Origin of the sequence: Legionella gresilensis (assembly GCF_900639865.1) — a bacterium.
GTDB classification, from domain to species: Bacteria; Pseudomonadota; Gammaproteobacteria; order Legionellales; family Legionellaceae; genus Legionella_C; species Legionella_C gresilensis.
This window is the reverse complement of record NZ_CAAAHX010000011.1, coordinates 57,672-115,342: the sequence shown is the minus strand read 5'-3', so window position 1 is coordinate 115,342 and position 57,671 is coordinate 57,672. Positions and strand designations below refer to the sequence as shown.

Genomic DNA, 57,671 nt, shown 5'->3' with positions numbered 1-57,671 from the left:
ACTATAGATAAAGCTAAAGGAAGTATCAAAACCTATCTCATGAACTAAATCCATTGTGTCTTGAAAATCTTTATCGGTTTCGCCGGGGAATCCAACAATGATATCAGTGGATAAACGAATATCAGGTCTTACTTTGCGTAATTTCCGTATTTTTGATTTATATTCTAATGCCGTGTAGCCGCGTTTCATAAGTGATAAAATTCGATCAGAGCCACTTTGTACTGGTAAATGTAAATGATTTGCAAGTTGCGGCACTTCAGCAAATGCATTGATAAGATTATCAGAAAAGGCAAGTGGATGTGATGTAGTAAAGCGGATTCTACCTATACCTTTAATAGCAGCAAGGTAATGAATTAACAAAGCAAGATCGGCTGTATCACCATTTTCCATTTGTCCACGATAATCATTGACGTTTTGACCTAACAAGTTAATTTCACGTACCCCTTGCATGGCAAGCTGATAGCATTCGGCCAAAACATCATCAAAAGGTCGGCTAATTTCTTCACCACGGGTATAAGGAACTACACAGTAACTGCAATATTTACTACAACCTTCCATAATTGATACAAAAGCAACAGGACCTTCAGCACGTGGTGCTGGTAAATGATCAAATTTTTCAATCTCAGGAAAGCTAATATCAACAACGGGTCTTTTTGTCTGCAAACGCTCATCTAATAACGCGGGTAATCGATGCAGTGTTTGCGGGCCAAACACTAAATCCACAAAAGGTGCGCGCTTAATAATATCACTACCTTCTTGACTAGCTACGCAGCCGCCTACGCCAATAATCACATTAGGATTTGCTTTTTTAAATTCACGCCATTGGCCAAGTTGAGAGAAAACTTTTTCCTGCGCTTTTTCACGAATGGAACAAGTATTTAGAAGTATAACATCAGCTTCTTCTACATTATTTGTCTTTTCAAGATTATGTGAATGTAGTAAGACTTCTGCCATTTTTGATGAATCATATTCATTCATCTGGCAGCCATTTGTTTTAATAAAAAGTTTCTTAGACATAGTTTCTCTGCTAGTTTGCTTCATCAAATAGGGCGCAAGTATACCCTAATTTTTATTTATTTTACTTATTCTTTGTTATGAATATTATGACAGTATGTTTCTTTTATACAGGGTAAAATGGTTAAAGCTATAAAAATGCCTAAAGGTAAAATACCCAATGCTAAATGATAGGCTTCAATGGGGTAAATTCTAATTTGATCTACTGTTTGTCCGTGCCACATTCTATCTAAGATAAAACCAACTAAGGGCTGGCATACGGCAATACCTATCATATTCATCATATTCATAAAACTTAAACCTGTTGCAACATATTGCTTATTGCATAATTCTTTTGCTATTGCAAATGCTGGAAGAAAGGCTGCCGAAAAAACACCAAATAATAGCAGGATTGAATGCATTAAAATGTCAGAGTTAATGGGCGCATAAATAAATAATAAACTTGTAATTAAGGCACCCATACTCCCTATGTACAAAGGAGGTTTCCGTCTACCCATTCTATTAGACAAAATACCCCATAATGGGCTTGCAATAGCCCAGCCAATAAAAACGAAAGAAATATAATCGGCGGCTATGGCTTTGGTAAGCTTCATTTTATACATTAGAAACGGGACGCCCCATAAACCACAGAAAACAGGTGTAGCCATATACATTAGCCCACCGTAGATAGCAACTAACCAGAGTTGCTTGTTTTTAATTAATTGTAAGAAGTTTGACCACACATGTTCTTTTTCACCCTCTGTTTTTGTAGTGGATAAAGATTGGTTAGGCGAGTCTTTGGCAATAAGTAGAATGAGAATTGCTAAAACAATTCCTACCGTACCCATAATAAACATACTTTCCCGCCAGCCATAGCTCTCAATAAGTAACGCTAAGGGTGCTTCGCCGCCAATCGCCCCAAGCATGCCAATAGTGACCATGATACCGGTTAACAAAGCAAATCGTTGCGCAGGAAACCAGTTGGCTGCTAACTTCAGGGTGCCTACAGCGGCAAAAGCAGAGCCAAAACCTATCATTAAACGGGCTAAACATGCTGCATAAAAGCTATTAGTATACCCAAAAGTAATTGTACTTAATGAACATATTAATGTAGCGATAGTAAGTAGTCGTTGTGGCCCAAAATAGTCCATTAAGACACCAGCTGGAAGCTGTAAAGCTGCATATGAATAGAAGTAAATTCCTGATAACACACCTAATGTTTGGCTGGTGACAGCAAAATCACGCATAAGCTCATTACTCATAACGCTTGGCGAAACTTGTAATAAACATTCATAAAAGTAAAAAATACAGCCTAAGCCCCAAACTATCCATGGTAACAGTGAGAACGTCTTCCTAGCCTTTAATCGAGATAGAATATTGGTATAGCCCATTTATATCTAAAACTCCCTAATTTGGTACTTGCATTACGAGTTATTTGGTTATCACCAAAATCAAATATTTATTATTAAATCCTTTAACTTTCATCCTGTCAGATGCGCAATGACTAAATAATAACATTTTAAATACTAGTTGTCTATTAAATGATCAATATAAATTTTAAAAAGACAATAATATCGTTGTCTCGGTTAAAACGCTATTAAATATTGATTAAAAATATATTTTTTAAGTAAAGAAGTATAAAATATAAATTTTAATCTATCTAAGCCTATGGGCTCTTGCTCTACAAACGTTTATCGGCCTGGCTTATCCATGCTGGTTAAAAAATTAAAATTGTCGCATCTAAGTCATGGAGTACAGGGATTATAAATATTTTAAAAAAACTGAATTTTTATAGACATTAACATATTTTGCAAAATATATAATGGAGCATTAAAACAAAGTATGTAAGTAGTATTAAATAGTTTTTTCACCGTAATACTTCCAAGGGTAAAAATATGATTGTAGAAATCTTATCAAGGGCACAATTTGGATTTAGTATTGGTTTTCATATTTTGTTTCCGACTCTAAATTTAGGTCTTGGTATTTTTCTAATCATTATGGAGGCTATTTGGTTAAAAACAAATAACCCTCTTTATTTAACCATCTGTAAATTTTGGACTAAAATTTTTGCACTAACATTTGGTATGGGTGTCGTGTCAGGAATTGTCATGGCTTATCAAATTGGCACTAATTTTGGCCCTTTTATAACTCATTTTGGCAATGTGTTAGGTGCATTATTCGCTTATGAAACGCTTACTGCCTTCTTTTTAGAAGCGGGTTTTTTAGGTGTGATGCTATTCGGTTGGAATCGTGTTCCCCCTAAATTACATTTTTTTGCTACCGTATTTGTTGGTGTTGGTACGGCAATCTCCGCCTTTTGGATTTTATCAGCAAACTCTTGGATGCAAATGCCATCAGGTTATGCGATAGAAAATGGCAAATACATTGTTAATAACTGGTGGGATGTGGTTTTTAATCCCTTATTTATTCCACGTGTTCTCCATATGATTTTTGCATCCTATACGACAACTTGTTTTGTGGTTGCTGGTGTGGCTTCCTACTTTCTATTACAAAAAAAACATGAAGATGTGGCTAAAACATGTTTATCTTTTGCGATGTGGTCTGCTTTAATTGTTGTTCCTTTGCAAATATGGATAGGAGATACGGTTGGTTTGGCTATTCATAAATATCAGCCTCTTAAGACTGCTGCTATGGAAGGTGTTTGGGAAACGCAAAGAGGTGCCCCGTTAGTTTTATTTGCTATTCCATCTCAGCAAGAACAAAAAAACAAATATGCAATTGAAATACCTAAACTTGCAAGTTTGATTAATACGCATGATTTAAATGGTGAGTTAATTGGATTGCGTTCAGTTAGTGTGGCAAATCAACCAAAAGTAGCTGCTGTTTTTTTCTCTTTTCGCATTATGGTCGGTATTGGGCTTTTAATGCTAGCGACAGCAATTGTTGCTCTTTGGCTACGACGAGGAGAAAAACTATTTAAATCAAAATTATTTCATAAATGGTGTTTAATTACCGCCCCGTTTGGATTTATTGCTACTATAAGTGGTTGGTTTACTGCTGAATTCGGTCGTCAACCTTGGATTGTTTATAATTTACAACGGACACATGACGCTGTTTCAGATGTTGCTTGGCAAGATGTTGCTATTTCTTTCATACTTTTGGTTTTAGTTTACGGAATTATTTTTAGTTTTTATCTCTATTATTTATTTAAAACCATTCGTCATGGATTAGTTATCCTTGATAACAAGGCTGTAGATCATATGCCGTTTCAATATATGGCCGAAATTGATAAAAGAGGAGAGTCTAAATAATGTTACCTTTTCTTTTTGCTGGATTGCTCGCCTTTATCATCATTATGTATGTCATTTTAGATGGCTTTGATTTAGGAATAGGTATCTTATTTCCGTTTACTGAAAGTGAACTTGAAAGAGACCAGATGATGAGTTCAGTTGCACCTGTTTGGGATGGTAATGAGACTTGGCTTGTTTTTGGGGGAGCCATGTTATATGGTGCTTTTCCCATCGTTTATGGGTTACTACTTCCTATTTTATATATGCCGTTAATGTTAATGCTTATTGCTTTAATTTTTCGCGGTGTAAGTTTCGAGTTTCGCTTTAAAGCATCTGCAAGTAAACCATTATGGAATTGGATATTTTCGCTTAGTTCAATTTCAGCTGCTTTTTTTCAAGGTATTGTTTTAGGATGCGTTGTGCAAGGTTTTCCAATTGATGAGGCCAAGCTTACTATAAATAGTACAGATTGGTTAACCCCTTTTAGTTTACTAACCGGCGTGGCTTTGATTTGTGGTTACGGGTTGCTAGGTGCAACCTGGATGGTGATTAAAAGTGAAGGTAAATTGCAGCGTAAAATGATACATTATGCTAAAGGAATGTTAACATTAGTGAGTTTGTTTTTAATTATTGTTAGTATTTGGACGCCGCTGCATAGCGATGAAATTTTTAATCGTTGGTATAGTATTCCTAATATTTTTCTTTTAGCGCCGCTCCCTATTTTAACTGGTGTTGCTATCCTAATAACTTGGTATAACCTTTCAAATTTATCGACTGGTAATGAAATCAAACCTTTTATTGGTAGTGTTATTATTTTTCTCTGCGCTTATTTAGGTATAGCTATTAGCATTTATCCTTATTTAATTCCTCATCAAGTAACAATTTGGGAGGCTGCAGCGCCAGATTCAACCCTTATATTTATTTTAGTAGGTGTGGCAATTATGTTGCCTGTTTTGCTAGCTTATACGGCTTATTCTTATCATGTTTTTCGTGGAAAAACCTCTGGATCCTTTTATTAAAAATAAAAGATAATTTGCAGTTTGAATTCTCTCATGCTTACTTGATTTTGAATTCCATCTGTTGTAAAAGCAGTGTACTTTTTTAATATTAAATAAGCCAACGCTCTAGGTTATAAGTGTTAAGATAATAATTTAATATATGGATTTAAAATAATGCAGTTTAATAAAAAATTAGTGATTATTTTTTGTTGTGGCGATAAGCCTTCCTTACTCTTTAAACAGTGATTTGACTATGTATACAGACTCAGTTTTCTATACTATTTTTTTAATTTTTGCTGGGGCTGCAGTATTTTCAACGCTTGTTTTATATACAAGACAGTCTCTACTGGTTGCATATATTTTGTTAGGCGCAGCGCTAGGACCATGGGGTCTTAAGCTTGTTACAGATGTAACCGTTGTCCAACAGGTTGGTGATATTGGGATTGTATTCCTTTTGTTTTTATTAGGATTACATCTACAGCCACAGAACCTGGTTCATATGCTAAAAAAAATTACAGGAATAGCCTTTATTAGCTCAGCTCTATTTGCTGTAATAGCATTTTGCATAGGAAGATGGTTTGGCCTCAGTATTAGTGAATCTTGGGTTTTAGGTGCAACGATGATGTTCTCAAGTACCATCATTGGCTTAAAACTCTTACCAACAACTATTTTGCACCATCAGCATACAGGTGAGGTAATGATTAGCGTCTTACTAATGCAAGACGTTATTGCCATAATTGTGCTTATTTTAATTAATGGTGCGCAAGGTGATGGCCTTTCTTTAAATGATTTTATCTTAGTGGGATTTGCGTTACCTTCTTTAACTCTTCTAGCTTTTGCCGTAGAGCGTTATGTGCTTGTAAAACTCTTAGCTCGATTTGATAGAACACAAGAATATGTATTTTTATTATCAATTGGTTGGTGCCTTGCTCTTTCTTTTATAGCTGAGCAGATAGGATTGTCAGAAGATATTGGTGCTTTTGTTGCCGGGGTTGCCCTAGCTTCAAGTCCCATTTCTCTTTATATTGCTGAAAGCCTTAAGCCTTTAAGAGATTTCTTTTTAGTCATGTTTTTCTTTTCTATAGGAGCAACGTTTAACTTTAGTTTTGTAGCACAAGTTATTATACCTGCGTGTTTGCTTGGCCTATTAATGCTCTTACTTAAGCCTTTAGTATTTCAATATCTTCTTGTAAAGTCGGGTGAAAAAAAGCTAGTTGCGAAAGAAGTAGGTTTTCGTTTAGGCCAAGCAAGTGAGTTTTCCCTTTTAGTTGCAAGTATTGCTTTAAGCACTAATTTAATCTCAGAGGTTGCATCTAATTTAATCCAAGCAACGACTATTCTGACTTTTATCGTTTCTTCTTACCTAGTTGTTTTAAAATACCCAACTCCAATTGCATTATCAGATAAAATGCGTAAGGATTAATAATGAAGTTATTGATTATGATGTTAACCCTTTTAAGCGAACGTTATTTAATACACGCTGTTTCAGAAACACGCTTTAAGTGGTTTCCTAATTATATTAAGAATTTAACAAACAAATTTTCGCAAAGCGGGCTGCTTAAAAATTCTTATGTAGCTTTAATCTTTGTTATATTACCTTTGTTATTAATTGTTTGGATTGTATTTGCGCTTTTAGGGCATTTAATATTTGGTCTTTTTGGTTTTTTAATAAGTTTTATTATTTTTTATTATTGCATTGGACCAGAAAACCCCTTTTATCCAAATTCCACACCTGCCAATGAATTAGAAAATGAATTAAGTGCAGGAAATTATTTTGCTAAAGTCAATAATGAGCTTTTTGCAATTATCTTCTGGTTTATATTAACGGGTCCCATAGGTGTGTTATTTTATCGATTAGTGTCTTTATGTATGCAATATGAAGTTACACAAAGAGCCGCCACAAATATAATTAATATTTTAGATTGGCCTACAGCCAGAATAACGCTAATGCTATATCTATTTGTTGGTAATTTTCAGAAAGGATTTAATTATTATCAGCAAATATTTTTATCTTCACCCAGAAATAATGATGCCATATTAAGTACCGGAGGGTTACTTGCAGCCCGTGGTCAGGAAGAAGAAGTAATTACACTACCTTATGCTCAAAGCTTAGTAGAGTGTGCCCTGATTGTTTATTTAATTTTAATTGCCTTACTTACCTTGTCGACTTGGTTATAATAGGCTAAATATTATTATCATGAGTATACTTAAATGACTATTTTTATGCGTAGCGTACTAGGTTTTTTATTTATCTTTTTGAGCTCTTGTACGCATTATCCCGTAGGTCAAACGAAGGCTTCATGTAATTTATGCACTGTCGTTTGTGAACAACGAGCAGCAGCTTGTAATAAAGTTTGTCGAAACAGTTGTCCGCAATGTTTTGCTTTTGCCAAGCAATCAGCATCTGAAGCTTATCTTTATTATCAGCATGAACAATACGTAAAAGGTGGAGAGATAATTCGTGATTTGAATTCTTATCGTGATCCACTACAATGCCGCAAAACAACTTGTGATTGTCGCTCTGACTATCGCATTTGTGTACAAGCTTGCACTGGAGCTGTATCTAAACAGTTACGATCAGTGCGAGTTTGTCAATAAGACTTAAGATGAGGAACACATTCATGGCAAGTGAAACATTTAATGATATTGATCCAATTGAAACACGTGAATGGCTGGATGCCTTACAATCGGTATTAAAAAATGAGGGTAGCGAGAGAGCAGGGTTCCTCTTAAAACAATTACAAAACTTGGCTAATGCTGAAGGTGTACAGCTTGCTAATACCATCTGTACACCTTATAGAAACACTATAAAGCCTCATGAAGAAAAGCTTATACCACCAGATGAAGGAATTGGTAAACGGATTAGCGCCCTTATCCGTTGGAATGCTGTAGCAATGGTTTTACGAGCTGGAAAATATGCACCTGAGCTCGGCGGTCATATTGCCTCTTATGCTTCAGCTGCTACTTTATATGAAGTCGGATTTAATTATTTTTTTAAAGGACCAAATGGCAAGCATGGTGGCGATTTATTATATATTCAGGGCCATTCATCACCCGGCATTTACGCGCGCGCCTTTCTTGAAGGCCGGCTAACTGAACAACAGCTTGCTAATTTTCGCCAAGAAGTTGATGGAAAAGGAATATCTTCTTATCCTCACCCATGGTTAATGAATAATTTTTGGCAATTTCCGACAGTATCCATGGGTCTGGGTCCTTTACAAGCTATTTATCAAGCTAGATTTCTTAAGTATCTAGAAAATCGTGGCTTAATCGAGCCTGAAGGAAGAAAAGTATGGGCGTTTTTAGGTGATGGCGAAATGGATGAACCAGAATCTGTTGGTGCCTTAACTATTGCTGCTCGTGAAAAATTAGATAATTTAATTTTTGTTGTTAACTGCAATTTACAACGCCTAGATGGGCCTGTTCGTGGTAATGGCAAAATTATTCAGGAATTAGAAGGTTTATTCAGAGGTGCTGGTTGGAATGTGATTAAAGTAATATGGGGTGCACGCTGGGATAATCTTTTTGCACGCGATAAAAACGGTATTATGCAAAAGCGCATGGAAGAGTGTGTTGATGGTGATTATCAAGCCTACAAGGCACATGATGGCGCTTATGTTCGCGAACATTTCTTTGGTCAATACCCTGAGCTAAAAAAAATGGTTGAGCACATGTCAGATGATGATATTTGGCGATTAAATCGTGGCGGTCATGATGCACAAAAAGTATATGCTGCTTATGCTCAAGCAATGGAAAGCCAAGGTGCCCCAACTGTTATTTTAGCAAAAACAATTAAGGGCTATGGTATGGGAGCTGCTGGTGAGGGCCAGAATATCACTCATCAACAAAAGAAAATGTCTATTGAGCACTTACGCGCTTTTCGAGATCGATTTAGTATTCCAATAAGTGATGATAAAATTACCGAAATTCCTTTTTATCGTCCGGCTGATGATAGCCCAGAAGTGCAGTTCTTACGTAAGCAGCGTGAATCCTTGGGGGGATACTTACCTGCAAGGACAACAGAATTTGAGCCATTAAAGATTCCTGAGCTATCTTATTTTGAACCGGTATTAAAAAGCTCTGGTGATAGAGAAATTTCAACAACCATGGCATTTGTCCGTATTTTAACGCTATTGTTAAAAGATAAAGAAATAGGTAAAAAAATTGTACCAATAGTTCCTGATGAGTGTCGAACCTTTGGTATGGAAGGGTTATTTCGCCAGATTGGCATTTATTCACCGGTAGGGCAATTATATACTCCGGTCGATCATGAACAAGTTATGTATTACCGCGAAGCACGTGATGGTCAAATTTTAGAAGAAGGTATTAATGAAGCAGGGGCTTTTTGTTCATGGATTGCTGCAGGAACATCTTATAGTTCTAATAAACTGCCTATGATTCCATTCTACATTTATTATTCTATGTTTGGTTTTCAACGTATTGGTGATTTAGCTTGGGCTGCTGGTGATATTCAAGCCAGAGGATTTTTACTTGGAGGTACAGCTGGCCGAACTACACTAGCAGGTGAGGGGTTACAACACCAAGACGGACATAGTCATATAATGGCATCAACTATTCCTAATTGTGTCACCTATGATCCGACTTATGCTTATGAACTGGCTGTTATTATTCAAGATGGCTTACGTCGTATGTATGTTGATCAGGAAAATATCTTCTATTACATCACTGTAATGAATGAAAATTATAGCCAACCTGAAATGCCTGAAGGGGTTCAAGAAGGTATTCTTAAAGGGATGTATCAATTACGTAAAAGTTCTAAAAAAGGAAAAGCGCACCTTCAGCTTTTAGGTAGTGGCACGATTTTACGTGAAGTAATAGCTGCCGCTGAATTATTACAAAAAGATTATAAAGTAAGTGCAGATATTTGGAGTGTGACCAGTTTTAATGAGTTACGTCGTGATGGTTTAGCAGTTGAGCGTTATAATAGAATGCATCCTGAAGAAAAGACGCCTCGTCAAAGCTTTGTCACTCAACAATTGAAAAATTGTCAGGGCCCGGTAGTTGCGGCGACCGACTACATGCGTTTATATGCAGATCAAATCAGACCTTTCGTTCCTGGTTTATATAAAGTATTGGGAACAGATGGTTATGGAAGAAGTGATACAAGAAGTCAATTAAGACATTTCTTTGAAGTTGACGCAAAATTTATTACTTTAGCAGCATTAGAAGCGTTAGTTGAGCAAGGTGATCTATCAAAAAGTGTCATTAGTGATGCCATAAAACGTTATAAAATTGATGCTGATAAGTTAGATCCAGCACTACAATAATAAAATATATCTCATGCCTTTTATTAAATTTTTATAAAGGGCATATGTTGTAAGAAATAAATGACATTAGGCTCCATAGTCTATGGCTGAGGATAAACATGACAGATGAAATTAAAATAAAAGTTCCTGATATTGGCGGAGCTAATAATGTAGATGTTATTGAAATCTTAGTGCATCCTGGCGATGAAATTGATGTTAATACATCTTTAATTACTTTAGAGTCAGATAAAGCAAGCATGGAGATCCCATCACCTCAAGCTGGAAAAATAAAAAATATAGTGGTAAATATTGGTGATAAAGTGAGTGAAGGTGATGTCATTTTAACGCTTGTAGATGAAACTCAAAACGCTTCAGAGCCTAAAGAAGTTGATGCAGTTGCCACAGAAGAAGATACCGCAGTCAAACAAGCTGATACAGAAGAAGTTAATAATCAAGTAGATAAGTCTAAAGAAAAGAAAGACAATACATCTAAAGAGAGCAAGGTGATAGAGGTGGTTATTCCTGATATTGGTGGGGCCACTGATGTTGATGTTATCGATGTAATGATTAAACCTGGCGATGCTATTGAAAAAGATCAAGCCTTAATTACGCTAGAAGGCGATAAGGCTACCATGGATATTCCTGCACCTGTTGCTGGAAGTGTAGAAAATGTTTCTGTAAAGGTAGGGGATAAAGTAGCACAAGGTACCTTAATTTTAACGTTAAAAACGCAAGGATTGAGTCAAAATAAATCTGATGACGTTGCTTTTCAGGAATCAAAAGTAGCCTCTAAAGACAGTATAAATGAATCTAAACAGGAAGACGAACTACCTGCAAAAGTAGAGCAAACTAAGGCCCAAGTTCAAGATAGTAAAGATTCAGAAGCTACAGCAGACAACAATATTTTTGCCGGTCCTGCGGTAAGACGCATGGCTAGAGAGCTAGGTGTTAACTTAACTAAGGTAAAAGGTACAGGTCGTAAAGCTAGAATTACTAAAGAAGATGTTCAAGCTTTTATTAAAGCGAAATTAGTAGAGCAACCTGCATCAGGCCAACTTTCCTTACCCCAAGCGCCTACAATTGATTTTAGTAAATTTGGTGAAATTGAAACAAAACCACTAAATAAGATAAAACGTTTAACGGGCCAGAATGTTCATCGTTCTTGGTTAACTATTCCTCATGTTACTCAATTTGATGAAGCAGATATCACTGATTTAGAAGCTTTTCGTAAAGCTGAAACTGAAGCTGCCAAGAATGCAGGCTATAAGTTAACAATATTAGCATTTGTTACGAAAGTTGTTAGTAAGGCTTTGCTTGCTTTTCCACAATTTAATGCTTCGTTAGATAATACGGGTGAAAATTTAATTTATAAAAAATATTTTAATATTGGTATTGCTGTTGAGACGCCAAATGGTTTAGTTGTGCCGGTGATAAGAGGGATAGATAAGTTATCAATTAGTGAAATAGCACGTCAAATGGCTGAAGTAAGTCAACGAGCTCGTGAAAAAGGTATAACGCCTATGGATATGAGTGGCGGTTGCTTTACTATTTCAAGTTTGGGGGGCATTGGCGGTACAGCGTTTACTCCCATTGTAAATAGTCCTGAGGTTGCTATTCTAGGTTTATCTCGCTCTACTATAAAACCCATTTATATTAATAATGAATTTAAACCAAGGTTAATGTTACCTTTATCATTATCTTATGATCATCGTGTTATTGATGGTGCAGAAGCTGCACGATTTACTCGCTATATTGCTGAGTTACTTAGTGATATTCGTAGAATTATTTTATAGTATGCGTGTTTTATTTCAGCGCATAACAAATGTAAATAAAATTAACTAAACTTAATATTGATTAATAATGAGGCCGTAATGAGTGAAAGTATTAAAGCAGATGTAGTCGTTATAGGTAGTGGCCCGGGTGGCTATACTGCGGCTTTTCGTGCTGCTGATTTGGGTAAAAAAGTCGTTTTAATAGAAAGATATCCTTCTTTAGGTGGTGTGTGTCTTAATGTAGGCTGTATTCCTTCAAAAGCGCTCTTGCATATTGCTAAAGTAGTAGAAGAAGCCCATGAGATGGTAGATCAGGGTGTTACATTTGGTAAGCCTAAGTTTGACAATAAAAAGCTTGTTGCCTGGAAAAATTCCGTTGTTGGCAAATTAACAGGTGGCTTAAAAGCACTTGCTAAACAACGTAAAGTAGAGGTGGTTACTGGTACTGCAAAATTTATTGGACCGAATCAAATTAACGTAGATAATAAGCAAACGATAGACTTCGACAATGCAATTATTGCAGTCGGTAGTGAGTCCGTTAATTTACCTTTTATTCCTGAAGATCCACGGATTTTTAGTTCAACTGGCGCTTTAGAATTAGCAGATATAAAAGGGGATTTACTCGTTCTTGGTGGTGGTATTATTGGACTAGAAATGGCTACTGTTTATTCAGCTTTAGGAGTTAAAGTGACGGTAGTTGAATTTATGGATCAGCTTATTCCTGGTGCTGATACCGATTTAGTTAATGTATTACAAAAGCGCATGAGTAAAAAAGGCGTGAACTTTTTACTCAAGACTAAAGTGACTGCCGTAGAAGCAAAAAAAGACGGTATATATGTAAGCATGGAAGGTGAGCATAAAACTGACACCCCTATATGTTTCAAACAAGTACTTGTTTCTGTAGGTAGAAGGCCAAGTGGTAAAGCGATTGATGCTGAAAAAGCTGGCGTACAAGTCGATGAGCGGGGTTTTATTCCTGTTGATAAACAGATGCGTACGAATGTATCCCATATTTTTGCCATTGGCGATGTTGTTGGGCAACCTATGTTAGCGCATAAAGCAATACCAGAAGGAAAAGTTGCTGCAGAAGTCATTGCCGGAATGAAACATGAGTTTGCTCCTAAGTGTATTGCAAGTGTGGCCTACACAGATCCTGAAATAGCTTGGGCAGGCTTAACAGAAAAAGAGGCGAAAGAAAAAGGAATTGCTTACGAGAAAGGTGTTTTCCCCTGGGCAGCTAGTGGGCGGGCACTTAGTATGGGTCGCGAAGAAGGAATGACCAAATTATTGTTTTGTCCAGATACACAGCGTATTTTAGGGGCAGGAATAGTTGGTATAAGTGCGGGTGATCTAATTGCGGAAACTGCCTTAGCGATTGAAATGGGTTGTGATGTAGAAGATATTGCATTAACTATTCATCCACATCCTACATTATCAGAATCGGTAGGACAAGCCGCAGAGGCTTTTGAAGGGTCAATAACTGACTTATATTTACCTAAAAAGAAGAAAAAGTAGGGCGTAATCGTTAATTAAGTTGAACAGACACCGCTTTATTGCATGGATAATTTTGCGTGCTAATTATAACTAAAACGTTTCTATGTCAACCCTTATAAATTATAGATAATCCTCTATAATTTCTTTATGATGCCCTTCTAGTACTTTGTCATCCCCGCTCTTAGGCGGGGATCTATTCCTCACTTAGCAATGAGGTTAATTTCTCCATAAACTCTCGTTTACTCGAGAATGACATACGTTATCCAAGCACTAAAATCCATAGACATTGACCGTGTTAACGAGGTGGTATGTTTAATTGGTGAATCATAATAAAGAAAATGGACAAGTATAATTTAGCACATTACCAAAATATATAAGTGCTTATTTATAAATTGATAAACCTTATAGTAGAATCTACAATTAGCTTTAGAGATTATAGGCAAAACAATTATAATTAAATTCTTTCTAAGCTTCTAAATTGTTATTTAGCTATTTAACTATCAATAATTACAAAGGTGAGCCATTTATGTTTACCGTCCGCTCAATGCAATTCTCAGATTTAGATGAAGTGTATGGCATTGAATTACAAGGACATCGAGCGCCTTGGAGCCGTAATATTATCAGCGATTGTATTTTAGTGGGGTATGATTGCCAGGTGCTAGAGCAAGAGACGGATAATAAAAAAATTATTGTTGGTTACATTATTTCTCGTGAAACGTACACTGTCTACCATATATTAAATTTATGTATCATGCCGTCAATGCAGGGTAAAGGTTTAGGCAAATATTTATTACAGACAGCTATTGATAAATTAAAAGGTAGTTATATTGATAGTATTATTTTAGAGGTTAGGCCAAGTAATCAGCCTGCCATCGCTTTATATGAGCATTTTGGTTTTCAAAAAGATTCTATAAAAAAGGATTATTATCAAGATTCTGGTGGTCTTGAAGATGCCTGGCTATTAAGAAAAAATCTACATCAAACTACACCTTTTGAATAAAAAATTAATTTTCGCTCTTGTTTATTAATTCTCTAATCTAATTCTTTTAAGTCATTTTACTTAAAAATTCTTGAAAATGTACTTTATATGAATTATCGGCTAAATAGGTTTTTACTTGCCTAATAGCTTGGTTGTACTGGTCATGATTAAATGTCCCTCGCATTAATTCAAAGCGTAAATAGATACAGTAAGTATTTAATACGTCAGTCTCACAATAATCTCGAATCTCTTTTAAATTCCCAGCTAAATAACTATCTAAAACTTTGGCGCCACTCATACCCATTTTGCCTGGAAAGCCTAACATACTGGCAATTTCATCTAAGGGAGCAAATGCTTTATTCTGATAAGCTGCTAAAACATCCATTAAATCTAAATGACGATAATGAAAACGATTTAAATAATTATTAAAACGAAATGCTTGCTGATTTTCGCCATATTCCCAGTAAGTTGGTGCACTTATACCATGTAGGAGAGCGCGATAATGTAATACTGGTAGATCAAAACCGCTTCCATTCCAGGTAATCAAGGTAGGCATAAATTTATCAAGACCGGTAAAAAAACGTGAAATTAATTCTTTTTCATCGGATTGCTCAGTTCCCAAAGACCAAACCTTAAGTTGCTGTTCTTGATTGAGTACTAGAGAGATTGCCACAACTTTTTGCAGATAATGAGGAAGAAAATCGTTACCAGTTTTAGCCTTGCGCAGGGCACCCATTGCAGTAGCTACATCTTCATCCGATAAATCATCTAGATTATATAATTTTTTTCCTGTTTCAATATCAGGAATAGTTTCAATATCAAAGACTAAGATATTCAATTAAACTCTCAATAAGTAATGTATTTTAAATTTTAAGAATCATCAAAATCTTTAAATCAATGATTATTTTATAAGTGGACAAAATATTTAAGTTAGGAGTATTTCCGCATTTATGCCTACTTTCGCTGTAACTTCATTGTTTTTTTGATTTGTGATATTTATCCTAAAAATGCGATTTAAGATTTTAACATGTCCTTTTAGAGAAACAATCTAAACACGTAAAGAATTTTTATAAAAGAGTTTTATTTCGAAAGCTTTTTTGCTACTAATAAGCCTATTTTTATATTGGTTTCTGTCCTAAATGAATTTCTTACGCCTCGTTATAATTAGCTTGTTGTTCTTATTATCTGCTTGCGCAACGAAACCACCGCGCAATGTTGATAATCTTTGTTATATTTTTAAGCAATATCCTGGTTGGTATAGGGATGCCAGAGAGGTGGCACATCGCTGGAAAGTTCCTATTTCTGTACAGATGGCAATCATACATCAAGAGTCAAAATTTGATGGTCGTGCTCGTCCTAAGCGAACCAGAATATTATGGGTCATCCCTTGGAAAAGACCTTCTAGCGCTTATGGTTATACACAAGCTTTACGTACGACATGGGCGCTTTATAAAAAAAATAATGGCCGACTCTGGTCATCCCGGAGCGACTTTACGGATGCTGTAGATTTTATTGGCTGGTATATTAATCAAATTAATCTACGTACAGGAATTCCTCGAAATGATGCTTATAATCTCTATTTAGCTTATCATGAGGGAATTGGCGGGTATCAACGGCAAACTTACTTGAAAAGACCTTGGGTTATGCAAGTAGCAAGAAAAGTAAGTACACGAGCAGATATTTATCATGCCCAATTAAGTCGTTGTCACTAATTAAAGATAAATCTTAATTAGTCGAGTTTATTCATAGTTTATGCTGTAAAATTAATGCAGATTGAATTTAAAAGTATAGTTAGGAGCTAATTAATGCGTTTAATGTTATTGGGTAGCCCCGGTGCTGGCAAAGGCACCCAGGCCCTTAAGTTGATTAAATACTACAATATCCCTCAAATTTCTACAGGAGATATGTTACGTTCAGCTATTGTTGCAGGAACTGAATTAGGCAAAAATGCTAAAGAAATAATGGACGCAGGTAAGTTAGTTTCCGATGATATAATAATATGTTTAGTTAAAGAGCGCTTAAAAGAAGCTGACTGTCAAAATGGTTTTCTTTTTGATGGTTTCCCAAGGACATTACCTCAAGCTGAAGCACTAAAAAGGGCAAATATTAATTTAGATCATGTTATTGAAATTGCTGTACCAGATCATGAAATTATGAATCGACTGAGTGGCAGACGGGTTCATGTAGCTTCAGGCCGAGTTTATCATATTAAATTTAATCCGCCCAGGCTGGATGGCTTTGATGATATATCCGGTGAGCCTCTTATTCAGCGTGATGATGATAGAGAAGAAACAATTGCTAAGCGATTAGAGGTGTATCATCAGCAAACAGAGCCTTTAATTCATTATTACGAAGAATGGGCTAAGTCAGGAGAGCCTAATGCACCTTTATTTCATCGGGTAAGCGGAACTGGCGATACTGATAGTATTTTTAATAATATTCTTACCGTACTCAATAAGGCGACCGCGAGAAATAGTATATGCTAAAGTTAAATACCAATGCTGCAGAACTAGAACAGCTTATAAGCCAAAATGATATCGTCATTATTGATTTTTGGGCTGATTGGTGTGAACCTTGTAAGCAATTTGCTGCTGTCTATGAACGGGTTGCTCAGGCAAATCCCAATATTATCTTTACGAAGATAGATGTTGCACAAGAGACAGCGTTAGCCGAAGCTTTTCAAATTCGCTCTATACCTCACCTTATGATTTTTAAACAAGGTATCATTATTTATTCTGATTCAGGCAATCTGCCTGAATCTAGTTTAAAGGAATTAATTAAACAAGCTATTGCGGCTGATATTACAGGTATTCGTGAAGCAATTGATAAAGATAAAAAGGATTAGAATTTATGAGAGCAAAAAATTGTTTAGGTTTTCTTTTAAGGGCTCCGTATAATAAAAACCTAATTTAGTACGGCGCCATAAAATGTCTTCTATCTTTACTGCCCATTCATGTTTACGTAAGTAGTCAACTTCTTTTTGAAAGAGCCCAAAACCAAAATCTTGGCCCATATCAGCTAAAGTCTTACAATTAGCGAGGAGAGTTTCTAGATTTGTACCATAAGTTTTAAGTAAACGAGATAAGGTGTCTGGGGGAAGCCAATTGTATTTATTGCGGGCATATTCTGTATATTCTTTATAGCCCATACTCTCGTATATTGCGCCTGGTAAGGGTATTTTATGAGTGCTAGACGAATTTAAGTGAGGAAAAATGGTTTTAAGTTGATCCACAGCATCTTTAGCTAGTTGCCGGTAAGTAGTTATTTTACCACCATAAATAGTTAACGCAGGCGCAGGATTAGATGTATAGTGATACATATAATCTCTACTAAGTGCTTGAGGCGAACCATTTTCCTCTCCAAGAAGAGGTCTTACACCACTCCAGGTATGGAGAATATCCTTAGATTTTAAAGTCACATTAAAATAGTTATTAGCGATGTGTAGAAGGTAATCTATTTCTTCATTGTCAATTTCAACATGATTGAGGTTACCTGTAAAAGGCGTATCGGTTGTACCAATGACAGAATATTGATAATAAGGAATAATAAAAACAATACGATTATCATTATTTTGCAATAAATAAGCATGAGCCTCATCATAAATTTTAGGTACAACAATATGGCTACCTTTAATTAAAGACATCTGTTGTTGATTGGGTAGGGATAATAAATTATTGATGGAGGTAACCCAGGGGCCTGTTGCATTAACGACAGCCCGAGCATGGCATGAACTTTTTTCGCCTTGCTGATTCCTAAGCGTTAAATGCCAAATATTATTTTCGGTTATGGCATGAATTAGCTCAGTATAAGAATAAATATCCGCCCCATGTTTTTGGGCTTGTAAAGCACTAGCTAGAGTTAACCTCGCATCATCTGTATGGCAGTCATAGAAGAGAAACCCTTTATTTATAGACGATTTTAATGGTGCAAAATAAGGGGGATAGGCTTGGCGTTTAATTATCTTACTTTTTGGTAGCTTATTTTTACGGCTGAGATTGTCATACAAAAATAAACCTAAACGTAATAACCACATAGGACGCATAGAAGTTAAATAAGGTAATACAAAAGGGAGTGGATTAACTAAATGTGGTGCTAAAGAGAGTAAAAGTTGCCGTTCATCCAGTGCTTTTTTTACTAAAGAGAAGTCATAATACTCAAGATACCTTAAACCGCCATGAATTAATTTACTACTGTTTGATGATGTTTTTGAAGCAATATCATCTTTTTCTATTAAAGCAACTGACAAGCCACGTAAGGCTGCATCAGCAGCAATACCACAGCCATTAATTCCACCCCCTATTACAGCGAGATCAAAAAACTTAGTCATGTATTTGCCTTATTAAAAAAGCATGTAAAATCAATTAATACTACCTTTATATTTAGGAAATAGAAAGAAATGGAAAAATATCTTTTAGCAATTGATCAAGGGACAAGTAGTACGCGGGCTATGATTTATACTCCATTCGGTCAATTAATCGCCGTTAGCCAATATGCTCTGACTCAATTTTATCCTGAAAAGGGTTGGGTAGAGCATTGCCCTGAAGAAATTTGGACGAAAACAGTCAAAGCAATTAAAGATGTTACAGCACAAATCGATACTAAAAGATTATTGGCTTGTGGTATCACCAATCAACGAGAAACTACTTTGGTTTGGAATAAGCAAACAGGTGAATGTTTATATCCAGCTATAGTATGGCAAGATAGACGTACCGAAGCTTTTTGCTCTCCTTTAGATAGGACCTATATCAAGGAAAGAACAGGACTATTTCCTGACCCTTATTTCTCAGCAAGCAAGCTCAACTGGCTCTTAAAAAACTGTTCTCAGGCCCGTACACTTGCTGCAAGAAATCAACTAGCTTTTGGTACGATTGATACCTTTTTATTATGGCGTTTAACGCACGGTAAAGTTCATGCTACTGATGTGACAAATGCCTCAAGAACGTTGTTATTTAATATTTTTAAGCAAGATTGGGATGAAGATCTGCTTAACTTATTTGAAGTTAATGCTAATTTATTGCCAGACGTAAAACCCTGTGATGCCTACTTTGGGGTAATTGATAAAGAGTTATTTGGTTTTTCAGTGCCTATTACAGGTATTGCCGGTGATCAACAAGCTGCTTTAATTGGGCAGCGCTGTCTCGAGGATGGCATGGTAAAGGCAACCTATGGCACAGGGGCCTTTTTGCTAATGAACACAGGTTTGCAACCTATACACTCTACTAACTTAATAACTACAGTTGCCTATAAAATAAAAGACCAGTTAGCCTATGGGCTAGAAGGAAGTCTTTATCATGCTGGCACTATTATTAAATGGTTGCGAGACGAAATGAAACTTCTATCTTCTGCTACTGAGTCAGAACTATTAGCAAGCAGTTTAAAAGATAATGAAGGTGTTTATTTAGTGCCTTCTTTTACTGGTTTAGGGGCGCCATACTGGCTATCATCTGCCGGTGCTTTAGTGGTTGGTTTAACAAGAACAAGTAGTCGTGCCCATTTTGCTCGCGCCGCTTTAGAGAGTGTTTGTTATCAGACTAGGCAGGTTTTACAATGTATGGAGGATGATAGCAAGATTAAAACAGCCATTCTGCGCGTTGATGGTGGGATGACTATAAATCGGTGGTTATTGCAATTTTTAGCAACGCAATGCCAATTAACTGTCCAGCGTCCAAAAGATATTGAAACAACGGCACAAGGTGCTGCATTAATTGCAGCTTTAGGTTGTGGCGAGTTGGGATCAATTGCAGAAATTAAACAAAGCTGGCAATGTGAAGACGAATATTTACCTGAAGATCATTATCAGCAGATAGAGCGTAATTTTAAGGGATGGCTAAAGGCTATTAATATGCTTGTACTTAATGAACTATAGCATTTTTCACTAAGTTTAATATGTGTTTTGTGTGAAACTTAAGCAGATTCTAACTTAAAAGAGTAAGTTATTAATCTATAATAAAGAAATAGAATTTAAAAAATTCTAAGGGAATTTAATATTTTACCGTATTAAATATCAATTCTAATGAAATTAAAATAAGGGAAGTAGTATATGCAACTGCGAACGAGGTTGTTAGGTATTATACTTTCTTGTTTCATCACGGCCCCTAGCTTTGCCGATATTAAAGTAGGGACATTATTATTTTATCCTCCCTTTGTTCTTTCACCTGATAGCGGTTTTGATATTCAACTAATTAAAACTATTTGTAATAATTTGAATCAAAATTGCACCATCATTCCTATGGATTATTATCGTTTATTTACAGCACTTAATAATGGTAGTATTGATATAGCAGTAGGTGGTATAACGGCTTCTAAAAAACTTAAAGAAAATTATCTTTTTAGTCTTCCTTATATGCTTAGTAAGGGTCAGTTTATCCTTAGAAAGGACGCTTCTTATAAATCGATCAATGATTTAAGAGGAAAAACAATAGGTATTCTAAAGACCCAGGAAAAGGAGGGGCCTTATTATGATTACTTAACCCAAAACTTTCCCAATCTCTTTATTATTCAACAATTTGATGACATTGAAGATGTGATGAATGCCTTGAATAATAAACAAATTGATGCTGCTTTTTTAAACTATATGACTGCAAATTACTGGGTGATGACCTGTGGTGATCAATTACAGGATCTAGATATAGAAACTCCGCTTGGTGAGGGGATTGGTATCATGTCGGTTCCCAATAATAGCAATTTAATTAATCAAATTAATCAACAGTTACTACAAATGGAAAAAGATGGCAGCTATTTAAAAATTTATAATACTTATTTTCCTACTCCAATATAATGCAAAAACTATTGAATACAGATAACTCTATATCAATTAATTAAAAATACATCTAATAAATCTATATTTGACCATTTTGTAAGTTTTATATATTATATAGGGCTGTAATTTTTTACACTTAATTTTTATGAAAATTCGCCTTCTTTTTCTGCTATTTTTATCTCTTTTTCTTCAAAAAATCACCTATGCGGCCCCCCCTAGCTTACGTGAAGAAATTGGACAAATGTTGATTATTGGTTTCGAGGGGAAAACCATTACAAAAAGCTCACCGATCACGAAAATAATCGATAAAAGTAATATAGGTGGCGTTATTTTATTTGATTATAATTATGTCACTAAAGCATATGACAAAAATATAGAAAGCCCAGAACAAGTGAAAACACTTAATCAGGATCTACAGTATTTTAATCATCAAGCTAATTTAAAGCATAATCGTGCACAACTTCCTTTAATTATTTCAGTAGATTATGAAGGCGGTAAAGTTGATCGTTTAAAAGAAAAATATGGGTTTCCGAAGACTTTTACTGCCGCAGAGATTAGTGAAATGCCTATAGAAGAAGCTAAAAAACAGGCAATGACTATGGCTGAAACTCTGAAAAATTCAGGTTTTAATTTAGATTTTTCGCCTGTATTAGATGTTAATGTAAATCCCGATAATCCTATTATTGGTAAATTAGAGCGTAGTTTTTCAGCTCAACCGCAACAAGTTGCTCTTTTTGCTAATCTTTTTAATAATCAATTTTTAAATCATAAAATTCAATGCGCCTATAAGCATTTTCCAGGGCACGGAAGTTCAACGACTGATTCTCATTTGGGATTTGTTGATATAACTGATACTTGGCAAGGGTATGAATTACTTCCCTACGAGATTTTATTAAATAGTGATCAAGCTTGTGGCGTGATAATGACTGCTCATGTTGTTAACCGGCAGCTAGATAAAACTGGTTTACCAGCGACTTTATCTTATAATATTTTAACTAATCTTCTGCGCAAGAAACTTAATTTTAATGGTGTAATTGTTACAGATGATATGCAAATGAAGGCAATTAGCGAGAATTATGGTCTTCCCCAAGCGTTAACTTTAGCTATTAATGCTGGCGCTGATATGTTTATATTTGGTAATCAATTAACAGACAAACCCCAAAACCCAGAAGAAATTATTAATATTATCGAGGCAAAAGTTAACTCAGGTGAAATCAGCCAGCAGAGGATAGATGATGCATATCAACATATATTAGCCCTTAAACAAACGTTATCAATCCGTTATAGCTAGAGATAGTATCAAGAAAGATAGTGAATGCTTTTAAACAGAAATAATAAGCAATTAACTATTTTATAGTTGAATAATTAATTATCGCTAGGCAGATATATAAAATTAAGTTAAATTGAATGTAAGAGGCATAGAAATGGAGCGCTAGCCTTTATGAAAATTAAGCCTTTAATTTATTTTATTTTTTTAAACTATTGTTTATTAAACGGAGCTTGCTTTTCTGAGACTGAGCCTTTGCAAGATGAAGAAACAGTACTTGAAAAGCAGGTAAGCGAAAAAAAAGAAACTGCGCGCTATATAAATATTCTTAATTTATATCATCCTAATTATATTTTGCCATATTATCATACACGAAATCCCTTTCAAGAAATCTATTGGCAGGCAACACCGGATAACCAGTCTGTTATGCAAGATGAACTAAAAGCGCAAATTAGTTTTTTAGTTCCACTCGTTCATCATTTAATTAAAGATAAGCCAATGTCATTGAATTTTGCTTATACTCAGCTGATGTACTGGCAAGTTTATGCTGATTCGCAATATTTTCGTGAAATTAATTACGCGCCAGAATTTTTTATTGAAAATTATTTTAATCCCTCTATTGCTGCTCAGTTTGGTATTAATCATCAATCGAATGGACGCGGTGGCCTTCTTGAACGTAGTTGGAATCGCCTCTTCCTCCAGCTACAATTTTCTGGCTCACGCTGGTTAGCTCACGTACGAACATGGACTTTAATTGATGAAGAAAGATCAAGTGATGTGCATAACCCTAATATCGCTTATTATTTAGGTTATGAGAATACCTTTATCTCTTATCAATTTGCTGCTTTAAAGGCAAGCTTAGAAGTGCAAAATCTTGCCAGTGGACTTAAAAGAGGCTTTATACAAATGACCTTATCCTATCCTATTCTAAATACACTCTCTCTTTATACCCAATTTTTTAGTGGCTATGGGCAAAGCTTAATTGAATATAACCATAAAACGACAAGTTTCGGTATTGGACTGGCTTTAAATAATTGGATAATTTAAGTTACAGGTGATGTCCTTCTACAAGCTATAAGTTGTATTTGGCGCATCTTATTCTCAAATACCAATACTTCACCAAGTTTTTGCCATATCTTTCGGAGTATTGAGATAAAATGGATTTTAATTTGACTGTCAACTGGTTACCGCGGACAAGCCGTGGTACGTAGGCGGCTGGCGAATTGTCAACAAACCCTAATACGCTTTTAGAGATCGGCCTTTCTCAGTAAAAACTTTACAAAAAAGAAGCCAAAATAACATATAGCTAAGTGCATAACTTAAGGAGGCATTTGCTGCAGACAAATTATTAAATAATTTATCTGTTATAAATGTTTTTAAATTACTATTCGTTCCCTGATAAGAAATTTGTATAAGCACTTGGATTTTTAAGAATACAATGTGTAATACATAGACTAATAAAGCATTTAAACCAAAAATTCTAAAAGGGTATGACCAGTCCTTTAGCTTTCTAATTTCTATCAACCAATAACATCCTGCTAAAGCTAGCAAACTTATGCCACCTGTCCAGAGAACATAAGAGCTTGTCCATAATGTTTTATTAATAGGGAAGAAAAAACTCCAAAGCCAACCTAACAGCATTCCTAAAAATCCAGCTACCATTAACCCATAAAATTTTTGTTTCTCATTATAACGAGATAAAAGCCAGAAGCCTGTAAGATTGCCTAACAATGCAGTTGCAAAAGAGGAAACAGTACTTAATAGACCCTCAGGATCAAAAAATTTACCGTATAAGTGTGCTGATGAAAATAACATTCTATCTACTAGAGCAGGAATATTAAACGCTGCCGTTAAGTTAGCTCCTGAGTAACCTGGAAAGCCAATGTTAATAAGCCAATAACTAATAAGTATTAAAATAAAACTAATGAATTGGGTACGTATACTAGTTGTCAGAAATAAAGTGGCTGCAAAAAAATAGCATACTGCTATACGTTGTAGAACACCATAAAATCTTAAAGTAGTTAGATCAAAATGGTTAGGAAAGGCATTTAATAATAAGCCAATGACAAAAAGGACAAGGCTACGTTTAAAAATTTTAATAATTAAGAAGTTAACTGGCAATTTTTCTCTAAGAATTGACAGCTGAAAAACACTCGATACGCCAACGATAAAAATAAACATGGGAAAAATAGCATCGGCTAAGGTACATCCATTCCAAGTTGAGTGTTCAAGCCACGTATAAGACGGTTGTTTTCCAGGACTATTAACGATAATCATTAAGGCGACAGTGAGTCCTCTTAAGACATCTAAAGATATTAAACGAGGAATTTTGTAGGGTTTATTATTCATTAAGTCTTAGTATTGCGCTCTTAATTTGTTGAAATTCTGTTTAACAGAGAAGAGAATAATTTTAACCTGTTACTTAGGGAAACAAAAGGTGCACACCAGTATTTGTAAGTTGTACACCAATCACACTGGTAATTAAGCCCATTAGTCGACTAATAATGGCTAAAATGTCCGGACCTAAATTTTTATTTAAAAAACTCGCAAAATGTAAACAAAGCCAAACAATTAAAGCTAAAATGATACAAAGTAGACTTAACCCTAAGCGCTCGGAAATAGATTGTACATGATAGTCATGTAAAATGACGGTTGCTATTGTACCAGGGCCTGCAATAAGAGGAATGGCAAGCGGTACAACAGCGATTGATTCTTTTCTTATGCTGACTTTGGGCTGGGGAGCATGAAGATTAATTTGCATTAATTGTAGACCGATTAAAAATACGATAATGCCGCCAGCCGTTGTAAATGCACCTATAGAAATATCAAATGCTTTCAGAAAAAGTGAACCAATCCATAAACTAATCAAGAGAATAATAAATACGGCTATTGAAGTGATAAAAGCAATATTTTTTAACTTTTTTTCCGAATTTCCTTCCCCTAAGCTAAGTAAAATGGGTACTTTGCTCAATGGATTAAGAATAGCTAAGGTACTGATAAAGAAAGTAAAATATGTGATGTTATTCATAAGTTTTATAAACCTTTAGAAAATATCAGCTTTATCAAATTAACTTTGAAAGACATAAAAAGCTACCGAGTCTTTCATAGGATATTTATGCAAGTTAATTTTGAGGATAGAGCACAATCTTGTTAAAACATTCTATTAAGCTAACTTACTTGCTTAAAGATAAAGTATAGTAGATTAAAAATTAAACACATATTTGAATTAGGAATAAAGTATATATCTTCTAAAGACTTACTTTATTAAATTAGGGAAGTAAAGATAATATAATCTAATGAATTACAGTTATTATCTTTAATTAGTAGTTTATTTCAGGTGCTGTTTTTACCCAAGCTCGCAATACTTCCGCGACACTCCAAGCTTGTGCTAGGCAGCCACGGGGCATATAGGGTTCTTCAGCATCAAATACTTCACTAATAGAGCCCACGCCTGAATCTTCTAGATGTTGTTCAAAGCCCGTTAAAAACTGGCGTGCTTTGGTGCGTTCATGTGGATAGGCTTTAATCCAGGCGTCAATAAAGGGCCCAATTAGCCATGCCCAGACTGTACCTTGATGGTAAGCAGCATCTCGAGCCCTTAAATCCCCATCATAACGAGATTTATAATCAGGATGGTTAGGTGCTAGGGAGCGTAGCCCATAGGGCGTTAATAATTCATCTTTACAGCATTGTATGACATCTATCCAACGTTTTCTATCTAATACAGGATAACTTAATGCGATTGCAAAAATTTGATTGGGACGTAATGCGTTATCGTTGCCTGTTTCACCTTCAATAACATCATAAAGATAGTGTTTATTAGCAATCCAAAATTTTTGGTTAAATGATTGATAAACTCGCTTAGCTAATTTTCTATAATGTTGGCTGGCTTGTTTATCATTATGCTCAGTCCATTCTTCCATTAATTTTAATGCGTTATACCATAAGGCATTGATTTCAATTGCTTTACCACGCCTAGGTGTTACCACCCAATCACCTACCTTTGCATCCATCCAAGTCAATTGATAACCTTCTTGTCCTTGTTTAATTAAACCATCTGTAGAATCCATCCCAATATTGAAGTGAGTTCCTTTCTCATGAAATCCAATAATTTTTTTAAGTGTAGGTAGAAAATAGGGTAATTCAGAATATTCATGAGTAATTGCTAAATACCGATCAATAGCGTGAAAAAACCATAAAGTTGCATCGGCTGTATGATATAACCCTTCATTCTCGCCTTCTGGAAACATATTAGGAATGAGGCCGTCTTTTACATAATGAGCAAATGTTTTTAAAATCCATAATGCTTCTTTATGACGACCTGTACATAAAGTCAATCCTTCTAAAGAAATCATGGTATCTCGACCCCAATCGGTAAACCAATGATAACCGGCAATAATGGTATGGACTTCATTCCCTTCAGCATGGGCTAAAATGCTATCTTCAGTACGGGTTTGTGGCGTAATAATAAATTTATCAGCTGCGAGAATTAATTCAGCTCCCATGCCCTCTTTAGCGGTTTGGGGAGCTAGTGATAATAGGTGCTTTCGACGTGTATATTCAGCAGCAAAAGCCGTATCTGGCTTAAGCGTCGAGATAATTTCCCAGCTCTCCGTTGACGCAACAAAGGTCGCGGAATTTCCTTTAGCTAAATCTAGACTAAAATAGCCAGGCGTCCAAAGGTTGCCTAAATACTCATAGCCGCGTGTTTCTTCCATGCGAAAGTAAGCGTCTGGGATTAAGTAGCTTTGTAAAACGAATTTAATATTCTCACCATATAAAAAGAGCCGTACATAAAGATGATCATCAAGCATTATTTCATAACGGTTTTCAATAGCGAAAATTCGATATGGGGATTGAGTCTGTTGATTAACAGGCGCTTCATGTGAACGAAAATTAAATGAGGGTTGAATATTTAAGCGAATACTATTAGCACCTTCAATGAGCTTATAGGTAATTTGTACGGTATTTTGTAAATAAATAAGGATAATGCGTTTCTCAATTACAATTCCGTTAATATTATAACGCCATACAGGTAGTCCGTAGTCTAAGTAGAATTCTTGTAAATAGCTCATTCCGGTTAAGGATATATTACTGTTTCCTCTTTCATGACAGCTAATTAAAAATAAATCACCGCTCTCTGTTGTAATTTCTTCATGCAGATGATTCAGCATAATTGTCCGCCCATAAGGAGGCGGTAAAGCAGCGATCAAGTAGCCATGATATTTACGGGTAGTAATGCCAGCTACGGAGTTAGAAGCATAACCACCTAGGCCATTGGTTATCAGCCATTCGCCACGTAATAGCCTCTGTGCATTATTCACTGGGCTATCTTTTTCCTCATACTTAGCGATAGGGTGATGCCTAATTATCTGATCCATTATGTCAACTCTTTAGGCTTTAAAATCATTGCACAAAATCCGGGTATATACCAACTATCTTTAATATTAGGACGAATTGTGCCATGGCCTCCATACTTAGGATCCTCGCTGGACCAATATAATTCCCAATAGCAATGAACGGGTGGTGCCAATAATGGCTCTGGTGCTGGATCTAAATTTAAGTCTGTACCTAAATTTATAACCATTAATCGATCACCTTGATTGCTAAAAAAACGAATAACAAAAGATTGAGTTGATAATACAGCACCATCAAGTTGTTTAGTCGTATAGCCATTAAAAACTTTATCGTTTTTTCTAAGCCCAATTAAATCTTTATGCAGTTGATACCAAGTATCGTTTTGTTCTCGCTCAAACAGATTTAATTTGCTATTAACAAAAGTTTCCTTATTAATTGGATTGGTTATAGAGGCACGTACTTCTGGAGTACGTACGCTAGGAAATTGTCTAAAAAATTCAAGACGACCTTGATAGACTTTTTCCGCTATTTCAGGTTTATGATCGGCAAAGTAATTAAATGGACTCGAGGTCGCAAACTCTTGCCCTTGAAATAATAAAGGCGTTTGAGGAGAAAGCAATAAATAAGCTGTCATAGCTCGCAATAAGGATGGATTTGCTTTTTTATGTATTCGATCTCCATAAACAGAATTAGCAATTTGATCATGATTTTCTAAAAAATGAATAAAGCAAGTAGGTGTTAAATCAAAAGTTGGTTTACCCCGTGTTTTTTTTTGCCATTTATACCATTGGCCTTGATATAAAAAGCCATACTTACTAACTGAAATAAATTCTTGTGGGCAGCCAGTGTAATCAGTGTAATAAGCTTCTCGCTTGCCAGTTAGAAGTACTTGTGCGGTATGATGAAAATCATCATTCCAGAGGGCATCAAACCCAAATCCACCTTGCATAATATCTCGTACATAATCAGTGTTCTGGGGCTCATTTTCAGCAATCAAATAAATAAAACGACTAGACGCTGCCTTTCGTATGGTCTCACTGATTTCTTGTAAAATATGAGTCTTGGAACTATCGTAAATATTTTGTGAAGCATCAATTCTTAAGCCATCAAAATGATACTCATCGATCCAATATTTTGCATTTGCTAAAAAATACTTTCGTACCTCGATTGCATTATCATCAAAATTAATGGCTTCTCCCCAATCGGTACTATATTTATTAGAGAAATAGCTATCTGAAAATTGCCTTAGATAATTACCATCCGGTCCTAAGTGGTTATAAACAACATCTAAAATAACGCTAATATTTAATTTATGAGCGCGATTAATAAAATAACGTAAATCATCGGGTTTCCCATATGTATGCATAGGCGCAAATAAATCAACCCCATCGTATCCCCAGCCAAATTCACCAGCGAACTCGGCAATAGGCATCATTTCAATAACGGTAATGCCTAAATCGGCCAAATATTCTAGTTGGGTAGCCGCGCTTAAAAAGGTTCCTTCTTGGGTAAAAGTGCCTATGTGCATTTCATAAATGATGGCATCTTCCTTCTGGACTCCTCGCCAACTTTGATCTGTCCATTTGAATTTTTTAGGATTAACTATTTCCGATGCATCGTGAGGGCCTTTTGGTTGGTATTTTGAGGCAGGATCAGGGTATATTTTTGTGTCCTCATCAAGCTGAAAACCATATAAGTCACCTTCCTTAGCTTTGCTAATAAAAGTAGAAAAATAGCCATTCCCTTCAGATGTTAATTGAATTGGATGATGATTGTTGTTATTTAATATAAGGCTTATTTTATTTCTTTTAGGCGCCCAGACTCTAAAATGAACGCCTTTGCTGATAAGCTCTGCACCAATGGGCATTCGTCGCTTGTCTAGGTATTCTCTAGGCTCCATCAATATCCCTATTGCTATGATTAATTAATTTAAAATTATAAACATTATTCTATAGAAAGAGGAACCTTACTCTAACCAAGAAAGAAATCTTCTCTGTGCAGGACAATCTTGGGCCTCCTGCATTAAAAAATCGAGTGCAGGCAGGCCTTATAATTATTTATAGAATGGGAATACTATTTTGAAGCAGAAAAGCATCAAATACTAATGCAAATCATTTCCCATACGTTTTTTACTGAAAGATTTTTGCTTAATCATTTTCCATAAAAAAGCTAATAATGCTAAACGCATTGAATTTCTTGCCCATCGCATCATGATAACCTCCACTGTTAAGAATATATCAACTTAGGTGTTGATATATTTTTCTATCCCCTTTAAAAAATAGGTTAGGATGGAGGAAATTGCAAATTCACTATAGGTAATTGGTCTTTGTTATCCTAATATAAATGCTTATTTTAAAATGAAAGTCGCTGAGGTTTCTATTGAAATGCTCATTTCATTGGCAGATAGATTAGTTAAATAATGAGTAGTTTCATCAGAAAATAAAGGTTTTTGTGACGTTAAATTTTTATCGCTTGCGTTTTCTTTATTATGAACTTGAGATACTTCAGATTTAGATATTTTAAAGTTTTCTACCATTTGTAAATAGCTTTCAGTTAGAGGACAATCTGGCTTATCGTTAGACAGATTTGCGCTTGCCCAAGCATTTAATGATTGAATACTAAATATTAGGCTAATAATGGCTGCGCTTGTTAAAATGGCGAAAGCAGATAGAGGAAAAATCATGCTAAAAGTAATGGATAAAGCTGTTACAAAGCTCGTTGCTGTTGTTAGTAAGGCATATTGTAAATATTTTGATTGCCGGTTTGCTGAGTATTCCTTATCTTGAGGTGGATGTTTCCATTTATGATATTCTGCGATACACCAAAAAGTATTACTTGCTGCAAATAACCAAACTGCTGGTATTGCAACAAAAGGAGAAGTGAGAGAAATAAAAAAGAAAACAGTTGCAATTGCTCCTAAAGTAGCAGCAAGTTTATGTTGGGTAGTAAATGATGTAAACCCGTACCAAAAATCTGAATGTCTTGTCGAATGTGGATTAATAAAGCTGGCAATTAACCAGAGTAAATAACCTGTTAAATAACAGGCCATAGAAAAAATAGACGTAATAAACGTGAAAAGATAGAAGGGTAGAAGTTGAAGTTTAGCTGTAGCAAAACCCACAAAAAAAAATAAACTGCTAAATTTATTTAGATATTTTCCATAACTCATTTAGAACTACCCTGTAATAAAAGAACCCATTTATTATCGAATAGCTTTAGCACATAAGTTGATTAAAAGAAAGGGAATATGCTCCTATATAAATAAATTATGACTTTGTTGTAAAAAAGCTAAAAATGCGACCAGCAAAAATAAAGTATGCCAAAAATTGAGCTGCTAAAGGAATGAAAAAGTGTTATCTTTCCTGGATGTAATAGGTGATGAGTATAAATTTTAATAGCATCTGACTATCTAATCCACTGTCCTGTTTTGAAGTTATTTAACTTAAAAACTTGAGAGCATCGTGGACAAAAATTAGCATTGAACGCTATATTCTATAATAAAATAATATTATTATTTTGTGATAATTGCTGATTTAAGAAATTACTAAAATTATAATTTTGAATAATAATTAGTGATGATTGAGTTAAATTTAACATCAACATCGTGACTTTTTGGGCTAAAATGATTTTGAATGTGGGCGCTAGGTATTTGCAACATATTACCGAAAATACATTTATAATTTGTGTTTTCAAAATTATTTGTAATATATTTTTCAAAAAAATTAAGCGCGTCTTGGCTGGTAATAAACGCATTAAGGGATTTATTGGTTTGCTTCGCATTATTGACTAATGCATTTAATAATCGTTCTCCTATGTAAAAATCTATACATACTTTACCGTCATGGTCATTTAACATTGAAAAATTTTTATTTCGAAAACCTTCTTTAACAAAGATTAATTCTAAAGTTATTTCATAAGAATCACTAAAAAATCAATAGTTCCTATTTGTTCTTCATTCGCTAATAAAACATATTGACCATTTTCCTCAACGCCACGATAAGGCAATAAGTTATTTTGAGTACTCATAGAGCTCGTAGAACATATGAAGAAATCAATGAAAATGCTAGTCGATTTATACCTTATTTCCAATTTCATAATTAGCATAAAAGTTATACAATTTTATAAAAATTATAGCAAATTTAGATTAAGTCTTGCTTAAGAGTAAGGAATAGTAGGTTTAAGAGGAAGAGTAATGCGAACTTGCAATCCACCTTGGGGTCGATTTAGTGCGATGACAGTACCTTGATGTAGTTGTATTGCTTTTTCAGCAATAGACAAACCTAGACCATAACCACCTGTTTTCTTTTCTCGCGATGTATCGACTCGATAAAATGGATTAAATATATTTTTTAATTGCTCCTCAGGCACGCCTGGACCATAGTCATCAATATCAATAAATAAAGTTGTTTTTTCTTTGTTAGTTGATAAGGAAATTGTTACTTTCTTATTAGATGGAGAGTAACGCATAGCATTTCTGACAATATTTTCAATTGCGCGGTGCATTAGACGTTCATCGACTAATAGTTCATAATTTTCCGCAGCAATTAATTGAACTTTATTCTGTTCTTCACCAAATTCAAAGTTAGCATCTTCAATAATTCGATTTACTAAATCTAAAATATTAATGTGTGTTTTATTAAGCTCTTCTGTTGAGCGATCAAGTCGCGCAAATTGTAAAATCTCACCAATTAAGTTATTTAAGCGTAGGCATTCAACTTCCATACGGCAAAATTCAATATCAGCTTTAGGAGATGCTTTCTTTCGGCCTAATTCAATAGCAATTTGTAAGCGGGCAAGGGGCGAGCGTAATTCATGGGATATATCTTGTAACAAACGCTCCTTCGAGCTAATTAAACTTTCTAATTGTTCCGCCATTCTATCAAATTCATTACTTAATTGAGCAATTTCATCACGATAATGGCCTTTAAACTGGCCAACTCGGGTATTTAATTTCCCTGTTGCTATAGATTTTGCTGCCATACCTAAAGAGCGTAGTGGCTGTGTTAAATAAAGAGAGAGCAAATAACAAATCAGTCCACTAATAAAAATAGCGATAGTTAAGCGAATAGTTAAACCGGCCCAGGGTATAACAACAAAGTGAGAAAGGGGTTTTTCACTAACTGCAGCTAAACGGTAAGCTTTGCCTGATGTAGATAAAATCTCATGGCTTATAATTAAATTTCCAAATTTAAGTAATCCTTCATCAAGTTCTTCATTAACTAAATCAGAGGCGATATTTTTGATTTCTAAGGGAGGCGTGGCATTACCTATTATTTCACCTGTACTACACAATAGGTATAAAGTCATTTTCTTAGAAGCCCCGGTTTGAGCAAGCCATTTTCTTAAGGCTGCGTGTTGCCCGGATTCAAAGGTAGCTACAGCTGCATTGGCATAGCTATCCATAAAGACATGTTCACGCGCTGGTATAGAGGATTTTTGGGCAATTTCACTGGTTACCCAGGCGGTTGTAATAATGATGAGAATTGTTGCTAGCCAAAAAGAAAGAAATATTTTCCAATATAAACTACGCATTAAACATATATCCAAATCCCCGGACAGTTTTAACGAGGGGCTCACCTTGGTCGTTATCACCTAATTTATTGCGGAGATTGCTAATATGAACATCAATACTACGATCATAAGCTGTATACTTTCGGCCTAGGGCATATTCAGTTAGCTCTTCTTTTGAGAATGCTTGCCCAGGTGATTTTATTAACATTTCTAAAATATTAAATTCGGCATTTGTTAACTCCATAGGTTGCCCATGATGGGTTGCTAATCTTTTAGAACAATCAACTACAATATCATGAAGCTCAATAATGGGTCGTTGTGCGGGTATTTTTTGAGTTCGACGTAAAATTGCTCGTAGCCTGGCAACTAATTCCCGTGGATTGCAAGGTTTAGGTAAATAATCATCTGCACCAATTTCTAAGCCAACGATACGATCAATATCATCTCCGCGCGCAGTAAGCATTAGTACAGGTGTTTCTAAATGTTCCCGAATAGCTTTTAAGACTTCAAAACCATTTAACCTAGGTAACATCACATCTAAAATAATCGCGTCAAAAGTTTGATTTAAAGCTTTCTTGACAGCACTTTCGCCATCATGAACACAAATAACGTTAAAACCTTCTGGTTCAAGATATTGTTCTAATAAATCAGTGAGCTCTATATCATCATCAACAATTAAAATGTTACTGTTCATTTAATAATTAACCCTCGGTTTGATCTTAAGTTTTAACGAGAAATATTGGACATTCTATCCTTTCTGTTTTGAAAAGGTAGGTAAATTGTCTTGATATAAGCTTTCTGCTTTATCGATAGTATTAGTGCGTCTATCAAAACAACTTAACAATTTTATTCGTCTTGCATCAGCATTAATAACTTTAAATTCAAATTGATCGATGATAGTAACTTCGCCTCGTTTAGGTAGGTAACCAAAATTAGCCATAACAATACCACCAATTGTATCATATATTTCATCGCTAAAGTTGGCATCTAAATACTCATTAAATTCTTCAATAGGCATATGGGCTTTAATAATATAGTGTGAGTCGCCATGCTCTTTAATATACGCTTCTTCATCAACATCGAACTCATCTTCTATATCACCAATTATTTGTTCAATAATATCCTCAATTGTTACAAAACCATTGACTGTACCATATTCATCAACCACTAAGGCCATATGGTTACGATTACTTCGAAAGTCACTTAGGAGAAGATCTAAGCGTTTACTTTCAGGTACAAAGGTTGCTTGTCGGACAATATCACTTAAATCAAATACACCTGCATTGTTTGCATAAAACTTTAGCAGATCCTTAGCATGTAAAATGCCAATCACATCATCAGGATTATCACCTGTTACTGGAAAGCGAGAGTGGCCAGAACTCGTTACAATTTCTATTACCTTTTCAAAGTTATCATCTTGTGAAATGGTTGTCATTTGCTTTTTAGGCAACATAATATCTCGCACTTTCATTTGCGAGAATTGAATAACACCCTCAATCATGCCTAATGTTTCAGCGTTAATAAGTGAGCGAATTTGAGCGTCACGTAATAAACTAATTAACTCCTCCTGATTTTGTGGTTCAACTTGCAGGAATTGTTTTAAACGCATAAACCACGAATTAGCATCGTCTTCTTTATTCACAAATCGCATCCTCTTGTTGATAGGGATTAGCATAACCTAAGCTTGCTAACAGTTTAATTTCCATCGTTTGCATAATATGAGCTTCTGGTTCTTCAATATGATCATAACCTAATAAATGGAGTACGCCATGAATGACAATATGTGCCCAATGAGCTTCTAATGCTATTTCTTGCTCTTGGCTTTCTCTTTCTAAAACTTCTGGGCAAATTACAATATCACCTAAAAAAGGGTATTCTAATTGAATCTCCTTAGGTAAATTACTAGGAAAAGCCAAGACATTAGTAGGTTTATCTTTTTTTCGATAAGTTTTATTTAATTCAGTGATTTCCTGTATTTCAACGAATCGTAGAGTTAATTCTGCAGTCTTCTCCAATTCATTTACAGTAAGGTTAACCCAATCACATAAAACGTTCTTAGCAATAGGTAATGGTTTTTGGCACGCAATTTGAATATCAATGTAGTCGGCTAAATCTAGACAACAATCATTCATTTTTTTCCTCCGTTTCTTTATCATAACTCTCTACAATACGAGAAATTAACGGATGTCTAACCACTTCACGACTAGTGAACGTATGAATGCTAATTTCATTTAAGTCTTTAAATAGGTTAACAGCATGGGAAAGACCTGATTGGGTACCTTTAGGTAAATCAACTTGCGTCATATCCCCAGTTACAACTGTCTTAGAACCAAATCCCATTCGGGTAAGAAACATTTTCATTTGCATGATAGTAGTATTTTGCGCTTCATCTAAAATAATGAATGCGTCGTTTAATGTTCTTCCGCGCATAAAAGCAAGAGGAAGAATCTCAATGACATCATTTTGAATTAATTTTTGTGCTTCTTTAAATCCTAACATTTCATAAATTGCATCATAAATAGGCCGTAAATAAGGAAGTACCTTTTCTACTAAATCACCAGGTAAAAATCCTAATTTTTCTCCTGCCTCAACTGCGGGCCTGACAAACACTAAACGCTGTACTTCACCTTTTTCAAAACATTCTATTGCTTTAGATACAGCAAGATAAGTTTTACCTGTTCCAGCAGGCCCTACAGCAAAAATTATATCATTTTTATCAATACTGGTTAAGTATTCAGCTTGTTTACTGTTGCGAGGTAAAATAACTTTTCGACTTAATTTAATGGAGTTAATAGTTCTCATAATAGTTTCATTGTCCTCAAAGGTGAGCAGAGACTGCACAGTATCTGGGCTTATAGGCTGTTCAGCAAGACGATATAATTCTCTAATAATAGATTTTGCCCGAATTAAAGTTGAAAGGGAGTTAGTGTATAAAATTAATTCATTTTGCTGAATTTTTATAGATAATTGCAGAGATTTTTCAAGTAAAAGAATATTTTCATGCAAGACGCCACACAAATTAGCTAAACGCTGCACATTTAAGTGAGGTAAATAAACGTGTTCGCTTTGCGGTGTACTGCTCAATGGTATGTTTATAAATAGTTAGTTATCTACCTAAAGAATAGTTCAAAAACTGCTATTTCTGCAAGTACTGAATATTACAAAAAATATAAATTGCATATTAAAGTAATTTATAATTACACTTATTTTTAAAGTTAAAACCCAATAAGATAACGAAATCTCCTAATATTAATGTATGAAGTTTAATGAAATAGAACTATGATTGACCTGCACTGCCACAGCTACTTTTCCGATGGGCTTCTTTCTCCTAAAAAATTAATTGAGAAGGCTAATTCAATTAATTTACTTGTTATGGCTTTAACTGACCATGATACTATTGAAGGTGTGGAAGAGTTATTAAAAATAAAAGACAATTATTCTGTAAAAATTATTACCGGTATTGAATTTAGTACTCGCTGGAAAAAATATGATATTCATATCATTGGTTTAGGTGTAGATATTGCTAATTATTTTTTTAATGATTTAATTAGTAAACAAAATAATAACCGCATAAATCGAGCTAAAAAAATTTCAGAAAAACTAGCTTGTGTTGGTGTGAAAAATGCTTTTGTAAGAGCTTGCCAGCTTGCTGGCCATGATAGAATTGGTCGACCTCATTTTGCTAAATTATGCGTAGAAGATGCTAAAGCAATTGATATTCAAGCTGCTTTTAAGCAATATTTAACTCGAGGCAAGCTAGCTTATGTTGAAACACCGTGGATTTCTGTTGTTGATGCAGTAGAAGGAATAATTAAAGCCGGCGGGCAAGCTGTATTAGCGCATCCATTAAAATATCAGTTAACTCAAACAAAATTACGAGAGTTAATTAAAGAATTTAAACAAGCAGGTGGTGAGGGTTTAGAAGTAGTATCAGGAAATATTAGCTTAGATCAAATGAATACTGTTGTTACCCTTTGTAGGCATTTCGAATTATTAGCCTCAACAGGTTCAGATTATCATGGCGATTCCTTATCTCGTATTTCTCTTGGACGACAGCCGCAACTACCGCTAAACTGTACGCCTATTTGGCATAACTGGAATATCTGATAGGGGATTATATGAGCCAATTCTTTGCAATTCATCCTGATAATCCGCAGGCTCGCCTATTAAGGCAGGCTGCAAAGATGATTGAAGATGGGGGCTTAATTGCTTACCCAACCGACTCAGGTTATGCATTAGGTTGTAAGCTAGCTAATAAAAATGCTTTAGAGCGAATAAGGCTTTTAAGACATTTAGATAAGAATCATAATATGACGCTGGTTTGCCGTGATCTTTCGCAATTGGGTACTTACGCTCGTGTATCAAATCCCATATTTCGTTTATTAAAAGCCTTTACCCCGGGTTCATATACTTTTATTTTACAAGCGACCAATGAGGTCCCTCGATTAATGTTACATCCCAAAAGACGAACATTAGGTCTACGTATTCCGGACAATACCATTACATTAGCATTATTAGAGCATTTTCATGCACCCCTAATGAGTACGTCATTAATTCTCCCGGGTGCAGAGGCTCCTTTGAGTCAACCTGAAGCTATACAGGATATTTTAGGTAATAGGATTGATTTAATTATTGATGGAGGGAATTGCGGTTATGAACCAACCACTGTGGTTGATTTAACTGGTGATTACCCCGTTATTTTAAGGGAAGGTAAGGGTGACCCAGAGCCTTTTAGATAAAATTAATTTTTGCTGTACTTTAATAGTGCTATTTTGAGGTTTTATGTCTGCTTTATTTAATTTAAATAAAAGAGTGGTTTCAGGTATGCGTGCTAGTGGTCGTTTGCATCTTGGCCATTATCATGGTGTATTGAAAAATTGGCTTACTTTACAACATCAATATGATTGTTATTTTTTTGTTGCCGACTGGCATGGTTTAACAACTCATTATGACGAACCTGGTTATATCGAGACTATTATCTGGGAAATGATTATCGATTGGCTAGCTTGTGGTATTAACCCTAGTTTATGTAAACTTTTCATTCAATCTTGGGTGCCAGAGCATGCAGAATTACATCTTCTTCTTTCCATGATTACACCACTAGGTTGGTTAGAACGTGTCCCTACATTTAAAGATCAACAAGAAAAGTTACGTGACAAAGATCTTGCCACTTATGGCTTCTTAGGATATCCCTTATTGCAAAGTGCAGATGTGTTACTTTATAAGGCATCATATGTTCCCGTTGGAGAAGATCAGATATCTCATATTGAGCTTATTCGTGAAGTAGCTCGACGTTTTAATAATTTGTATGGCCGTGAGCCTAATTTTGAAGCTCTAGCTCAAGAAGCTATAACGAGAATGGGCAAAAAAAATAGCAAATTATACAGTGACTTACGAAAGCAATTTCAACAGGACGGTAATCTTGATGCCTTAAATACAGCACAAGCACTGCTCACTAATCAACATAATTTATCTTTAGGCGATAAAGAGCGACTGTTAGGTTACTTAGATGGCTCTGGCAAAATTATATTACCCGAACCGCAGCCTTTATTAACTGAAATGCCTAAAATGCCAGGGATTGATGGGCAGAAAATGTCTAAATCCTATAATAATACAATTAGTTTGCGAGAAGATCCGGCTTCTGTCGAACGTAAAATTTTGACTATGCCTACGGATCCAGCTCGAATTAAGCGAACTGATCCCGGTGAGCCAGAAAAATGCCCAGTTTGGCAGTTTCATAAAATATACTCTTCTGACGAAGTTAAAAATTGGGCTCAAATAGGGTGTCGGACTGCCGGTATCGGTTGTATTGACTGTAAAAGGCCCGTTATCGATGCCATTAATCGGGAATTAAAAACAATACAGACATCCATACAAGATTTTGAATCAGATTTTGGCTCAGTAAAGCAAATTATTGCCGAGGGTAGTGATGCGGCACGAGATGAAGCGAATAGAACATTAAAAGATGTTCGTGAAGTAATGGGCCTTGATTATTAATGATTGCTGATCAAGAACAATCAGCTTCACCTATTGCAACGGTAAGCGGTAAACCATATACCCAAATGCCAGCTGACCTCTTTATTCCACCTGATGCTTTAGAATTATTATTAGATTCATTCACCGGACCTTTTGATTTGCTGTTATATTTAATTCGGCGGCAAAATATCGATATTATGGATATTCCCATTGCTATGATAACAGAGCAATATATGAATTATATTCAGCTCATGAAAGAGCATCGACTAGAATTAGTAGCTGAGTACTTAGTCATGGCAGCAATGCTTGCAGAGATTAAATCAAGGCTGTTATTGCCTAAAAATCCTAGCTTGCCTGAAGAATCGGAAGAAGATCCGCGACTTGCCCTAGTTCAGCAGTTGCAGCGTTATGAACAATTTAAGCAAGCTGCCGAAAGGCTGGATACTTTACCCCGCTGTGAGCGCGATAACTTTCGTTTTAATATAAAATCGCAGGGGTTATCACGCTTGATTTATCACCCTGAAGTTTCCCTACTTAATTTAACGAAAGCCATGTTAGATTTAATTGAGCAACAAGGCCATAAAGATACTCATCGTATTACTAAAGAAGTACTCTCAGTTAAAGAACGTATCCTCTGGGTTTTAGAAAAAGTACAAAAAGATAAATCAATTACCTTTTTTGAGCTCTTAATACTTAAAGAAGGTCGTATGGGAATTATAGTCACTTTATTAGCAATTTTAGAATTAGCCAGACAAGCCCTCTTAATCGTTACTCAAACAGACAGCTTCTCTTCTATACGGCTTGAGAGACAAAGTAATGACTAATGATGAATTAAAAAACATTGTCGAAGCTTTATTAATGAGTTCGGAAAATCCTTTAACGCTTGATCAAATTATAGAGGTTTTTGAGGTTTGGCAGAAACCTGATCGTCATTTAATTAAAGAAGTCTTGTATGAGTTAAATTTAAGTTATGCTAATCGTTCAATTGAACTCGTACAACTAGCGAGTGGTTATTGTATTCAAACTAGAATACAATATGGCCCCTGGATAAGCCGTCTCCAAGCTGATAAACCGCCCAAATATTCAAAGGCTCTATTAGAAACGTTAGCTATCATTGCCTACCAACAGCCTGTAACTCGTGCTGATATAGAAGCAATACGTGGAGTTAGTGTAAGTACTTCAATATTAAAGACATTACTTGAAAGAGAGTGGATAAAAGTGGGTGGATACCGGGATGTTCCGGGCAAGCCAGCTGTTTATATAACTACCAAGCAATTTTTAGATTATTTTAACTTGTCAACGATTGAACAATTACCCCCTTTAGAAGAGAATATAGCTTTACCTACTAAGTTTTAGACAAGGCGCAAGTGATTAAGGCGAAGGAGTGTATAGATAATATATGACTGAAGCCGCATGAACTTGCAACGTAGTATAAAGCTTAGTGGGCGAAGCTATACAGCTTAAAGAAGATAGATCACAAATATTAGTCAAAGAGTACACTTAATTATGAGCGCTGAAAGATTACAAAAAATATTAAGCCAAGCAGGATTTGGCTCTCGAAGGGAAATGGAACGCTGGATTGAACAAGGACTAGTTCGGGTAAATGGACAAATAGCAAAATTAGGAGATAGTGCTACAGCCAATGATAAAATTAGTGTAAAAGGTAAATTAATTAACAATCCTTTAAAAAGACAGTTAAAAACTAGAGTTTTAATTTACCATAAGCCAGTTGGCGAAATTTCTAGCCGCCATGACCCTAAACATGAACGAACCGTGTTCGATAAGTTACCTAAATTGCGCCAAGGTCGCTGGGTACAGGTTGGCCGGTTGGATATTAATACATCAGGATTATTATTATTTACTAATAATGGCGAGTTAGCTAATAAATTAATGCATCCCAGTTTTGGTTTAGAAAGAGAATATGCTGTGCGTGTACGCGGACAAGTAAATCCTGAAATAATTAATAATTTATTAAAGGGAATAAAACTTGAAGATGGATTTGCTCAGTTTAAAAAGATTGAATTTAAAGGAGGCGAGGGAAGTAATACTTGGTATCATGTTACCTTAACGGAAGGCCGTAACCGCGAAGTAAGACGACTATGGACGTCACAAGGCGTTGAAGTAAGTCGATTAATACGTATTCGTTATGGTAATATTACTATGCCTCGATTCTTATCACGTGGTAGTTATCATGAATTATCAGCTCAAGAAATTGACTCTTTATTGAAATCTGTGCCGAATCTGCCAATAGATTAACGACTTTTAGATTAATGAGTAAGTTTGATTAAAATTTAGTTATAATATTGCAAAAACAATTGTTTATTTGATGTATGGTTTAATTGAGTCTAGTTCTACAATTAAATCATCGCTTTAAAGTAGAGTTATAGAATGGGAAATAAGCGTCACTTAGCCCGTGCCCCTCAAATTGCTCAGATTGAAAAATTTAGTCATGATGGGCGTGGTATTGCACGTATTAATGGTAAAACAACCTTTATTCAGGGTGCCTTACCTGGTGAAACCGTCAACTTTCAATACACTAAAATAAAAAAAGATTTTGATGAGGGGAAAACGCTAACGGTAGTAGCAGCGTCTGCTATGCGTGCTGAGCCACGGTGCCCACATTATCAAATTTGTGGTGGCTGTTCTTTACAGCATTTAAATGAGCATATGCAGATACAAGAGAAGCAATCCTTACTACTTGATTTATTGCAGCGTATTGCTCATATTAAGCCAGAAATTATTTTAGCCCCTCTTGCAAGTACAAGCTGGAATTATCGCAATAAAGCGCGTTTAAGCGTACGTTATGTGGAAAAGAAAAAAGCCACTTTGGTTGGTTTTAGAGAAAAAGATAATCCGCGCTATATTGCCGAGATTAATCAGTGCCCAATTTTACATGCTAAAGTAGATAAGCATATTCCCGATTTAAAGCAATTAATTGATTCATTAGATAATCCACATAGTATTGCTCAGATTGAAGTGGCTGCAGGTGATGAAGAAGTTGCTTTAATTTTACGTAATTTAGAGCCTTTAACTGAAGCAGATAAAGAAAAATTAAGATTGTTTAGTAACAGTAGTGGATTTACTCTATTTCTACAGCCTGGTAATGCCTCAACAGTTACGCGTTTTTATCCGAAAGCTGATAATGATTTTTTAACCTATAGTTTATCTAATGAAGAAATAAAATTTAAATTTCATCCTACAGATTTCACGCAAGTTAATGCCAGTTTAAATCAATTAATGATTAACCAAGCGATATATTTAATGGATTTAAACGATGATGACGTGGTATTAGATTTATTTTGCGGTTTAGGGAATTTTTCTCTACCGCTTGCTAAGCGCTGTGCACAAGTAATAGGTATTGAAGGCAGTGAGGCTATGGTTTTAAGAGCTAAATTAAATGCGCAAAATAATGGTATTACCAATACAGATTTTTATTGTGCTGATCTTGATAAACCGGATGGATTAGTTCAACTTCCAATAGAAAAAGCAAACAAGGTCTTAATTGATCCACCACGATCAGGTGCACTAGAAGTTATTAAACAATTTGCTAATTTAAATGTTCAACGGTTAGTTTATGTTTCTTGTAATCCTGCAACTCTGGCTCGTGATAGTCATATTTTGGTTAATGAGTTAGGTTATCATTTAAAAGCCGCAGGGGTTATGGACATGTTTCCACATACAGCGCATGTTGAATCCATTGCTCTATTTGAGAAAAGGTGAAGTATGGTTAAGGTTAAAGAAAGTACACCATGGATTACCGCAGATGGACAAATTGATGTTGAACAGTGGTTAGCTCAACTAGGATCAAAAGGCTACTTTCAAGATTTAAATAAAATAAGAAATGCTTGTACATTAAGTCAATTGGCTTGCCTTGATCATGCCACAGAGGCAGGTTTTTCTTGTTTACAGCAAGGTTTATTAATGGCTGACATTCTAGCGGATTTAGAAGTTGACCAAGATACTCTAATTGCAGCTATTATTTTTGTTAGTGTCCATTATGCTGATTTATCTCTAGATGATGTAGAGGAACAATGTGGTGCCCCCATCGCTAAATTAGTTAAAGGCATTGAAAGAATGAATGCCATTAATATTTTGAAACCTTTAAATGCTTATCAGCAAAATAAGCATCAGCTAGACAATGTTCGAAAGATGTTGTTAGCCATGGTCGATGATGCAAGAGTTGTTTTAATTAAATTAGCTGAGCGATTGTGCTTTTTACGCGCTTCTGCACAATTACCCGAGGCGTTGTGTAAGCAGATAGCAACAGAAGCAATGGATATTTATGCCCCGTTAGCTAATCGCTTAGGTATTGGTGCTATTAAATGGGAAATGGAAGATTTAGCTTTTCGCTATCTCCACCCTGAAGAGTATAAAGCGATTGCGAAAGGGTTAAAGGCAAAGCGTTTAGAACGTGATAAGTATGTTGATTTAATTGTGGCAGAGCTCAACAAAAGTATTAAAGAAGCAGGGGCAAAACATTTTGCTGTTTATGGTCGATCTAAACATATTCATAGTATTTATCGCAAGATGACTAGAAAAAATGTGTCCTTAGATGAAATCTATGATGCTACAGCAGTAAGGGTGCTCGTTGAAACAGTTGACCAATGTTATGACGTTTTAATGATGGTTCATTCTTTATGGAAGCAAATTCCTGCTGAGTTTGACGATTATATTAGCAATCCAAAACCAAATGGTTATCAATCTCTGCATACTGCTGTAGAAGGTCCGGAGGGTCGTGTATTTGAAGTACAAATTCGTACATTTCAGATGCATGATTTAGCGGAAATGGGGGTCGCCGCGCACTGGAAATATAAAGAAGGCGGGCAAACTCGTAAAGAAAGCCATGAACGTAAAATTGAATGGTTACGCGATGTATTAGCATGGCATAAGGAAATGGCAACCTCAAGTGGTGTTTCTGAAGCCATGGAAAGGGAATTTTTAGAGGACAGAGTCTATGTTTTTACCCCTGATGGTGACGTATTGGATTTACCAAATGGTGTGACGCCACTCGACTTTGCTTATCATGTTCACAGTCAAATTGGCCACCGTTGTCGAGGTGCAAAAGTTAATGGTGCAATAGTTCCTTTAACCTATGCCTTAAAAACAGGTGACCGTATTGAAATTCTTACTGGTAAAGAGGAGCGCCCATCTCGTGATTGGATTAATCCTCACCTTAATTATTTAAAAACTTCAAGAGCCAAAGCCAAAGTATTGCATTGGTTTAAGATGCAAGATTATGATAAAAACCGCGCTGAAGGGCAGGAAATCCTAGATAAAGAATTAAAAAATTTAGGCATTAAGGCAGAGCGTTTGCATGATGTAGTTACCGCGTTTAATTTCAAACGATTAGATGATTTGCTTGCAGCATTAGGAAGAGGCGATATTAAATTAGGCCAAATTTTACATCGCTTATCGCCGATAGAAGAAATAGTGCCTGAACAAGTAATTGTAAAAGCAAAGCCGCAGCCTATTCCAGAAACGCGAGGCAGTGATTTAAAGATTGAAGGCGTAGGCAATCTTCTTACTAGTATGGCTCGCTGCTGTCAGCCGCTCCCAGGCGACGAAGTTGTTGGCTATATTACTATTGGTCGTGGTGTTTCTATTCATCGCAAAGATTGCCCAAATATTATTCACTCTAGTGAAAGACAGCGTCAACGTTTGATTCAAGTCAGTTGGGGGAGTTCAACAAGAGATCATTATGTTGTTGATATCTTAATAAAGGCCTTTAATCGCCAAGATTTACTGCGCGATCTTACTGCAGTATTAGCTAATGAGCGTGCGCATGTTTATGCTTTACAGACCCAGAGTAGTAAGCAAGATAACACAGCCTTTATTACCTTAACAGTAGAAATAGATGGATTAAATAGCCTATCTCGTCTTTTAAATAAACTAGAGCGTGTTCCCAACGTGCTTGAGGCGCGTCGGCAAGTAGGTAGCTAAATTTAAATTATGATAAAATAAGTCCTAGGGCTACTTCACGTTGCTCATTAAGTAAGATGTTATAAGTACGACAGGCTGCACCGATTGACATTGACTCTAGGCTAATGCGTTGATTAGACAGTGTATGTAATAAAGAAATAGGGGCGAATTTTCCTTCTAGCGCATGACCGATAATAATTATATTAGGTGAATGAGTTAATAAAGGGACTAGATTTTCCTCTTTTAAATGTTGAATATCAGATAAAGGCCAGTCTGTTATGACACCATGCTTACTGACTATGATATTGTGCTCATAAATAACGGAGTCAATTTTGACTTCTGTTTCGCTATAACCTTGAATAGCGTATTGATCACTATTTTCTAAACTAATATGCATCGTTTTGGCCATTAAATAATATTAATTGATTATAACACAGAGGTAAAATTATGAGTCAATTTTCGCGTATTAAGCGCTTACCGCCTTATGTATTTAATACTTTAACTCAATTAAAGGCAGAAGCACGAGCGCGAGGCGAAGATATTATTGACTTTGGGATGGGAAATCCAGATCAACCAACGCCACCTCATATAGTCAATAAATTAATTGAAACAGTAAAACGTCCTGATACGCATCGTTATTCTATGTCTAAAGGAATTCCCCGTTTACGGCGAGCAATGGCTAATTGGTATAAAAAAAATTATGATGTTCATTTAGACTCTGAAAAACAAGTGCTTACAACGATTGGCTCAAAAGAGGGGCTAGCACATTTGGCTCTCGCAATTAGTGGGCCTGGTGATACTATTTTAGTACCTGATCCTGCCTATCCCATTCATACCTATGGTTTTATCATTGCTGGTGCTAATGTTAAACAAATTCCCTTAACTGAAGAAAAACAGTTTTTATGTGCTATTGAAGAGGCTATTGAACAAACTTGGCCGCGTCCTAAAGCATTGGTTATTAACTTTCCTGCAAATCCAAGTACTCATTGTGTTGACTATGCTTTTTTTGAAGAAGTGGTTTCTTTGGCAAAGAAACATAAAATTTGGATTATTCATGATTTAGCTTATGCAGACATTGTTTTCGATGGTTATAAAGCGCCCTCTATTTTACAAGTACCCGAAGCAATTGATGTCGCTATTGAAACTTATTCTTTATCTAAATCCTATAACATGCCTGGATGGCGAGTAGGCTTTGCCTGTGGCAATGAGGAGTTGGTTGCTGCGTTAACGCGTATAAAATCCTATTTGGATTATGGGACTTTTACGCCTATCCAAGTTGCTGCAATTGCTGCTTTAGAAGGGCCAGATGATTGTGTGAAAGATATTTGTAAACTTTATGAGCGGCGTCGTAATGTATTATGCGAAGGCTTACAAGATTTAGGTTGGCATGTAGATAAGCCCAAAGCGACCATGTTTGTTTGGGCTAAAATACCTCCTTTTTATCGTCATTTAGGTTCTTTAGAGTTTTCAAAATATTTATTGAAAGAAGCCTATATAGCTGTATCTCCAGGTATAGGGTTTGGGCCGCAAGGCGATAGTTTTGTTCGTTTTGGACTAATTGAAAATAACCAGCGAATAAGACAAGCCTTACGGAATTTAAAAGCACTCTTTAAAAGAGATGGTTACGCTGAAGCAATTTAAACGCTATTTGATTTCTAAGTTACTCAACGCAAGACAAGACTAGTTAAACTAAATCCTAGATTCCGCGAACAAGTCGCGGAACGTAGGCGAAGATTAAAAGAGCTTAAGGCTGGAGGAGTAATACATCACTTAACGGCGGCAACTTAAGACAAGTTCTGTCCTTCCCGCGCAGGCGGGAATCCATTTCTTTGTAGGCACAGTGCAAATGTAAGGATAGATTTCCGCCTGCGCGGAAATGACAAAATACTTAAGTTGTCGCCGCTATCTGATCTATTATCAGGAATAAAAGTTTGGTAAAAATAAAATAGTTAGCTGACCTAATTGATTAGAACTACTTTATACCTAGTGATTAGAAGTGATTTATGCCTACGTCCCGCGGCTTGTCCGCGAGATCCAGTGAGGTGGCCATATAATAGAGTTTGCTAACATATTGCAGGATTTTAATATAAAAAAAATAGCCTTAAATTCTAAAAATCATTATTTCTGCTGCACCAAAAACTGTTTTAACTGAAGGTAATTTAATATGGATGTAATTTTAAATGATAATAATTTCTCAACAGCACCACAAAATTCTAAGCCCTTAATTACCCAAGGAAATTTTGAATTAAATTTTTTAACAACGCTAGGTTATGAATCCAGTCAGCCACCGTTAGGCGATTTATTAAGACAATATTATAACTTAGAGGGAGAATGGCTTGTGGCTTCGCCTATTTCTTGGCAAGCCAGCCATAATGATGCATTTATTGTTGCTGCAAATAATGATTTAGAGTTAAGTGATGAAGAATCCCATGCTTGGTTTAAAGAAGTTGAGCAGTTTCTTATAGAAGAGAATTTTTCTATGTATTACCATAGTCCCAATATATGGTTAATCAAAGTCACGAATAAACCACCGTTAAATAGCCAGCCTGTGCACCTTATAATGCATAAGTCTTTGATGCCTTTTTTAGAGGAAATGGATAACACATTTTATTGGCAACGTATATTTACTGAACTACAAATGTTTTTGAGTAATCATAATTATAATCAACAACGATTAAATAAACCTACTGTTAACGGGTTATGGTTTTATGGACGTGGTCAGTTTGTACTAAATTCAAAAAAAATAATCATGACTAATGATACTCAACTTAGATTAGCTTTTTCTCAACAAATAAAACAGTTAGAATTAAACAGGCCCATTGATAATAAAAGTATTTTGCTATTAAAAAATACAAATCATAGGGATATTAAGCAGGTTACTGAGTTATTAAAAAATCGTCCAGTGAATTGGTTTTGGAATAATACTGCTTATCGAACAGTTAAAAAGTATTGGTGGGATAAGTTATGGCGAGGATTAACTAATGCTAATTAAACAAAGGACTTTACCAGATTCATTGCCGGTTTTAGGCGGTATCTCACCTGTTTTACAACGGATTTACGCAGCGCGTGGTATTACAGATGAAACTCAATTAGATAAGCGGCTACAGACATTACTACCTTTTAATCATTTAACTGGCATAGATAAAGCCTGTTTGCGCTTAGAGACTGCGTTGCATGAGCAGCAACGAATTTTAATTATTGGTGATTTTGATGCTGATGGCGCAACATCTACAGCTTTAGCAGTATCGGCTTTACGTAGTATGGGCGCGGTAAATGTTGAGTATTTAGTACCTAATCGCTTTGAGTATGGTTATGGTTTAACACCGGCCATTATTGAAGTAGCTAAAAAATGGGGTCCAAATTTAATTATTACTGTTGATAATGGCATTACCAGTATAGAAGGTGTAGATGCCGCAAATGCTTCTGGCATTGATGTTATTATTACCGATCACCACTTACCTGGCGAGCTGTTACCAAAAGCTTGCGCAATCGTTAACCCTAATCAGTTGGATGATCCATTCAATAGTAAAGCAATTGCTGGGGTTGGCGTTATTTTTTATGTCATGCTCGCTTTGCGTAGACATCTTGTAAATCATAACTGGTTTACAGAGCAAAATTTGCCTGAGCCTAACATGGCTCAACTGCTAGATTTAGTGGCCTTAGGCACTGTAGCAGATGTTGTTCCGCTTGATCAAAACAATCGAATTCTTGTCAATCAAGGCTTAGCAAGAATTCGTCAAGGCTTATGTAGACCTGGTATTAAGGCATTAATAGAAATTACCAGGCGTGATTGTTCACGTCTTCGCGAAAGTGATTTAGGTTTTGCTATTGCACCACGTTTAAATGCAGCTGGCCGTCTAGATGACATGTCTTTAGGGATTGAATGCTTATTATGTGATGACTTTAATCAAGCAAAAAAGTTAGCCGAGCACTTAGATGAATTAAATCAAGAGCGAAGAGTTATTGAAGCTGAAATGAAAGAGCAAGCTTTACGAGCAATTGAACAATTAACTCAGCAAATAGAGTATTCACAACAATTGCCTATTGCATTATGTTTAATTGATCCCTCATGGCATCAGGGCGTGATAGGTATTTTAGCTGGAAGGTTAAAAGATCGTTACCATCGTCCAGTTATTATTTTTTCTGTCGTGAGCGAAAATGAGATAAAAGGTTCAGCTCGTTCAATAGCGGCTTTAAATATTCGCGATGTATTAGCTGCTATTGATAAAAATCATGCAGGGCTTATTAGTAAATTTGGTGGGCATGCCATGGCTGCTGGTTTAAGTCTGCATCCGAACAATTTTAACACTTTTCGTCAAGCTTTTCTTACCGAGGTTGAAAAGCATATGGATGCCTCTCACTGTGAAGGGTTATTACTTACAGATGGACCCCTTGATATTCAGGATCTTAATCTAGAAATGGCTACCTTACTTCAGCAAGCAGGCCCCTGGGGGCAACAATTTCCTGAACCTTGTTTTGATAATGAATTTGAAATCTTAGAACAACGTTTAGTAGGTCAGCATCATCTTAAATTAACTTTGTTACATAATTTAGGCGGCGAACCTATAGATGCCATAGCGTTTAATGTTGATTTAACAAGTTGGCCTAATCATCGCGCGAAGAAAGTTCATGTTGCCTATAAATTAGATATAAACGTTTTTCAAGGACGCTCAAAATTACAGCTTCTGGTGACTGCTTTGAAAGCTTTAGTGTGAGTTTTGGCAGGAAATAAACAGTTAAACGCAAAATAATTAAACAAACTTAAGGAAAATAACCATTTTAAGTGGAATATGTATTATAATAAACCCCTATAGTTTGCTGTAATTATAACCATGGTTGATGCACTTCTTTCACCTTTAACAGTAGCTCCGATGATTGATTGGAGTTATACGCATTTTCGTGTTTTAATGCGTCTTATTGCGCCCTCTGCATTATTATATACGGATATGCAGACCGTTGGTGCGATTAAACATAATTCAAAGAAATGCTTAACGTTTGCGCCAATGGAGCTTCCATTAGCCTTGCAGTTAGGTGGTGCTGATAAAGTAGATTTAGTAGCCTGTGCAAAACTTGCTGTTCAATATGGTTATAGCGAGGTTAATCTTAACTTAGGATGTCCAAGCGATAGGGTATTATCAGGCCGTATGGGTGCTTGTTTAATGGCTGAAGCAGAGCATGTTGCAGATTGTATTGCCGCGATGAAAGAAGCGGTAAGTATACCAATAACAGCTAAAACCAGAATTGGTATCGATCATCAAGATAGCTACGATTTTTTTGCTAATTTTGCCCATAAACTTGTAAATGCTGGATGCGACAAGTTAATTGTGCATGCACGTAAAGCATGGTTACGAGGGTTAAGCCCTAAACAAAATCGCACTATTCCACCTCTACATTATGACTATGTTTATCGGATAAAAGCAGAGCTGCCAGCTATTCCTGTAATTATTAATGGTAATATCCTTGATTTATCGGCAGTTAAACACCATATGAATTATGTAGATGGTGTTATGTTAGGTCGCTTAGCCTGTAAAAATCCCTATGCATTAGCAGTTATACAGCAATGGCTTTTTCCTAATGTAGAAATTAAAACACGCAGTCAGATTATAGAGATCTATCTTGATTATGTTATTGAGCAATATCAGCAAGGCGTACCATTAAGTATTTTACTTAAGCCTATTTTTAATTTTGCACATGGGTTGCCTTTAGCTAAACAATGGAAGGATAGGCTTGTTTTAGCGCAACAAAAAAAGGCAACTTTTTATTTAAAAGAAGCATTAGATTGGCTTAGGGGCAATGAATATGCCGGAATAGAAACAAACGAAATTACAGCTGAAATAGCGATTAATTAGCTTGTTTTAGCTAAGTTTTTGTTTTATGACTAAATGAAGAAATTGAAATATTTATTTAATTCATTGATATTGATGAAAAATTGAAACATACATGGCAATTTAACTAGAATTCTAGTAAATTAACCAGTTTTGATGCGAGACAGTTAGAGGATTATCGAGGCAATGCTAAATACGTTGATTAAAAAGATGTTTGGTAGTCGGAACGAACGTACCTTACGACGCATGGAGAAAGTTGTCGAATCAATTAATGCATTTGAACCCTCAATGCAAAGTCTATCAGATGAAGAGCTGGCTGCAAAAACAAATGAGTTTAGAGCACGTTTTGCCGAGGGCGAAACTCTGGATGAAATGTTAGCAGAAGCCTTTGCTGTCACGCGTGAAGTGGCTAAGCGAACACTAGGACTTAGACATTTCGATGTCCAATTGATAGGTGGTATGGTGTTGCATGAAGGCAATATTGCAGAAATGCGTACTGGTGAAGGTAAGACATTAGTAGCCACTTTACCTGCCTATCTAAATGCTATTAGTGGTGCTGGCGTTCATATCGTTACTGTTAATGATTATCTTGCTAAACGGGATAGTGAATGGATGCGTCCTATTTATGAATTTTTAGGTTTAACAGTTGGGGTTATTATTCCTGATATGCCTCACCCAGAAAAAAAACAAGCTTATTCTGCTGATATCGTTTATGGAACTAATAATGAGTTTGGTTTTGACTATCTGCGCGATAATATGGCATTTAGCTTAGATGACAAAGTACAAAGAGAACTTAATTTTGCTATAGTCGATGAAGTTGACTCGATCCTTATTGATGAGGCGAGAACACCTTTGATTATTTCAGGTGCTGCTGAAAATAGCTCTGAACTTTATATTAAAGTAAATAAATTAATTCCATTACTTAAAAAACAAGAAGTTGAAGGTGATGATGGCGACTTTACGATTGATGAAAAACAAAAACAAGCTCACTTAACTGAAGTTGGTCATCAGCATATTGAAGAATTACTTGTGCAGGAAGGCTTACTAAGTCAAGGCGATAGTCTTTATCATGCTAGTAATATTATGCTTATGCATCATGTTAATGCAGCACTTAAAGCACACGCTATGTTTCACCGTGATGTTGATTATATCGTTAAAGATAATCAAGTTATTATTGTTGATGAGCATACTGGCCGTACTATGCCTGGTCGACGCTGGTCTGAAGGATTACATCAAGCAGTTGAAGCAAAGGAAGGCGTTGCTATTCAACAAGAAAATCAAACACTTGCATCTATTACTTTCCAAAATTACTTCAGGATTTACAATAAGTTATCAGGTATGACGGGTACAGCGGATACCGAGGCTTATGAATTTCAACAAATTTATAACCTTGAAGTTGTCGTTATTCCAACGAATAAGACGATGTGTCGAAAAGATGAAGCTGATTTAGTCTATCTTACTCAGCAAGATAAATATCAAGCGATTATTGAAGATGTAAAAGATTGTATTGCTCGTAAGCAGCCTGTCTTAGTAGGAACCGCTTCCATCGAGGCGTCAGAATTAGTTAGTCATCTATTAAAGAAAGCAGGTATTAAACATCAAGTACTTAACGCTAAATTTCATGAAAAAGAAGCACAAATTATTGCTGAAGCTGGCCGTCCAGGAGTTGTAACAATTGCAACGAATATGGCTGGGCGGGGAACAGATATTGTATTAGGTGGAAGCCTTTCTTCTGAGTTAGCACAATTACCAGCTGATGCTTCTGAAGAAGAGCGCGCTAAAGTTAAAAAAGCATGGGAGCAGCGGCATCAAGAAGTCTTAAACGCCGGTGGGTTGCGAATCATTGGCTCCGAGCGCCATGAATCTCGGCGAATTGATAATCAGCTACGTGGACGAGCTGGCCGTCAAGGTGATCCAGGCAGTAGTCGATTTTATTTATCTCTTGAAGATAATTTAATGCGAATCTTTGCCTCAGAACGAGTTGCTGCCATGATGCGTCGTTTAGGTATGCAGCCAGGTGAACCGATTGAACATAGTTTAGTTACGAAAGCAATTGAGAATGCACAACGTAAACTTGAAGGTCATCATTTTGACATTCGTAAGCAGTTATTAGACTATGACAATGTCGCTAATAACCAGCGCAAAGTTATCTACACGCAACGTGCCTCTATTATGGCTATGTCTGATCCTAAAGAAGTTGTAGAAGCTATGCGAGAAGATGTAATAACGAGCTTAGTTGATAGCTTTATTCCGCCGCAAAGCCTAGAAGATCAATGGGACCTCAAGGGTTTAACAAAAACGTTGGCCGAGGACTTCCAAATCAAAGCCGACATTGAACAATGGGTAGAAGAAGATCATCATATTCAGCCGGAACAAATACATGAACGAATCTTTAACTTAAATAAAGAGCAGTATGCAGAAAAAGAAAAACAAGTAGGGCGTGGAGTTCTTGCTCAGTTTGAAAAATCAATTATTTTACAAACTATGGATAACCATTGGCGAGAGCATTTAGCCGCTATGGACTACCTGCGTCAGGGAATTCATTTACGCGGTTATGCCCAAAAAGATCCTAAACAAGAATATAAACGTGAGGCATTTTCACTGTTTTCAGAAATGTTAGAAGCATTAAAGTACGATTTAATTCGTATCTTAAGTGCAGTCCAAATTCAAAGTGAAGCAGATGTTGACGCAGCTGAAGAGCAACGACGCGCTGAGCAGATTCATAAAATGAATTTTGTACATGAAGATGAAACTGTTGATGAAAATGAAGCTGATCCTGGCAATTTAATTCCATTTCGTCGTCGTGAAGAAAAAGTTGGCCGTAATGATCCTTGTCCTTGTGACTCAGGTAAAAAATATAAAAATTGTCACGGTAAATTAGCTTAGCTTTAGCTAATCCATCAATCGCCTACGCGTCGCGGCTTGTCCGCGACATCCAGATTGATCTAAATTATTGGCCAATTTTCTTATACAAGTCATGCCATTATAGATTAAGCATATAATCTAGCCATTGCAAACTCATCTTATATTTGGTATCAGAATCGTTATATTATTATTTGCTCTTATGATTCAATGAATAGAGATCATGGATTTTGATTTGAGCGTCAACTGAATACCACGGGCAAGTCGCGGCACGTAGGCAATTGGTGAATGTCTATAGACTTTAATTATTAAATTTTGATTTAAAAGAATACAGAATATGTCAATTATGGTGGTTGTAGGCGTTATTATTAATAATCAAAATAAAGTTCTTATTACTAGAAGGCCTACGCATGTTGATCATGGTGGCCTTTGGGAATTTCCCGGTGGTAAAGTAGAAGACTTAGAAACACCCTATGAGGCGTTAGTGCGAGAAATTCACGAAGAGGTTGGCTTAGTTATAGAATCTGCCGAATTTTTAACTGAAATTAATTACCAGTATCCTTCTAAAAATGTAACTTTACAAGTGTATCAAATAAAAAAGTTTAAAGGAATCGCTCAGTGTTTAGAAAATCAAGCAGATTTACGTTGGGTTGATTTAGAAGCATTAACAACCTATTCTTTTCCAGAAGCAAATCATACGATTATTAATTTATTGGTGCCTTGTTAAAATTTATTTTATGAGGAGGTATTTCAATAACTTGGCAAACGGTTAGATTTGGATGCAGGTTGCAGGAAAATGATGCTGAAAAAGCGAAGCGTAGCTATCTATGTGAGCATCCCTATACGTATGGGAGCAAGCTTTGTTTTCGTGCAAGGTGCGCCAAATATAGCCGTTCAGTGACGGGGCTGATTACCTACAATTTATTCAGCTTTAATATCTATAATACGCGCATCGGAAAATCCATGATCATCAACGACGCGAACTACAAAATGGCCTGGCCTAGCTTGCCAAAAATAGGTTTCATTTGAACGAGTCTTTGTTAAAAATGAATCATTTATAAACCAATACAAAGTCTTAATGTCAGCATCAGTCACCGCAGAGAATGGTATAACTGTTTTTTGTAAACCATTAATACGAAAAATATAATGGAGATCTTTCTGAGGTGAAGTAATTTGAGGCTTTAAAGTATTAGTTGATGTTAAGGCACAATTTGCTTCAAACCTAGGAGGTATCCGACGTGCAATACCTGCTTGTTTAAAAATAGCTAACAAATCAGAAGGCCAAAATTCATAGATTTCAAAGCGAGTATTTTCATCAAAGTGACATGTTCTGAGGCCTGTTAATTTGTTAACAGCAACTTCCCGATAAATATTATCTGTTTGAATGGGTGATTTACCAGGAATAAACCAAGTCTGCTCTGTATCATGACAAAATCGAGTTGGAAGTAAACCAGAAGCTTTACATACATCAACTTTTGTTAAGTTTAAAGCGTTTATATTTCTAGGTAGAGAAGGCAAATTTCCTTTCGCATGTTTAATGGCATCTATAAGTTCGAAAAATAATGGCGCTGCAATATTTTTACCTACAAAAGCTGGGTTACTTTTGTTATCAAAATTACCAATCCAGGTTACCAATACGTATGGGCCAATTATCCCCGCTGTCCATGCATCACGGTATCCTGATGAAGTTCCTGTTTTCCAAGCAACCTTATTTTGAAAATTATTTTTAGATAAGTAGGTCGCTGAGTGCGGTGTCTCTTTTAAAATCTCTACAACTAAAAAGCTTGCCTCAGGACTTAACATTCTTTTACCAGGATGTATGATTTCATCTTGATAGCTACGTAGAGGACGCCATAAGCCATCATTAGCAAGCATGGCATAAAGGCTCGCTAATTCTCGCATGCTTAACTCAGCACCTCCCAGAGTTAGAGCAAGCCCATAAAATGATTCTGATTTTAACTGGGTAACATGGGCATCATTAAGTAAATCATATAAAGTAGGATGGGTAAGTTGATTGGCTAAATAAATGGCTGGAATATTACGACTTAAGATTAGAGCATCCTTCGCTTTAATTGGGCCCATAAAATCATAATCGAAATTCTCTGGATTATAATGGCCAAAACTTGATGGCACATCTTTTAGTACTGTATAAGGATGAATTAAACCTTGATCAAAAGCTAAGCCATACACAAAAGGCTTAAGCGTTGAGCCGGGTGAGCGCTTGGCCTCAGTGCCATTAATTTGTCCGCTTATGGCTTTATTAAAAAAGTCAGCGGACCCTACAGAGCCTTTAATACTCATGTCGCGTACATCAACTAGCAATACAGCAGCATTATAAACACCAAGCTGATATTTTCTTTGAATGTAATTTTTAGTAATACGTTCTAAGAGTTGTTGAAGATCACTGTTTAAAGTTGTATTAATGGCTTTTAAGCGAGGAGGATTAGTGCGTAATATCGAGTTTACAAAATGAGGAGCTAAAAAAGGTAAAGAATGAATAGATCTCATTTCAAGAGGTAAATTAATTGTTATGGCATATTTCTTATCTTCGGGATGAAGAACTATCCAGCGATGAAATAATTTATTTCGAATCTCTTTTAACTCTTTATTCTGTGGCGTTCGTTTATTAGGATTTTGTGGTATTACAGCTAATGTTAATGCTTCAGGCAAATTAATTTTATCTGCTGTTTTATTAAAATAGATTAAACTTGCTGCGCCAACACTTTCAATATTGTTGCCATAAGGCGCCAGATTCAAATAAGCTTCTAATAATTGATCTTTGCTATAATGGATTTCCAATTGTAAGGCTCGAATAATTTGTATTGCTTTTCCCAATATTTTTTTTGAATTAATACCAAATCGCAGACGAGCAACTTGCATAGTAATAGTTGATGCACCTATGCGTCGTGACTTTTCAAAGTAAGTTTTCCAAGTGGCTTTAATAAGAGCGAGTGGATTTATGCCATGATGAAAATAAAAATATTGATCTTCTTGCAAAAGAGTAGCAGCTACAAGAGTAGGCGCAATTTTTTTTAAGGGGGTAAAAACTCGATATTTATCTTCTTTATTTAGAGTTAATCGTAATAATTGTTGCTTATCATCATAAACGACAGTGGAGAAATCTAATTGTTTTAATAAAGGAGGAGCAGGTAGAAAATATAGAAAAGCATATCCTAAGATGAGAGAAAGTAGGAAGATTAAGCTTAAGCGCGTAAAAAAATATTTCATAATGCTTGAATCTTGACTTTTAAAAAAATAAAATACCTGGCAATATTGGGCACCTTTTGTGCTTGCAAGTTCTTTACTGGCTGGATTATATATGAACAACCCGCCGATTACTAAAAAAAAAGCTAAAATTAACGCTTTTTTTATATTCTTACTAGGGCAAATACAATGGTCTAGCCCACCGTGGGTTACTTACCTAAAAAGAAAAGCAAAA

At 35.7% G+C, this 57,671-nt stretch carries 48 protein-coding genes (2 of these 48 cut by a window edge); 31 read left to right on the top strand and 17 right to left on the bottom strand.

Translation table 11 applies throughout. The features are described 5' to 3' along the window. Both miaB and E1P04_RS13515 read right to left on the bottom strand, forming a co-directional pair. A protein-coding gene (gene miaB, locus E1P04_RS13520) for a tRNA (N6-isopentenyl adenosine(37)-C2)-methylthiotransferase MiaB (protein WP_131783438.1) crosses the window boundary here: on the bottom strand, positions 1-1,017 show its 5' portion. Its footprint begins 321 nt before the window's first position; 1,017 of the gene's 1,338 nt are visible here — the first part of the coding sequence; the start codon lies at positions 1,015-1,017; its stop codon lies off the left edge, out of view. A gap of 65 nt (positions 1,018-1,082) precedes the next feature. Further along, on the bottom strand, positions 1,083-2,384 hold the full coding sequence (locus E1P04_RS13515) for an MFS transporter (RefSeq protein ID WP_131783437.1): 1,302 nt from the start codon (positions 2,382-2,384) through the stop codon (positions 1,083-1,085). A 504-nt stretch (positions 2,385-2,888) separates the two neighbouring features. Between E1P04_RS13515 and E1P04_RS13510 the strand changes: the two genes are divergently transcribed. The 9 genes from E1P04_RS13510 (at position 2,889) to rimI (ending at position 14,775) form a co-directional block, all read left to right on the top strand. Next, a complete protein-coding gene (locus tag E1P04_RS13510) occupies positions 2,889-4,265 on the top strand; it encodes a cytochrome ubiquinol oxidase subunit I (protein WP_131783436.1) in 1,377 nt (458 codons plus the stop codon). Continuing rightward, complete coding sequence (gene cydB, locus E1P04_RS13505; RefSeq protein ID WP_131783435.1) at positions 4,265-5,263, top strand: cytochrome d ubiquinol oxidase subunit II; 999 nt, start codon at positions 4,265-4,267, stop codon at positions 5,261-5,263. The genes E1P04_RS13510 and cydB overlap by 1 nt, the downstream gene beginning before the upstream one ends. Positions 5,264-5,495: 232 nt before the next feature. Then, positions 5,496-6,665: a cation:proton antiporter gene (locus E1P04_RS13500; protein ID WP_131783434.1), complete on the top strand. Its 1,170-nt coding sequence runs from the start codon at positions 5,496-5,498 to the stop codon at positions 6,663-6,665. A 2-nt stretch (positions 6,666-6,667) separates the two neighbouring features. Further along, positions 6,668-7,420, top strand: coding sequence for a hypothetical protein (locus E1P04_RS13495; RefSeq protein WP_131783433.1), 753 nt, complete (start codon positions 6,668-6,670; stop codon positions 7,418-7,420). A 33-nt stretch (positions 7,421-7,453) separates the two neighbouring features. Then, on the top strand, positions 7,454-7,840 hold the full coding sequence (locus E1P04_RS13490; RefSeq protein WP_165482787.1) for an acyltransferase: 387 nt from the start codon (positions 7,454-7,456) through the stop codon (positions 7,838-7,840). 23 nt (positions 7,841-7,863) lie between these two features. Next, positions 7,864-10,530 carry a pyruvate dehydrogenase (acetyl-transferring), homodimeric type gene (aceE, locus tag E1P04_RS13485; protein ID WP_131783431.1) on the top strand — a complete coding sequence of 889 codons (2,667 nt, stop codon included), beginning with the start codon at positions 7,864-7,866 and terminating at the stop codon, positions 10,528-10,530. 98 nt (positions 10,531-10,628) lie between these two features. After that, positions 10,629-12,302: a dihydrolipoyllysine-residue acetyltransferase gene (gene aceF, locus E1P04_RS13480; protein WP_131783430.1), complete on the top strand. Its 1,674-nt coding sequence runs from the start codon at positions 10,629-10,631 to the stop codon at positions 12,300-12,302. A 78-nt stretch (positions 12,303-12,380) separates the two neighbouring features. After that, positions 12,381-13,796 (top strand): dihydrolipoyl dehydrogenase, encoded by a 1,416-nt coding sequence (gene lpdA, locus E1P04_RS13475; protein ID WP_131783429.1) that lies wholly within the window; start codon positions 12,381-12,383, stop codon positions 13,794-13,796. Between the two features lie 505 nt (positions 13,797-14,301). After that, positions 14,302-14,775 carry a ribosomal protein S18-alanine N-acetyltransferase gene (gene rimI, locus E1P04_RS13470; protein ID WP_242604467.1) on the top strand — a complete coding sequence of 158 codons (474 nt, stop codon included), beginning with the start codon at positions 14,302-14,304 and terminating at the stop codon, positions 14,773-14,775. Between the two features lie 46 nt (positions 14,776-14,821). Here the strand turns inward: rimI and E1P04_RS13465 are convergent, their stop codons facing one another. Continuing rightward, complete coding sequence (locus E1P04_RS13465; protein ID WP_131783428.1) at positions 14,822-15,592, bottom strand: 3'-5' exonuclease; 771 nt, start codon at positions 15,590-15,592, stop codon at positions 14,822-14,824. A 301-nt stretch (positions 15,593-15,893) separates the two neighbouring features. On the opposite strand from E1P04_RS13465, the gene E1P04_RS13460 reads away from it, so the two are divergent. The 3 genes from E1P04_RS13460 to E1P04_RS13450 all read left to right on the top strand — a co-directional run bounded on the left by E1P04_RS13460 (position 15,894) and on the right by E1P04_RS13450 (position 17,599). Continuing rightward, positions 15,894-16,466, top strand: a complete 573-nt coding sequence (locus E1P04_RS13460; RefSeq protein ID WP_131783427.1) for a transglycosylase SLT domain-containing protein — start codon at positions 15,894-15,896, stop codon at positions 16,464-16,466. A gap of 93 nt (positions 16,467-16,559) precedes the next feature. Further along, positions 16,560-17,240, top strand: a complete 681-nt coding sequence (gene adk / locus E1P04_RS13455; protein WP_131783426.1) for an adenylate kinase — start codon at positions 16,560-16,562, stop codon at positions 17,238-17,240. Next, positions 17,234-17,599, top strand: coding sequence for a thioredoxin family protein (locus tag E1P04_RS13450; protein ID WP_131783425.1), 366 nt, complete (start codon positions 17,234-17,236; stop codon positions 17,597-17,599). The genes adk and E1P04_RS13450 overlap by 7 nt, the downstream gene beginning before the upstream one ends. A 3-nt stretch (positions 17,600-17,602) precedes the next feature. Here the strand turns inward: E1P04_RS13450 and glpD are convergent, their stop codons facing one another. After that, entirely contained in the window at positions 17,603-19,081 is a 1,479-nt protein-coding gene (gene glpD, locus E1P04_RS13445; RefSeq protein ID WP_131783424.1) for a glycerol-3-phosphate dehydrogenase, read from the bottom strand. A 69-nt stretch (positions 19,082-19,150) separates the two neighbouring features. Between glpD and glpK the strand changes: the two genes are divergently transcribed. The 4 genes from glpK (at position 19,151) to E1P04_RS13425 (ending at position 23,828) form a co-directional block, all read left to right on the top strand. Continuing rightward, positions 19,151-20,620 carry a glycerol kinase GlpK gene (gene glpK / locus E1P04_RS13440; RefSeq protein ID WP_131783423.1) on the top strand — a complete coding sequence of 490 codons (1,470 nt, stop codon included), beginning with the start codon at positions 19,151-19,153 and terminating at the stop codon, positions 20,618-20,620. Between the two features lie 174 nt (positions 20,621-20,794). Beyond that, entirely contained in the window at positions 20,795-21,532 is a 738-nt protein-coding gene (locus tag E1P04_RS13435; RefSeq protein WP_131783422.1) for a transporter substrate-binding domain-containing protein, read from the top strand. A 127-nt stretch (positions 21,533-21,659) separates the two neighbouring features. After that, complete coding sequence (locus tag E1P04_RS13430; RefSeq protein WP_131783421.1) at positions 21,660-22,805, top strand: glycoside hydrolase family 3 N-terminal domain-containing protein; 1,146 nt, start codon at positions 21,660-21,662, stop codon at positions 22,803-22,805. A gap of 150 nt (positions 22,806-22,955) precedes the next feature. After that, positions 22,956-23,828, top strand: a complete 873-nt coding sequence (locus E1P04_RS13425; protein WP_131783420.1) for a phospholipase A — start codon at positions 22,956-22,958, stop codon at positions 23,826-23,828. Positions 23,829-24,017: 189 nt separating this feature from the next. On the opposite strand, the gene E1P04_RS13420 is transcribed toward E1P04_RS13425, so the two are convergent. From E1P04_RS13420 to E1P04_RS13370, 11 genes are all read right to left on the bottom strand, one after another. Then, a complete protein-coding gene (locus E1P04_RS13420) occupies positions 24,018-25,130 on the bottom strand; it encodes an acyltransferase family protein (protein WP_131783419.1) in 1,113 nt (370 codons plus the stop codon). Positions 25,131-25,203: 73 nt separating this feature from the next. Further along, positions 25,204-25,809, bottom strand: coding sequence for a MarC family protein (locus E1P04_RS13415; protein WP_131783418.1), 606 nt, complete (start codon positions 25,807-25,809; stop codon positions 25,204-25,206). A 292-nt stretch (positions 25,810-26,101) separates the two neighbouring features. Beyond that, on the bottom strand, positions 26,102-28,162 hold the full coding sequence (locus tag E1P04_RS13410) for an amylo-alpha-1,6-glucosidase (protein ID WP_131783417.1): 2,061 nt from the start codon (positions 28,160-28,162) through the stop codon (positions 26,102-26,104). Then, on the bottom strand, positions 28,162-30,039 hold the full coding sequence (treZ, locus tag E1P04_RS13405) for a malto-oligosyltrehalose trehalohydrolase (protein WP_131783416.1): 1,878 nt from the start codon (positions 30,037-30,039) through the stop codon (positions 28,162-28,164). Before treZ ends, E1P04_RS13410 begins: the two co-directional genes overlap by 1 nt. Before the next feature lie 447 nt (positions 30,040-30,486). Continuing rightward, on the bottom strand, positions 30,487-31,308 hold the full coding sequence (locus E1P04_RS13400) for a hypothetical protein (RefSeq protein ID WP_131783415.1): 822 nt from the start codon (positions 31,306-31,308) through the stop codon (positions 30,487-30,489). Positions 31,309-31,689: 381 nt separating this feature from the next. After that, complete coding sequence (locus E1P04_RS13395) at positions 31,690-31,995, bottom strand: hypothetical protein (protein WP_131783414.1); 306 nt, start codon at positions 31,993-31,995, stop codon at positions 31,690-31,692. 299 nt (positions 31,996-32,294) lie between these two features. Continuing rightward, on the bottom strand, positions 32,295-33,671 hold the full coding sequence (gene cpxA, locus E1P04_RS13390) for a two-component system sensor histidine kinase CpxA (RefSeq protein ID WP_131783413.1): 1,377 nt from the start codon (positions 33,669-33,671) through the stop codon (positions 32,295-32,297). Further along, positions 33,664-34,344 carry a two-component system response regulator CpxR gene (gene cpxR / locus E1P04_RS13385; RefSeq protein ID WP_131783412.1) on the bottom strand — a complete coding sequence of 227 codons (681 nt, stop codon included), beginning with the start codon at positions 34,342-34,344 and terminating at the stop codon, positions 33,664-33,666. Before cpxR ends, cpxA begins: the two co-directional genes overlap by 8 nt. Positions 34,345-34,398: 54 nt before the next feature. Then, complete coding sequence (locus tag E1P04_RS13380; protein ID WP_131783411.1) at positions 34,399-35,301, bottom strand: CorC family transporter; 903 nt, start codon at positions 35,299-35,301, stop codon at positions 34,399-34,401. Beyond that, complete coding sequence (gene ybeY / locus E1P04_RS13375; RefSeq protein WP_131783410.1) at positions 35,285-35,782, bottom strand: rRNA maturation RNase YbeY; 498 nt, start codon at positions 35,780-35,782, stop codon at positions 35,285-35,287. Before ybeY ends, E1P04_RS13380 begins: the two co-directional genes overlap by 17 nt. Continuing rightward, positions 35,775-36,734 (bottom strand): PhoH family protein, encoded by a 960-nt coding sequence (locus E1P04_RS13370; protein WP_165482785.1) that lies wholly within the window; start codon positions 36,732-36,734, stop codon positions 35,775-35,777. The genes ybeY and E1P04_RS13370 overlap by 8 nt, the downstream gene beginning before the upstream one ends. A gap of 195 nt (positions 36,735-36,929) precedes the next feature. Here E1P04_RS13370 and E1P04_RS13365 point away from each other — a divergent pair, with 195 nt between their 5' ends. The 8 genes from E1P04_RS13365 to relA all read left to right on the top strand — a co-directional run bounded on the left by E1P04_RS13365 (position 36,930) and on the right by relA (position 45,566). After that, on the top strand, positions 36,930-37,757 hold the full coding sequence (locus E1P04_RS13365; protein WP_131783409.1) for a PHP domain-containing protein: 828 nt from the start codon (positions 36,930-36,932) through the stop codon (positions 37,755-37,757). Between the two features lie 11 nt (positions 37,758-37,768). Continuing rightward, positions 37,769-38,389 (top strand): L-threonylcarbamoyladenylate synthase, encoded by a 621-nt coding sequence (locus E1P04_RS13360; protein ID WP_131783408.1) that lies wholly within the window; start codon positions 37,769-37,771, stop codon positions 38,387-38,389. 43 nt (positions 38,390-38,432) lie between these two features. Further along, positions 38,433-39,647 (top strand): tryptophan--tRNA ligase, encoded by a 1,215-nt coding sequence (locus tag E1P04_RS13355; protein ID WP_131783407.1) that lies wholly within the window; start codon positions 38,433-38,435, stop codon positions 39,645-39,647. Continuing rightward, the gene (locus tag E1P04_RS13350) at positions 39,647-40,450 is read left to right on the top strand and encodes a segregation and condensation protein A (protein WP_131783406.1); all 804 of its coding nucleotides are present in this window, start codon (positions 39,647-39,649) and stop codon (positions 40,448-40,450) included. Before E1P04_RS13355 ends, E1P04_RS13350 begins: the two co-directional genes overlap by 1 nt. Next, a complete protein-coding gene (scpB, locus tag E1P04_RS13345) occupies positions 40,443-40,982 on the top strand; it encodes an SMC-Scp complex subunit ScpB (RefSeq protein ID WP_131783405.1) in 540 nt (179 codons plus the stop codon). Before E1P04_RS13350 ends, scpB begins: the two co-directional genes overlap by 8 nt. Positions 40,983-41,132: 150 nt before the next feature. Further along, positions 41,133-41,882 (top strand): 23S rRNA pseudouridine(2605) synthase RluB, encoded by a 750-nt coding sequence (rluB, locus tag E1P04_RS13340; RefSeq protein WP_131783404.1) that lies wholly within the window; start codon positions 41,133-41,135, stop codon positions 41,880-41,882. A 132-nt stretch (positions 41,883-42,014) separates the two neighbouring features. Then, on the top strand, positions 42,015-43,346 hold the full coding sequence (rlmD, locus tag E1P04_RS13335; protein ID WP_131783403.1) for a 23S rRNA (uracil(1939)-C(5))-methyltransferase RlmD: 1,332 nt from the start codon (positions 42,015-42,017) through the stop codon (positions 43,344-43,346). A 3-nt stretch (positions 43,347-43,349) separates the two neighbouring features. Next, positions 43,350-45,566, top strand: coding sequence for a GTP diphosphokinase (gene relA / locus E1P04_RS13330; protein WP_131783402.1), 2,217 nt, complete (start codon positions 43,350-43,352; stop codon positions 45,564-45,566). Positions 45,567-45,573: 7 nt separating this feature from the next. Here the strand turns inward: relA and E1P04_RS13325 are convergent, their stop codons facing one another. Then, positions 45,574-45,942 (bottom strand): Mth938-like domain-containing protein, encoded by a 369-nt coding sequence (locus E1P04_RS13325; protein WP_131783401.1) that lies wholly within the window; start codon positions 45,940-45,942, stop codon positions 45,574-45,576. A gap of 50 nt (positions 45,943-45,992) precedes the next feature. Here E1P04_RS13325 and alaC point away from each other — a divergent pair, with 50 nt between their 5' ends. The 6 genes from alaC to mutT all read left to right on the top strand — a co-directional run bounded on the left by alaC (position 45,993) and on the right by mutT (position 54,959). Beyond that, a complete protein-coding gene (gene alaC, locus E1P04_RS13320) occupies positions 45,993-47,186 on the top strand; it encodes an alanine transaminase (protein ID WP_131783400.1) in 1,194 nt (397 codons plus the stop codon). 523 nt (positions 47,187-47,709) lie between these two features. Further along, the gene (locus tag E1P04_RS13315; RefSeq protein WP_131783399.1) at positions 47,710-48,537 is read left to right on the top strand and encodes a hypothetical protein; all 828 of its coding nucleotides are present in this window, start codon (positions 47,710-47,712) and stop codon (positions 48,535-48,537) included. Further along, positions 48,527-50,260, top strand: a complete 1,734-nt coding sequence (recJ, locus tag E1P04_RS13310) for a single-stranded-DNA-specific exonuclease RecJ (RefSeq protein ID WP_131783398.1) — start codon at positions 48,527-48,529, stop codon at positions 50,258-50,260. The genes E1P04_RS13315 and recJ overlap by 11 nt, the downstream gene beginning before the upstream one ends. A gap of 117 nt (positions 50,261-50,377) precedes the next feature. After that, positions 50,378-51,394: a tRNA dihydrouridine(20/20a) synthase DusA gene (dusA, locus tag E1P04_RS13305; protein ID WP_131783397.1), complete on the top strand. Its 1,017-nt coding sequence runs from the start codon at positions 50,378-50,380 to the stop codon at positions 51,392-51,394. Positions 51,395-51,556: 162 nt separating this feature from the next. Then, entirely contained in the window at positions 51,557-54,256 is a 2,700-nt protein-coding gene (gene secA, locus E1P04_RS13300; RefSeq protein ID WP_131783396.1) for a preprotein translocase subunit SecA, read from the top strand. Between the two features lie 313 nt (positions 54,257-54,569). Beyond that, the gene (gene mutT, locus E1P04_RS13295) at positions 54,570-54,959 is read left to right on the top strand and encodes an 8-oxo-dGTP diphosphatase MutT (RefSeq protein WP_131783395.1); all 390 of its coding nucleotides are present in this window, start codon (positions 54,570-54,572) and stop codon (positions 54,957-54,959) included. 194 nt (positions 54,960-55,153) lie between these two features. Here the strand turns inward: mutT and pbpC are convergent, their stop codons facing one another. Further along, entirely contained in the window at positions 55,154-57,460 is a 2,307-nt protein-coding gene (gene pbpC, locus E1P04_RS13290; RefSeq protein WP_131783394.1) for a penicillin-binding protein 1C, read from the bottom strand. 91 nt (positions 57,461-57,551) lie between these two features. Here pbpC and E1P04_RS13285 point away from each other — a divergent pair, with 91 nt between their 5' ends. Further along, positions 57,552-57,671, top strand: partial view of an alpha-2-macroglobulin gene (locus tag E1P04_RS13285; protein ID WP_131783393.1) — the 5' end (the start) only. The gene runs 5,649 nt beyond the window's last position; only the first 120 of its 5,769 coding nucleotides appear in the window; its start codon is at positions 57,552-57,554; its stop codon lies beyond the right edge, outside the window.

Coding starts and splice junctions, on each gene's coding strand:
- E1P04_RS13515 (WP_131783437.1), bottom strand. CDS start 2,384: ATGGGCTATACCAATATTCTATCTCGATTAAAGGCTAGGAAGACGTTC.
- E1P04_RS13510 (WP_131783436.1), top strand. CDS start 2,889: ATGATTGTAGAAATCTTATCAAGGGCACAATTTGGATTTAGTATTGGT.
- cydB (WP_131783435.1), top strand. CDS start 4,265: ATGTTACCTTTTCTTTTTGCTGGATTGCTCGCCTTTATCATCATTATG.
- E1P04_RS13500 (WP_131783434.1), top strand. CDS start 5,496: ATGTATACAGACTCAGTTTTCTATACTATTTTTTTAATTTTTGCTGGG.
- E1P04_RS13495 (WP_131783433.1), top strand. CDS start 6,668: ATGAAGTTATTGATTATGATGTTAACCCTTTTAAGCGAACGTTATTTA.
- E1P04_RS13490 (WP_165482787.1), top strand. CDS start 7,454: ATGACTATTTTTATGCGTAGCGTACTAGGTTTTTTATTTATCTTTTTG.
- aceE (WP_131783431.1), top strand. CDS start 7,864: ATGGCAAGTGAAACATTTAATGATATTGATCCAATTGAAACACGTGAA.
- aceF (WP_131783430.1), top strand. CDS start 10,629: ATGACAGATGAAATTAAAATAAAAGTTCCTGATATTGGCGGAGCTAAT.
- lpdA (WP_131783429.1), top strand. CDS start 12,381: ATGAGTGAAAGTATTAAAGCAGATGTAGTCGTTATAGGTAGTGGCCCG.
- rimI (WP_242604467.1), top strand. CDS start 14,302: ATGTTTACCGTCCGCTCAATGCAATTCTCAGATTTAGATGAAGTGTAT.
- E1P04_RS13460 (WP_131783427.1), top strand. CDS start 15,894: ATGAATTTCTTACGCCTCGTTATAATTAGCTTGTTGTTCTTATTATCT.
- adk (WP_131783426.1), top strand. CDS start 16,560: ATGCGTTTAATGTTATTGGGTAGCCCCGGTGCTGGCAAAGGCACCCAG.
- E1P04_RS13450 (WP_131783425.1), top strand. CDS start 17,234: ATGCTAAAGTTAAATACCAATGCTGCAGAACTAGAACAGCTTATAAGC.
- glpD (WP_131783424.1), bottom strand. CDS start 19,081: ATGACTAAGTTTTTTGATCTCGCTGTAATAGGGGGTGGAATTAATGGC.
- glpK (WP_131783423.1), top strand. CDS start 19,151: ATGGAAAAATATCTTTTAGCAATTGATCAAGGGACAAGTAGTACGCGG.
- E1P04_RS13435 (WP_131783422.1), top strand. CDS start 20,795: ATGCAACTGCGAACGAGGTTGTTAGGTATTATACTTTCTTGTTTCATC.
- E1P04_RS13430 (WP_131783421.1), top strand. CDS start 21,660: ATGAAAATTCGCCTTCTTTTTCTGCTATTTTTATCTCTTTTTCTTCAA.
- E1P04_RS13425 (WP_131783420.1), top strand. CDS start 22,956: ATGAAAATTAAGCCTTTAATTTATTTTATTTTTTTAAACTATTGTTTA.
- E1P04_RS13420 (WP_131783419.1), bottom strand. CDS start 25,130: ATGAATAATAAACCCTACAAAATTCCTCGTTTAATATCTTTAGATGTC.
- E1P04_RS13415 (WP_131783418.1), bottom strand. CDS start 25,809: ATGAATAACATCACATATTTTACTTTCTTTATCAGTACCTTAGCTATT.
- E1P04_RS13410 (WP_131783417.1), bottom strand. CDS start 28,162: ATGGATCAGATAATTAGGCATCACCCTATCGCTAAGTATGAGGAAAAA.
- treZ (WP_131783416.1), bottom strand. CDS start 30,039: ATGGAGCCTAGAGAATACCTAGACAAGCGACGAATGCCCATTGGTGCA.
- E1P04_RS13400 (WP_131783415.1), bottom strand. CDS start 31,308: ATGAGTTATGGAAAATATCTAAATAAATTTAGCAGTTTATTTTTTTTT.
- E1P04_RS13395 (WP_131783414.1), bottom strand. CDS start 31,995: ATGTTAAATGACCATGACGGTAAAGTATGTATAGATTTTTACATAGGA.
- cpxA (WP_131783413.1), bottom strand. CDS start 33,671: ATGCGTAGTTTATATTGGAAAATATTTCTTTCTTTTTGGCTAGCAACA.
- cpxR (WP_131783412.1), bottom strand. CDS start 34,344: ATGAACAGTAACATTTTAATTGTTGATGATGATATAGAGCTCACTGAT.
- E1P04_RS13380 (WP_131783411.1), bottom strand. CDS start 35,301: ATGCGATTTGTGAATAAAGAAGACGATGCTAATTCGTGGTTTATGCGT.
- ybeY (WP_131783410.1), bottom strand. CDS start 35,782: ATGAATGATTGTTGTCTAGATTTAGCCGACTACATTGATATTCAAATT.
- E1P04_RS13365 (WP_131783409.1), top strand. CDS start 36,930: ATGATTGACCTGCACTGCCACAGCTACTTTTCCGATGGGCTTCTTTCT.
- E1P04_RS13360 (WP_131783408.1), top strand. CDS start 37,769: ATGAGCCAATTCTTTGCAATTCATCCTGATAATCCGCAGGCTCGCCTA.
- E1P04_RS13355 (WP_131783407.1), top strand. CDS start 38,433: ATGTCTGCTTTATTTAATTTAAATAAAAGAGTGGTTTCAGGTATGCGT.
- E1P04_RS13350 (WP_131783406.1), top strand. CDS start 39,647: ATGATTGCTGATCAAGAACAATCAGCTTCACCTATTGCAACGGTAAGC.
- scpB (WP_131783405.1), top strand. CDS start 40,443: ATGACTAATGATGAATTAAAAAACATTGTCGAAGCTTTATTAATGAGT.
- rluB (WP_131783404.1), top strand. CDS start 41,133: ATGAGCGCTGAAAGATTACAAAAAATATTAAGCCAAGCAGGATTTGGC.
- rlmD (WP_131783403.1), top strand. CDS start 42,015: ATGGGAAATAAGCGTCACTTAGCCCGTGCCCCTCAAATTGCTCAGATT.
- relA (WP_131783402.1), top strand. CDS start 43,350: ATGGTTAAGGTTAAAGAAAGTACACCATGGATTACCGCAGATGGACAA.
- E1P04_RS13325 (WP_131783401.1), bottom strand. CDS start 45,942: ATGCATATTAGTTTAGAAAATAGTGATCAATACGCTATTCAAGGTTAT.
- alaC (WP_131783400.1), top strand. CDS start 45,993: ATGAGTCAATTTTCGCGTATTAAGCGCTTACCGCCTTATGTATTTAAT.
- E1P04_RS13315 (WP_131783399.1), top strand. CDS start 47,710: ATGGATGTAATTTTAAATGATAATAATTTCTCAACAGCACCACAAAAT.
- recJ (WP_131783398.1), top strand. CDS start 48,527: ATGCTAATTAAACAAAGGACTTTACCAGATTCATTGCCGGTTTTAGGC.
- dusA (WP_131783397.1), top strand. CDS start 50,378: ATGGTTGATGCACTTCTTTCACCTTTAACAGTAGCTCCGATGATTGAT.
- secA (WP_131783396.1), top strand. CDS start 51,557: ATGCTAAATACGTTGATTAAAAAGATGTTTGGTAGTCGGAACGAACGT.
- mutT (WP_131783395.1), top strand. CDS start 54,570: ATGTCAATTATGGTGGTTGTAGGCGTTATTATTAATAATCAAAATAAA.
- pbpC (WP_131783394.1), bottom strand. CDS start 57,460: ATGAAATATTTTTTTACGCGCTTAAGCTTAATCTTCCTACTTTCTCTC.